At 35.2% G+C, this 57,671-nt stretch carries 43 protein-coding genes, 4 tRNA genes, 2 rRNA genes, 1 other RNA gene and 1 pseudogene (2 of these 51 cut by a window edge); 30 read left to right on the top strand and 21 right to left on the bottom strand.

Going from position 1 to position 57,671, the window contains the following annotated elements:
• From M4I44_RS19960 to M4I44_RS19935, 6 genes are all read left to right on the top strand, one after another.
• Window positions 1-279 (top strand): 23S ribosomal RNA (locus M4I44_RS19960) (it extends 2,600 nt beyond the left edge of the window).
• 154 nt (window positions 280-433) lie between these two features.
• Window positions 434-543: ribosomal RNA gene (gene rrf / locus M4I44_RS19955) — 5S ribosomal RNA — on the top strand.
• Window positions 544-617: 74 nt separating this feature from the next.
• Window positions 618-690, top strand: a tRNA-Phe gene (locus M4I44_RS19950).
• 6 nt (window positions 691-696) lie between these two features.
• A tRNA-Leu gene (locus M4I44_RS19945) sits at window positions 697-782 on the top strand.
• A 169-nt stretch (window positions 783-951) separates the two neighbouring features.
• A tRNA-Arg gene (locus M4I44_RS19940) sits at window positions 952-1,025 on the top strand.
• 49 nt (window positions 1,026-1,074) lie between these two features.
• Window positions 1,075-1,147: transfer RNA gene (locus M4I44_RS19935), tRNA-Gly, on the top strand.
• 451 nt (window positions 1,148-1,598) lie between these two features.
• Here the strand turns inward: M4I44_RS19935 and M4I44_RS19930 are convergent.
• Together M4I44_RS19930 and M4I44_RS19925 are read right to left on the bottom strand one after the other, a co-directional pair.
• Window positions 1,599-2,978 carry a hypothetical protein gene (locus M4I44_RS19930; protein ID WP_249965863.1) on the bottom strand — a complete coding sequence of 460 codons (1,380 nt, stop codon included), beginning with the start codon at window positions 2,976-2,978 and terminating at the stop codon, window positions 1,599-1,601.
• Window positions 2,979-3,568: 590 nt separating this feature from the next.
• The gene (locus tag M4I44_RS19925; RefSeq protein ID WP_249965862.1) at window positions 3,569-4,306 is read right to left on the bottom strand and encodes a hypothetical protein; all 738 of its coding nucleotides are present in this window, start codon (window positions 4,304-4,306) and stop codon (window positions 3,569-3,571) included.
• A gap of 432 nt (window positions 4,307-4,738) precedes the next feature.
• Between M4I44_RS19925 and M4I44_RS19920 the strand changes: the two genes are divergently transcribed.
• On the top strand, window positions 4,739-5,404 hold the full coding sequence (locus M4I44_RS19920) for a M15 family metallopeptidase (protein WP_249965861.1): 666 nt from the start codon (window positions 4,739-4,741) through the stop codon (window positions 5,402-5,404).
• Here the strand turns inward: M4I44_RS19920 and M4I44_RS19915 are convergent, their stop codons facing one another.
• The 8 genes from M4I44_RS19915 to tsaD form a co-directional block, all read right to left on the bottom strand.
• Complete coding sequence (locus M4I44_RS19915) at window positions 5,405-5,971, bottom strand: hypothetical protein (protein ID WP_070908898.1); 567 nt, start codon at window positions 5,969-5,971, stop codon at window positions 5,405-5,407. It lies immediately after the preceding gene.
• Between the two features lie 2 nt (window positions 5,972-5,973).
• Complete coding sequence (locus tag M4I44_RS19910) at window positions 5,974-7,155, bottom strand: class I SAM-dependent methyltransferase (protein ID WP_249965860.1); 1,182 nt, start codon at window positions 7,153-7,155, stop codon at window positions 5,974-5,976.
• A 2-nt stretch (window positions 7,156-7,157) separates the two neighbouring features.
• The gene (locus M4I44_RS19905; protein WP_017497668.1) at window positions 7,158-8,249 is read right to left on the bottom strand and encodes an AI-2E family transporter; all 1,092 of its coding nucleotides are present in this window, start codon (window positions 8,247-8,249) and stop codon (window positions 7,158-7,160) included.
• A 116-nt stretch (window positions 8,250-8,365) separates the two neighbouring features.
• Window positions 8,366-9,316, bottom strand: a complete 951-nt coding sequence (locus M4I44_RS19900; RefSeq protein WP_017497667.1) for a zinc metalloprotease — start codon at window positions 9,314-9,316, stop codon at window positions 8,366-8,368.
• Between the two features lie 457 nt (window positions 9,317-9,773).
• Complete coding sequence (locus tag M4I44_RS19895) at window positions 9,774-10,271, bottom strand: TrmH family RNA methyltransferase (protein ID WP_017497666.1); 498 nt, start codon at window positions 10,269-10,271, stop codon at window positions 9,774-9,776.
• A gap of 10 nt (window positions 10,272-10,281) precedes the next feature.
• Window positions 10,282-10,920, bottom strand: a complete 639-nt coding sequence (locus tag M4I44_RS19890; protein ID WP_249965859.1) for a DUF4159 domain-containing protein — start codon at window positions 10,918-10,920, stop codon at window positions 10,282-10,284.
• Between the two features lie 75 nt (window positions 10,921-10,995).
• Window positions 10,996-11,703: a 16S rRNA (uracil(1498)-N(3))-methyltransferase gene (locus M4I44_RS19885; RefSeq protein ID WP_249965858.1), complete on the bottom strand. Its 708-nt coding sequence runs from the start codon at window positions 11,701-11,703 to the stop codon at window positions 10,996-10,998.
• Between the two features lie 2 nt (window positions 11,704-11,705).
• Window positions 11,706-12,728, bottom strand: a complete 1,023-nt coding sequence (tsaD, locus tag M4I44_RS19880; RefSeq protein ID WP_017497663.1) for a tRNA (adenosine(37)-N6)-threonylcarbamoyltransferase complex transferase subunit TsaD — start codon at window positions 12,726-12,728, stop codon at window positions 11,706-11,708.
• Between the two features lie 206 nt (window positions 12,729-12,934).
• Between tsaD and M4I44_RS19875 the strand changes: the two genes are divergently transcribed.
• From M4I44_RS19875 to M4I44_RS19855, 5 genes are all read left to right on the top strand, one after another.
• Complete coding sequence (locus M4I44_RS19875; protein ID WP_249965857.1) at window positions 12,935-17,431, top strand: translocation/assembly module TamB domain-containing protein; 4,497 nt, start codon at window positions 12,935-12,937, stop codon at window positions 17,429-17,431.
• Window positions 17,432-17,740: 309 nt separating this feature from the next.
• A complete protein-coding gene (gene pfkA / locus M4I44_RS19870) occupies window positions 17,741-18,727 on the top strand; it encodes a 6-phosphofructokinase (protein ID WP_017497661.1) in 987 nt (328 codons plus the stop codon).
• An 84-nt stretch (window positions 18,728-18,811) separates the two neighbouring features.
• Window positions 18,812-19,816, top strand: a complete 1,005-nt coding sequence (gene gap, locus M4I44_RS19865) for a type I glyceraldehyde-3-phosphate dehydrogenase (RefSeq protein ID WP_017497660.1) — start codon at window positions 18,812-18,814, stop codon at window positions 19,814-19,816.
• Between the two features lie 129 nt (window positions 19,817-19,945).
• On the top strand, window positions 19,946-20,797 hold the full coding sequence (locus tag M4I44_RS19860; protein ID WP_070908889.1) for an N-acetylglucosamine kinase: 852 nt from the start codon (window positions 19,946-19,948) through the stop codon (window positions 20,795-20,797).
• 13 nt (window positions 20,798-20,810) lie between these two features.
• Window positions 20,811-21,185, top strand: coding sequence for a methylglyoxal synthase (locus M4I44_RS19855; protein WP_070908888.1), 375 nt, complete (start codon window positions 20,811-20,813; stop codon window positions 21,183-21,185).
• A gap of 123 nt (window positions 21,186-21,308) precedes the next feature.
• On the opposite strand, the gene M4I44_RS19850 is transcribed toward M4I44_RS19855, so the two are convergent.
• Window positions 21,309-21,689, bottom strand: coding sequence for a RidA family protein (locus M4I44_RS19850; protein WP_229998295.1), 381 nt, complete (start codon window positions 21,687-21,689; stop codon window positions 21,309-21,311).
• Window positions 21,690-21,713: 24 nt separating this feature from the next.
• Window positions 21,714-24,437 (bottom strand): putative LPS assembly protein LptD, encoded by a 2,724-nt coding sequence (locus M4I44_RS19845; protein ID WP_026110113.1) that lies wholly within the window; start codon window positions 24,435-24,437, stop codon window positions 21,714-21,716.
• Window positions 24,438-24,519: 82 nt separating this feature from the next.
• Between M4I44_RS19845 and M4I44_RS19840 the strand changes: the two genes are divergently transcribed.
• The 7 genes from M4I44_RS19840 (at window position 24,520) to M4I44_RS19810 (ending at window position 31,351) form a co-directional block, all read left to right on the top strand.
• Complete coding sequence (locus M4I44_RS19840; RefSeq protein WP_017497656.1) at window positions 24,520-25,647, top strand: N-acetylmuramoyl-L-alanine amidase; 1,128 nt, start codon at window positions 24,520-24,522, stop codon at window positions 25,645-25,647.
• A 50-nt stretch (window positions 25,648-25,697) separates the two neighbouring features.
• Window positions 25,698-26,663, top strand: coding sequence for an MlaD family protein (locus tag M4I44_RS19835; protein WP_017497655.1), 966 nt, complete (start codon window positions 25,698-25,700; stop codon window positions 26,661-26,663).
• 5 nt (window positions 26,664-26,668) lie between these two features.
• Window positions 26,669-28,000, top strand: a complete 1,332-nt coding sequence (locus tag M4I44_RS19830) for a (Fe-S)-binding protein (RefSeq protein ID WP_026110112.1) — start codon at window positions 26,669-26,671, stop codon at window positions 27,998-28,000.
• A 133-nt stretch (window positions 28,001-28,133) separates the two neighbouring features.
• Window positions 28,134-28,925, top strand: a complete 792-nt coding sequence (locus M4I44_RS19825; RefSeq protein ID WP_249965856.1) for a (Fe-S)-binding protein — start codon at window positions 28,134-28,136, stop codon at window positions 28,923-28,925.
• Window positions 28,926-29,014: 89 nt separating this feature from the next.
• On the top strand, window positions 29,015-29,497 hold the full coding sequence (locus tag M4I44_RS19820; protein ID WP_017497652.1) for a hypothetical protein: 483 nt from the start codon (window positions 29,015-29,017) through the stop codon (window positions 29,495-29,497).
• Between the two features lie 252 nt (window positions 29,498-29,749).
• Complete coding sequence (gene bshA, locus M4I44_RS19815; protein ID WP_017497651.1) at window positions 29,750-30,904, top strand: N-acetyl-alpha-D-glucosaminyl L-malate synthase BshA; 1,155 nt, start codon at window positions 29,750-29,752, stop codon at window positions 30,902-30,904.
• Window positions 30,905-30,922: 18 nt separating this feature from the next.
• Entirely contained in the window at window positions 30,923-31,351 is a 429-nt protein-coding gene (locus M4I44_RS19810) for a protease complex subunit PrcB family protein (protein ID WP_070908884.1), read from the top strand.
• A gap of 155 nt (window positions 31,352-31,506) precedes the next feature.
• Here M4I44_RS19810 and M4I44_RS19805 read toward each other — a convergent pair whose 3' ends face one another.
• Window positions 31,507-32,004 (bottom strand): hypothetical protein, encoded by a 498-nt coding sequence (locus M4I44_RS19805; protein WP_070908883.1) that lies wholly within the window; start codon window positions 32,002-32,004, stop codon window positions 31,507-31,509.
• Window positions 32,005-32,157: 153 nt separating this feature from the next.
• Window positions 32,158-32,982, bottom strand: a complete 825-nt coding sequence (locus tag M4I44_RS19800) for a UDP-2,3-diacylglucosamine diphosphatase (protein WP_017497648.1) — start codon at window positions 32,980-32,982, stop codon at window positions 32,158-32,160.
• Window positions 32,983-33,170: 188 nt separating this feature from the next.
• Here M4I44_RS19800 and aroC point away from each other — a divergent pair, with 188 nt between their 5' ends.
• The 3 genes from aroC to M4I44_RS19785 all read left to right on the top strand — a co-directional run bounded on the left by aroC (window position 33,171) and on the right by M4I44_RS19785 (window position 37,886).
• Window positions 33,171-34,232: a chorismate synthase gene (gene aroC, locus M4I44_RS19795; RefSeq protein ID WP_017497647.1), complete on the top strand. Its 1,062-nt coding sequence runs from the start codon at window positions 33,171-33,173 to the stop codon at window positions 34,230-34,232.
• Window positions 34,233-34,282: 50 nt separating this feature from the next.
• Window positions 34,283-35,569 carry a dicarboxylate/amino acid:cation symporter gene (locus M4I44_RS19790; RefSeq protein WP_017497646.1) on the top strand — a complete coding sequence of 429 codons (1,287 nt, stop codon included), beginning with the start codon at window positions 34,283-34,285 and terminating at the stop codon, window positions 35,567-35,569.
• 127 nt (window positions 35,570-35,696) lie between these two features.
• Complete coding sequence (locus M4I44_RS19785) at window positions 35,697-37,886, top strand: response regulator (RefSeq protein ID WP_026110111.1); 2,190 nt, start codon at window positions 35,697-35,699, stop codon at window positions 37,884-37,886.
• Here the strand turns inward: M4I44_RS19785 and M4I44_RS19780 are convergent.
• Window positions 37,883-39,132: pseudogene (locus M4I44_RS19780) on the bottom strand (DEAD/DEAH box helicase). The gene M4I44_RS19785 and the pseudogene M4I44_RS19780 sit on opposite strands and share 4 nt — an antisense overlap.
• Window positions 39,133-39,269: 137 nt before the next feature.
• Window positions 39,270-40,307 (bottom strand): formimidoylglutamase, encoded by a 1,038-nt coding sequence (locus M4I44_RS19775; RefSeq protein ID WP_017497643.1) that lies wholly within the window; start codon window positions 40,305-40,307, stop codon window positions 39,270-39,272.
• Between the two features lie 97 nt (window positions 40,308-40,404).
• Here M4I44_RS19775 and M4I44_RS19770 point away from each other — a divergent pair, with 97 nt between their 5' ends.
• Window positions 40,405-41,283 (top strand): hypothetical protein, encoded by an 879-nt coding sequence (locus tag M4I44_RS19770; protein ID WP_017497642.1) that lies wholly within the window; start codon window positions 40,405-40,407, stop codon window positions 41,281-41,283.
• Window positions 41,284-41,360: 77 nt separating this feature from the next.
• Here the strand turns inward: M4I44_RS19770 and hutI are convergent, their stop codons facing one another.
• Both hutI and M4I44_RS19760 read right to left on the bottom strand, forming a co-directional pair.
• Window positions 41,361-42,599: an imidazolonepropionase gene (gene hutI, locus M4I44_RS19765; RefSeq protein WP_249965855.1), complete on the bottom strand. Its 1,239-nt coding sequence runs from the start codon at window positions 42,597-42,599 to the stop codon at window positions 41,361-41,363.
• A 101-nt stretch (window positions 42,600-42,700) separates the two neighbouring features.
• Entirely contained in the window at window positions 42,701-43,753 is a 1,053-nt protein-coding gene (locus M4I44_RS19760; RefSeq protein ID WP_249965854.1) for a glutaminyl-peptide cyclotransferase, read from the bottom strand.
• Between the two features lie 88 nt (window positions 43,754-43,841).
• Here M4I44_RS19760 and ffs point away from each other — a divergent pair.
• From ffs to fsa, 3 genes are all read left to right on the top strand, one after another.
• Window positions 43,842-43,939: signal recognition particle sRNA small type (gene ffs, locus M4I44_RS19755), an RNA gene on the top strand.
• Window positions 43,940-44,134: 195 nt separating this feature from the next.
• Window positions 44,135-44,938 carry an SDR family oxidoreductase gene (locus M4I44_RS19750; protein ID WP_249965853.1) on the top strand — a complete coding sequence of 268 codons (804 nt, stop codon included), beginning with the start codon at window positions 44,135-44,137 and terminating at the stop codon, window positions 44,936-44,938.
• Between the two features lie 44 nt (window positions 44,939-44,982).
• Window positions 44,983-45,639, top strand: a complete 657-nt coding sequence (fsa, locus tag M4I44_RS19745; protein WP_017497638.1) for a fructose-6-phosphate aldolase — start codon at window positions 44,983-44,985, stop codon at window positions 45,637-45,639.
• A 209-nt stretch (window positions 45,640-45,848) separates the two neighbouring features.
• On the opposite strand, the gene M4I44_RS19740 is transcribed toward fsa, so the two are convergent.
• The 3 genes from M4I44_RS19740 to M4I44_RS19730 all read right to left on the bottom strand — a co-directional run bounded on the left by M4I44_RS19740 (window position 45,849) and on the right by M4I44_RS19730 (window position 49,238).
• A complete protein-coding gene (locus tag M4I44_RS19740) occupies window positions 45,849-47,318 on the bottom strand; it encodes an MFS transporter (RefSeq protein ID WP_017497636.1) in 1,470 nt (489 codons plus the stop codon).
• 176 nt (window positions 47,319-47,494) lie between these two features.
• Complete coding sequence (locus M4I44_RS19735; RefSeq protein WP_017497635.1) at window positions 47,495-48,196, bottom strand: LytTR family DNA-binding domain-containing protein; 702 nt, start codon at window positions 48,194-48,196, stop codon at window positions 47,495-47,497.
• Window positions 48,186-49,238 (bottom strand): sensor histidine kinase, encoded by a 1,053-nt coding sequence (locus tag M4I44_RS19730; protein ID WP_089076976.1) that lies wholly within the window; start codon window positions 49,236-49,238, stop codon window positions 48,186-48,188. The genes M4I44_RS19735 and M4I44_RS19730 overlap by 11 nt, the downstream gene beginning before the upstream one ends.
• Window positions 49,239-49,658: 420 nt before the next feature.
• Between M4I44_RS19730 and M4I44_RS19725 the strand changes: the two genes are divergently transcribed.
• The 4 genes from M4I44_RS19725 to M4I44_RS19710 form a co-directional block, all read left to right on the top strand.
• The gene (locus M4I44_RS19725) at window positions 49,659-52,691 is read left to right on the top strand and encodes a SusC/RagA family TonB-linked outer membrane protein (RefSeq protein WP_249965852.1); all 3,033 of its coding nucleotides are present in this window, start codon (window positions 49,659-49,661) and stop codon (window positions 52,689-52,691) included.
• A gap of 10 nt (window positions 52,692-52,701) precedes the next feature.
• Window positions 52,702-54,285, top strand: a complete 1,584-nt coding sequence (locus M4I44_RS19720; RefSeq protein ID WP_017497632.1) for a RagB/SusD family nutrient uptake outer membrane protein — start codon at window positions 52,702-52,704, stop codon at window positions 54,283-54,285.
• 116 nt (window positions 54,286-54,401) lie between these two features.
• The gene (gene nagB, locus M4I44_RS19715; protein ID WP_249965851.1) at window positions 54,402-56,339 is read left to right on the top strand and encodes a glucosamine-6-phosphate deaminase; all 1,938 of its coding nucleotides are present in this window, start codon (window positions 54,402-54,404) and stop codon (window positions 56,337-56,339) included.
• 159 nt (window positions 56,340-56,498) lie between these two features.
• On the top strand, window positions 56,499-57,671 hold the 5' portion of the coding sequence (locus M4I44_RS19710) for a beta-N-acetylhexosaminidase (protein ID WP_026110110.1). Its footprint extends 894 nt past the window's final position; the window shows 1,173 of its 2,067 coding nt (coding positions 1-1,173); it begins with the start codon at window positions 56,499-56,501; the stop codon falls past the right edge of the window.

The raw sequence follows: 57,671 nt of genomic DNA, 5'->3' as shown, positions 1-57,671 counted from the left end.
GGTCTCTATCTACTGTGGGCGTTAGAAATTTGAGTGGATCTGATTCTAGTACGAGAGGACCGAATTGGACAAACCTCTAGTGTATCTGTTGTCCCGCCAGGGGCACCGCAGAGTAGCTACGTTTGGAAGGGATAAGCGCTGAAAGCATATAAGCGCGAAACCCACCACAAGATGAGATTTCTTTTAAGGATCGTGGAAGATGACCACGTTGATAGGCTATAGATGTAAAGGCAGTAATGTCATAGTCGAGTAGTACTAATAATCCGTAAGCTTATGTACACCCTTTTCCCGATAGCGCAAGCTATCGGGAGGAAACTTTCTTAAGTAAAAAACTTATTTGTTTCTTTATCTCAGTATGTTAAAATATTGTTTTAATTATCAATTGTTAATTATCAATTGTCAATTAAAAAGTTGCCCAAGCAACTAACAGCCTTAAGGTGGTTATTGCGGCGGGGCTCACCTCTTCCCATCCCGAACAGAGAAGTTAAGCCCGCCTGCGCAGATGGTACTGCAGTTATGTGGGAGAGTATGTCGTCGCCTTTCTTTGAAAACCCTGTTCGTAATAAAACGGGGTTTTTTATTCTAATTTTGGTTAAATGAAGATTTAAACAAAAAAAGGTACCTTAGCTCAGATGGTAGAGCAATGGACTGAAAATCCATGTGTCCCTGGTTCGATCCCTGGAGGTACCACATAATGCTCGGATGGTGAAATTGGTAGACACGCTGGACTTAAAATCCAGTGAACAGCAATGTTCGTGCGGGTTCAAGTCCCGCTCTGAGTACTAAAAACTTCAACTGGTTTTACTAGTTGAAGTTTTTTTTCGAATAAAAATAAAGAATGCTGGTCATTTGTAATGAACTTTATAATAAGAGCGCATTATTTTAATCGAAAAAAAAGTAAGGATATAATTAATCCAAAGTTGTGAAAGACCTGGATAATTAAAAAATATTGGACGCATAGCTCAGCTGGATAGAGCACCTGCCTTCTAAGCAGGCGGTCGAAGGTTCGAATCCTTCTGCGTTCACAAGAAGCCGCTCTAACCGAGTGGCTTTTTTGTTTTAAGTGGTTTTATTAACGCAGCTCAGCAGGATAGAGCATCCCGATTTCCAATCGGGACGGTCGAAGGTTCGAATCCTTCTGCGTTCACAAGAAGCCACTCTAACCGAGTGGCTTTTTTGTTTTATATCAGTTTCAACTGCATAGTTTAGGATTGATACAAAAAATGGATCAGGTTTAAAAGTTGGTAATTTTGAAAATAAGCTATGTGGAGATAAACATTAGTAATGGTTTTAGCCTTTGTAATAAAGTATATGACTCTTGTAGAGAACGGCAAGAGATCGTGAGAGCACTAATCTGGCAGATTAAGCCACTGGCTAATAATCGAATCGAGAATAGACCAGGAGAAGTAAAAAAAGGTTTAGCTAGGGTGAATGATCTTACTTTGTTTGGAAATAGAAAAGCTAAAGGTTTTAAAGAATATTCTTTTATGAAATCAATAATTGTAGGCTGACATATCGAATCTTGTAGCTAAAAAAAACAAACTTTATACAACTTTAGCTTTTGTATAAAGTTTGATGGTATTTTAAGAATGCTTCTTTTAATTCTCAATAAACACTCCTATTTGTTGTAGATGTTTTTCGGTTTGATATTTATTAAAGTTATTCCATTTTGGAGGTGAACTTGTTTTTTTTCCGTACATAAGATCCAAGCAGACGTTATTGTCTTTGTATTTATCGTGTAAAACGGCCAAAATCTTAAAGAAAAACTGATCCAGTATAACAATGCCTTCAAATTCGGATTTTAGTTCATTATAATTATTATCTGATGGATTTAGTAATTGCAATAAGGTTAGGATTGTGTCCTTTTCAGTCTCATTGATTTCAGTCAGATAGCCAGTTTTTAAGGTTTTGAATACTAAATTGTTCCAAATCTCACTATCGTGTCCCCATTGAACGTCAGGCAGATTTAAGGAATGTTCGCAAATTAGAATAATCGAAAAAAGAACATCATTTAAGTATTCTGCCGGAAATTCATCAAAACTTCTGAATTCAAAACCGCTTTGGTACATTTTCTCCTGATTAAAATCCAGACCCACTTCAGAAAGTAATTCGTACTCCATTTCTGTCTCAATCTGATCGCGCCACCAAATATTATCTTCTTTTTTGAATTTTAGCAATTTTCTAAAGTCATCCACTTTATAGGTTAAAATTTTGCCCTTAGGCATTGCTTTATTAAAAGTTCCTACACCGATGTAGCGTGACATGGCATTTCTCATAGAACCTAGAGTAAATTTCTTGTCCAAACTATAGGTGTTGCTTATCACCCCCATAATATCAGGACTTCCAAGGGTGGCGATAAAAAAAGGCTCGAACCATTGCAATAAATAAATAGCATTGGCATGTGTTTTATTAAAATCACTATAATCGAGAATCCGGCTGTCTTTTGTTAGCGAGGGTAAGGTAATGTGAAAATGATATGTTCCGTTATTAAACAAAACGAGATTTTCCTGGTTGGTCATAAACATGTTAAGGCCATTGTTGTAATCCGGAAAATTTAATTTACCATTAAGTATTGCTGAGTCATTAATTTTATCAAGAAATAACTTTTTGGTTGCCTTTAATTCTTTGCATGAATCAGCTATTGTTCGATTTTCAAAATATTTAGTTACAAATTCTATAGAATCACCATCGAAATGAACAGATCCCATAGTTTTGTTTCTTTGGGTAATCATGCTTTGAATATTGTAAGGTTGATCTTCAAGGAAAAGTTCCATAATAGATTTCCCAAGATATTCAGGATTTTCAAGTGGTTGTGGATTTGCTTCAGTGGATTCGGCAGTAGGAACCAATGATTTTACTGGGGATAATGTTTTATGCTGATAGTTTATATCCAGTTTTTCCAGCGAATGACTGTTCATCATTCTGCTCACTTTATAGTTCTCGTTTGTGTCAAAAGCTTTTTTAAGTACAGGTGCCAAACTTTCTGGTTTGTAGCATTTTCGATAGTCAATGCTGTATTTTTCAAACCCAATTTTTTTTGTATAAATTCACCAGAAACTATTAGGGATTCTTCAAATTGCATGTAGGTTTCGTTTTCTAATCCAATTCCCCAAAAATATTTTTTTGTCTGATTGTCTTTCATTTATACTAATTTTCTTTTTTAAGGTTGTTTTAAAGTGTTTATTTTTATGCTAAAATAAGAAGTTCATCTACTGAAATTCTGAGTCGTAAGATCTTTTAACAGATAAGACCTAAAGGTTTGCATCTCTTAAAAAAGCTTTGTTTTGTTTGTAAAATGGTATGAATTAATAGTAGTCTGGGAAGTTGTACACTTGTATCGATTGAAAAATTGATTAAATAATTTTATAATGAGGGTATAAAATTATTATTCTTGTTAATTGTCTTTTTATCAATGATTTAAGTAAGCGTATAGGCGAATTACAACTCTTGCGATTTCTGTTTTTTTCAGGTTGCGAAAGTAGTTCTTTATTATGTTATTTCCAAATAGTTAAAAGGTTGTAAATCAGTAATGTTTGGTCATTCGGAGAATTGAAGGCATTCTTTTTATTTATTCATGGTAATAAAATACGTAGGAGGAGTATAATTCGTCATTCCACCAGTCTTTTCTAACTTCTGAAAAATAATTATAATTAAGTTTTCCTGCCTGTGATTGCAGGGGATATAGGACTACGCCATTCTCTCGATAGGCCAGATTTAAATTTGTTTCAGGAACAACGGGAACGATATGACCAGATAATCCTTTTTCTCTTCTTTTGGCACAAATTATTCCTATTCCACCATTGGTATTTACTTTGTTTTGAATTTCATCGGGAGTAAACATTCTTTTCCAGCCAAACTGAGGTCCCCATTTTAGAAACCAATCGTGTATGGCACTGGAGTAAATGCGTTCAACAGTTTGCTCAAAAACAGCTTCCACTTCCTTTCCTTGCGCTATTTTTTCAAGTGCTTCTTCAGTCCACCAAACAGTTGGGAGATAAACGCCGCTGAAATAGCAATAATCATAAGAGTAAACATTGCAGTAGGTATCTTCTACTGTCCTTTGATATCTAATATTGGTTTCGACATCTAGTTTATCGATAAGTTGGCAAATGCTTTTTTTCTTACTGGAAATATCTGTTTGATCTCTAAATGGAATGCTGGAATCAGAAAGGGGTCTTTCTTTCATGTAAACAGAATCTAAACGGGATTGGGGATCTGGTAATAAATCGGCTTTTTTTATTTTACTATCCCATGTTAGATGTCCGTCTAGTGTTAAGGGTGTGGTTTCTGCTGTATATTTCTCCATCTTGACTGCTTAATTTTGAACTAGCATAACAGGTGGAATCGATTGTGTTCATAGTGTTATTCGGCTAGGTAAAAAGTAAATATAAGAATTTTAAGCTTTCCAATATGTTTTTTTACTGCCACAAAGGTTAATTGTTGAGTTAATCGAATAAAATAGGATATTGACATTTTTTATTTTGAAGAAAAAAAACATTGTAAATGATTAATTACTAATGTTTTATGGTTTTGTTAAATTTTGTTATTATAATTTCAGGCAATACCTGTTCTGAAAAAATTGCAACACCCGTCTTATCATGCTGTCAGGTTAGTTTTTAGAGTGTTAAAAGGCAAGGGAGCAAAGGAAAATATTATGCAGACAGGTGAGATTTAGAAGTTTGATTGGATTACGTTACGTGGTTTTGTTTATATTTACTTCTTACAATATATATATGTCATGAAATTAAGTTCATCTTCCGCTCATACTTTACTATTTCTGTTTTGTCTTTTCTTTTATGGACTTTCTTCAAATGCTCAAAATGAATCCTATTCATCTGAGGATAATGAAGAAATTGCCGATACGACTTTTGTGAATTTGAAAGATTACAGTAGCGATTTCGTTTATGATATGAAATATGCTACTGAAGATAATTTTTTGAAGGCTAAAGTTTACGATTGTGCCGAATGTTTGTTGCGCTATAAAACGGTAAAAGCTCTGATAGCAGCAAATAATGATTTTATCAAGGATGGTTGTAGAATCAAACTTTTCGACTGTTATAGGCCTCTGTCTATTCAGAAAAAGATGTGGGAGATCGTATCGAATCCGGAGTATGTGGCAGATCCAAAAAAAGGCTCCATCCATAATAAAGGAGGAGCCGTTGATATTACTTTAGTAAATGCTAAGGGAGAGGAGCTGGAGATGGGTACTAATTTTGACTTTTTTGGCATCGAGGCCGGTCATAATTATAAAAAATTTCCAGTGTCAGTCAAAGCAAATCGAAAATATTTAAAAAGAGTGATGATCAAAAACGGATTCAATTCTTTTGATTCGGAGTGGTGGCATTATAATTTAAAGACAGGTTTAAAGGATAAAGTCTCGAACCAAAAGTGGAAATGCGATTAATTATTCAACACATCTTATGTTTTCCATGAAGTAAGTATTCGGATGGTAAACTTTACCGTTGAGTTCAGAGGTTAATTCTCTTTTTACAATGTAATCTTCTATATTGGTCAGATATTTTATACGCATAATTGAAACAGGGGATTTTTTGAGCTCTTCAAAACCTTCTTTCATGAACATAAAAATTCCCGTATTGATGCGATTATCGAACCCTTTTTCGTCATGAATAAGTGTACCACAGCTTTCTTTATCAATATGAATTAATGTTACGATTTTCCCGTTTTCTAATTGTAAAAAAACTTTTGAATTTTTATCAAAGCAATTGGCTTTTATAAAATCTTTACTTTTTTGGATAAGCTGCAAATTTAAGGTCGGCAGACCGTCAGTTTGTGCCAGCGCGAAGAAAACATAATCAAAAGTACCTCCAAAGTATTTTTCGCTGATCATGTAGTCGTTTGTTACTTTATAAGTCCCTAAGGAGTCGGTAACATTCGCACTGTATTCACATGGTTTTTGTGCAAAGGCGGTTAAGGTTAGTAATAAAAAGGTTAGTGTAATTAGTTGTTTCATTTTTAAGTTATTTTTCTGCAAATTAAAACTATTTTGTTATCATTTTTATCAGTTGTAAAAAAACAATACAAATTTCCGCCGTTTTTTATTTTCCATTTTTTTCGAATGTTTTCTACCGTGTCCGGAAAGTTTCGCGTTGTGATATTGGCCTGCTGATTGGCAAGTTCAATTTTCATCTCATTCTTACTGTATGAGATTGTTTTTTCGATTTCAAAACGTCGTCCGGGAAACTCGATTAAAATTTCTGAGGTATAGAGATGAGAATGTTTATGAAGTTTGTTGATCTTAAAAATAGTACTTACTTCATCGAATCCTCCTGATTTCATAATAGCTGAATTGGGCTCGTAAACGTATTTTTGAGGAAGCTCGTAAGAAGGAAAACCAATTTCGTTTCCTAAAATAAAATCAAAAGTCTCGATTTTATCTTTCAGAATATTGGCCGTTTTTATGGTGATTTCGCCAGAATAATTTTTATGAATCTCAAAAAGCAATTCTTTTACTTCGTTTTCAAGAGCAATAATATGGATGTTTTTAACAAATTGAAGTTCTGATAATCCTGCAGAAAGATCTAATAGCGGAGCCGTTTTTATTAAAATGGATTCTGTTTTCTCAAAGTAAAAATTTAGCAAATCAGGAACATTGGGTAAGCAGTCTTTCAGCATAAAAACTTTACCTTTAGCGTCGTTTCTACGGGACGGATCAATATAAATCCAATCCCACTTTTTATGGGATTGATTTAAAACTGAAGTAGAATCATCAGCATAAAAAGTACAGTTTTCGACTTTAAGCTGTTTGAAATTATGTTTTACAATTGCCGATAAATCGTTATTTATTTCGCAATGCGCTATGTTTTTGAATTTTTGAGAGAAATAGTAATCATCCACACCAAAACCTCCTGTAAGATCAATTAAGCTTTCTCCGGAAATTAAAGATGCTTTGTAAGCGGCAGTTCTTTCGGATGAAGTTTGTTCAACCGATATTTTAGAGGGATAAATAATATTTTCGGCAGCAAACCAGGTAGGTAACTTGTCTTTTGCTTTCGATTTTGCTTCAATCTGATTTAAAAGTACAATCCAGTCTATTTCAGGAAATGGATTTTTCTGAAGCGCTAATTTTGTAATTGGGACACCACTATTTTGAGTTATGAATTCCTGAATGTTTGGGTCTAAAATAGCAGTATTCAATGTTATATTCTTTCGGTTAATACAGAGACAATTTTGTTGTCAGGAAAAAATTCTTTTAAAATTACTTTCACCATGGTAAAGGCCGGAATGGCAATAATCATCCCAACAATTCCAAAAGTAATTCCACTGATTAAAGTAATCAGGAATATTTCTAACGGGTGCGAATTTACGCTTTTTGATGAGATTATGGGTTGACTGATGTTGTTATCAATAGCCTGAACCAACAGAAACCCTATAAGTACATAGATTGTTTTAGGAAGTATTTCCGATTGAAAATCACTTCCGATCATACTAATCATTGTTAAAAGTCCCGCGAGTATGGTTCCTATAATTGGTCCTATGTATGGAATAATATTCAAGATGGCACATAAAAAGGCAATAACAAAGGCATTTTTATTTCCAAAAATCATCAAAACAATTAGATACAGGATGAATACAACCGTTAGCTGCAGTAATAGCCCAATAAAATAACGGGTCAGAAAATGGTTTATTTTGGTTATTGAATTTAAGATTTTGTCTTCATTAGTGTCAGGAAGAATTTTTCGGGCACTAACTTTAAAGGCATCCTGATCTTTGATAAAGAAAAAGGTTATAAAAAATACAGATACCAATCCCATTCCCATATTGGCCATGAAGCCGATAATTGAATTCAGGAAACCAGTAAAGTAGCTGAAATCGATTATAGATGTGATTTTGGATTCTTTTAAAACCTTATCAAGATCCAGATGCTGGATATTAAAATAATTTTCAATACTGCGTTCTGTTTCGAGAAATTGCTGTTGCAGATTTTGAGTATCAAGTAAGGATAAATTATTGGCTTGCGAAATGATTAACGGCACAAACAGTAGAATGAAACCAACAATTGCAAGAATGAATAAGATTAGCGCTGTAGTTGCAGCCAGTGAATTACTGAACTTTAATTTATTCTTTAAAAATTGAATTAACGGATTGGCAATTAAACACAATAACAGCGAAATACACAGATAGACAATTACAGTCTGGATTTGGTATAGAAAATATAGGACAGCTGCGACAATCAGGATTGTTGTTAAAGCTCGCAAAATTCCGTTAGATATTGTTTTCGATGTTATCATGATTCGATTTTAGATGATAAATATAGGAAAAAAGCTTTTGAAATTTTTGAAGTAAACAAAAAAAAGCGGGATGTTGCCATCCCGCTTTTCAGTTTGTTTTTTATACTTGTTTGGTATTAGATTCCAAAAGAAGCTCTTGGACCTCCTGTAACAAATATCGCAGCCATTCTGCTTTTTTGTCCTTGAGAGAACATATACATAGCGTTGTCATCAACGTAATCCATATAGTTCATTGTCATTTCAACTGGAGTTCCTGAACAAGTACTATAGTGAGGATAAGCCGGTACACCATAGTTTGCAGTGTTGTGTGTAGGAGTATCTGAAACTAAATCGCTTCCACAAGTAGCATCTCCCCAGATGTGACGTAAGTTCATCCAGTGTCCTACTTCGTGAGTAGCTGTTCTTCCTAAGTTAAACGGTGCATTTGCTGCTCCGGAAAGACCAAAATATTTCGGATCAACAACAACTCCGTCTGTAGCAGCAGCTCCTCCAGGAAATTGTGCATAACCTAAAATACCTCCTCCAATAGTGCAAGACCACATGTTTAGTTTTGTTGTTGGAGAAGTTGGTGCAAGACCACCTTGAGCTGTTTTCTTCATAGCATCGCTTGTTCCCCATGAAGTTTTGGTAGTAGATTTTCTAATTACCTGATCTAAAACGAATGTAATTCCAACATTTGCTTTTACGCCAGAAAAAAGAGCTGGTACACTATTGTAATCTGAATTTAAGGCATTGAAATCTTTATTTAAGACATCAATTTGTGTTTGAATTTGCGCATTAGAAATGTTTTCTGCTGCAGTTCTGTAAAGAACATTAACTACGACCGGAATTTCAATTTTACCATTTACAAGACGTTTGGTAAGGATTGCATTTTCAGTGAAAGCATTGATTTCGTTCATTCTGATTGCTAAAGTTGGATCAGCTTTCAGTTGAGCTTCTAAAACTTCCTGACTTGCGCATCCGCGATGTGCAATAGCTTCAACTTTTGAATCCGCAGATTCTGATTGGTCGTTTTGGCAAGAAAACAGCACTAATGCTGTAAATGCAGTAACAATGATTTTTTTCATAATAACTTGGGTTTTTGTTATAAAAAATTTGTTTTGGTTAATTATAATGCAATTTTATAACAAAAAAATTATTGTAACAAAATATTTACATAATATTATTTGTGAGAATTTTACAAACCCTTGTACAATCTAGTTCTTACAAAAAAATAGCAAAAATAATTAAGAAGTAATTTCGTACAATGCTGTTTTTAAGAATGTTATTGCGTCGATTTTTATCGTTTATAGAAGATTTTTTTGACAAATATTACAGAGTGAAATTTTCGTAAGTATTTATACGTAAGAATAACTGTTAAATTAATGGTAATTTTGAATCAAATTAGCCATGAAATTCTATCCGACTGTCTTACATGTCAAACAATAATTCCTGGTATTCCTTCATTTGGAGTAAATCCGGAAGAAACAACAAAAGGTAGTATCAAAATAAGTTGTATACTTGAGATTTAAAATGTGAAAAAATTTAAAAAGAAGTAATTTCATAAAGGGCAATACTTGCCGCTTGTACAACATTCATACTGCTGTTCTTTCCAAACATATTGATGTGGACAATTTGGTTTGAAATTTTTAAAAGCTCTTCAGAGATTCCGTTAATCTCACTTCCAATTAAAAGTGCAATTTTTTGATTTTCAGGAATTAGAACTTCTCTTAGCGGTTTGCTGTTACTTGCGATCTCTAAAGCAATAATTTCAAAATTATTTTGAAGCAGATAGTCCGCCAGATCGGCTGTTTCTTCAATTATCGTATGGGCAACGTGAAGATGAGTGCTTCGTGAAGTTTTGTTGATTTTTCGGGGAGTTAACGGAATATCTTTCCCTAAAAAAATGATATTCTCTACTCCAAATGCCTCACTGATTCTAAAAAGAGAACCAATATTCTGCTGAAAATAAATGTGATCACAAACCAATGTTATCGGAAATGTTTTTCGTTCAAATTGATTTTCTTCGTGAGTAAGCTGCACCTTCTAAAATTTAATTGGTAAAAATATAATTGATAATGTTGGCTCCCATTTTTAAGGCTTTGTCTCTAACCGGAGCAGGGTCATTGTGTACTTCGGGATCTTCCCAGCCATCTCCTAAGTCACATTCATAAGTATAGAGTAATACCAATTTGTTTTCGACAAAGATACCAAAGGCCTGAGCACGTGTTCCGTCATGTTCGTGGATTTTTGGCAGACCATTTGGAAATGGGAAAGGCTTTTGGAATATGGGATGATTGGCCGGAATTTCGATTAAGTTATTGTTTGGGAATATTTTTTTAATCTCTTTTCGGATGTATTGATCCATTCCGTAATTGTCGTCAATATGGAGAAAACCACCACCATTTAAATAATTTCTAAGATTACTTACATCAGCATCGCTAAAAACAACATTTCCATGTCCCGTCATATGAACAAACGGATAAGAGAGCAGATCCGGATTACTCGGTTCTACTGTTGATGGTTTTGCTTTTATTCTCGTATTGATGTTAGCATTGCAAAACTTAATTAAATTAGGTAATGATGTTGGATTGGCATACCAATCACCGCCACCGCTATATTTTAACAACGCAATCTCCTGTGAAAAGGAAGAAACAGAAACCAATAGTAATAATAGAAATATTTTTTTCATAGGATTGTATTTAGCTAGTCGTTTTACTTTAGTTATTATGGTCTCTCTTGTCATTTTATGACAAAACTCTCATTATTAAACTTCATTAAAAAACACAACACTATGACAAGCTACAATTGCAGCAGTCTCTGTTCGCAATCGGGTATTTCCTAAAGTAACGGGCTGGAATTTGTGTTCTAAAGCCAGTGCAATTTCTTTTTCAGAAAAGTCTCCTTCCGGGCCAATAAGCAGGGTAACACTTTCATTGGGTTTCAAAACCTCCTTTAAAGATTTTTTATCGGTTTCTTCACAATGCGCAATCAATTGCTGGCCATCGTTTTTTTGTTTGATGAATTCTTTAAACGAAATGGCTTCATTTAATTTAGGCAGATAGGTTTCGTTGGATTGTTTCATTGCCGATAAAATAATCTTTTCAAAACGCTCCGGATTAATTACTTTTCTTTCTGAACGATCACAAAAAATAGGGGTGATTTCCTGAATTCCTATTTCTGTAGCTTTTTCCAAAAACCATTCAAAACGATCATTCATTTTGGTTGGTGCAACTGCTAAATGCAGTCTGAATTTTGGAGCAGGTGATTTTTTGATCGAAATGACTTCGACTATACATTTATTGTCTGATGCTAAAGTAATTTGGGTTTCAAACAACAAGCCCGAACCATTGGTTACGTGTAGAATATCGGAATCTTTTTTGCGTAAAACTTTTATAATATGACGGCTTTCTTCTTTGTCAAAAGAAAAGCGTTCTGTAGATTCGTCGATATCAGGATTGTAAAATAATTGCATAATTAAAATTGAATTCGCGCTTTCGAAACTACTGCTGAAGTTTCGAAACGTTTTGATAAATATTTTTGATACCCCACAATTCCTATCATGGCGGCATTGTCGGTAGTATATTCAAATTTTGGTATGAAGGTTTTCCATCCGTATTGGCCTTCGCTTTCTTTCAATCGGGTTCTGATGCCTGAATTAGCCGAAACTCCTCCGCCAATGGCAATTTGTTTGATTCCGGTTTCTTTTACCGCTAATTTCAATTTGTCCATCAAAATTTCGATAATGGTATGTTGAATGGAAGCGCAAATATCATTCAGGTTCTCTTCGATAAAATTAGGATTTTCAAGTTTATTTTTTTGAATAAAATACAAGATGGCCGTTTTTAGTCCGGAGAAACTAAAGTCAAGTCCCGGTACTTTTGGTTTGGTAAAAGTAAAGGCTTTTGGATTTCCTAATTTTGCATATTTGTCGATCAGCGGCCCGCCCGGATAAGGAAGTCCAAGGATTTTGGCACTCTTGTCAAAGGCTTCGCCAACGGCATCATCAGTAGTTTCGCCAATAATTTCCATATCAAAAAAACCGTTTACTTTAACGATTTGAGTATGACCTCCGCTAATGGTGAGCGCCAGGAAAGGAAACTCCGGTTTATCAAACCCTTCTTCATCGATAAAATGTGCTAAAATATGGGCATGCATATGATTTACAGCAATTAGCGGAATTTTGAGCGCTAACGACAATGATTTACTAAAAGAACTGCCTACTAATAAAGATCCCATTAAGCCCGGACCTTGCGTAAAAGCGATAGCAGTTAGTTGATCTTTTTGTACATTTGCCTTACGAAGTGCGGCATCAATTACCGGAACAATATTTTGCTGGTGTGCTCTTGAAGCTAATTCAGGAACAACACCTCCATATTGATTGTGAATTAACTGATTGGCCACAACATTTGAGAGTACTTTGTCGTTATGTAGAACCGCGGCAGCAGTATCATCGCATGAACTTTCGATGGCTAGAATAAAAACCTCTGAATTTTGCATATAAAAGCACGATTTTTGAATTATATTTGACGAATCAAATATTTGATTTTCTTTTATTATAAGGAGAAGCCAAAATTAAAGAATTTTTATCAAAAACAGCCGTTCTTTGTCTGTTCAAAGTAAATTTAAAAGAAAACTAAAATATAGCAGCTATCAGAAAAGTAAAGAAAATAATATCCCGAACCCTAATTGGTTTAATTTTACTTTTGTTAGCACTTGCTATCATCTTGGCTTTGCCTGTGGTTCAGACCAAAATAGCGAGATACGTTACAGAATCTTTAAACACTGATTTTAAGACTGATATTAGTGTTGAAAAAGTTGCCATAAATATTTTTGGAGGTGTAAAACTCAAGAAGGTTCTGATTCGCGACCATCATAAGAAGACTTTAATCTATTCTGATATAATTACCACTGATATTCTTAGTATTAAAAGATTATTAGATGGTGATTTGCTTTTTGGAGATATTCGGCTGACCGGTATGATTTTTAATCTCAAAACGTATAAAAACGAAGACGAGAATAATATCAACAAGTTTATTAAGCTGTTTGAAACAGGAAAAAAAACACCAAAATCCAACAAGCACTTTTTGCTGACAGCCAAGAATGCTTACATATCTCAGGGGGCTTTTTCTGTTGTGGATGAGAATAAAAACACGCCAAGATTTCTTGATTTTAAAAAATTGAATGCGTACATCAGCGAGTTTAAGTTATACGGACCGGATATAAATACAAATATTCACCGATTTTCTTTCTTAGATCACCGAGGATTGTATGTGTCAAACTTTGCTGGGAAGTTCAGTTACACTAAAAAGCAGATCAAGGTTGAAAATCTGGCGATAAAGACTAAAAGATCATCTATTTACGGAAAAGCGATTTTAAACTATAAAATAGAGGATTTTCTACATTTTACCGATAAAGTAAAGTTTGATGTAGCTTTAGATTCTGCTTCCATTGCGTCAAATGATATTCGTTATTTTTATGATGGCTTGGGAAAAAACCAGCATTTTAAAATTAAAACAAAAATAAAAGGAACCTTGAATGATCTTAATTTAAGACGTCTTAGATTGAGTGATACTAATGGTTCAAGAATCTTTGGAACCATTAACTTCAAGAATCTTTTAGGAAGCAAAACACAGAAGTTTTCTATGGATGGGAAGTTCGAAAGACTGGTTTCGAGTTACGATAATCTGGTCGTTTTATTGCCGGGTATTTTGGGTAAAACACTTCCAAAGGAATTACGACGAATTGGTAAATTCAATATCGTTGGAAAAGCAAAAGTTTCGACTACAGCCTTAGAAACCGATTTTAAAATGATTACCGATTTAGGTAACGGTCAGGTCGATTTGCACATGAATAATATTGATTTTATTGACAAAGCCTCGTATTCCGGAAATGTAATCCTGGAGAATTTTAATATTGGTGCGGTACTGAATCGTAAAGATATTGGAAGAACGACTTTGAATGTGGATGTAGACGGAGTAGGGTTTACCGAAAAATACCTCAATACCATTGTTAAAGGAGATATCGCGAAATTAGATTACAATAAATATACCTATAATAATATTGTTGTAAACGGTAATTTTAAATTGCCTTATTATAAAGGACAGGTTTCTATAAATGATCCAAATTTAAGTTTACTGTTTGATGGAATGGTCGATTTAAGTAAGCGTGAAAATCGCTATGACTTTCATATTAACGTAGACAATGCCGATTTGCGTAAACTTAAATTTATAAACGATTCTATTTCACATTTTAGAGGAGATGCCGTTGTAGCAGTGACCGGAAATTCCATAGAGAATTTACAGGGAACGATTTCGATCAAAGAGGCTGTGTATCAAAACCCTCAGGACACCTATGTTTTTGATGATCTTACAATCAACTCACATTTTGATGCCGATAAACTGCGAACAATTACTATTGGTTCTAATGACGTAGTAAAGGGTGAAATAGTAGGTAAGTTTCAATTTGCACAGCTGGACAAGCTGGTCATGAATTCAGTGGGAAGTTTGTATACCAATTATAAGCCTTACAAGCTTAAGAAAGGGCAATTTTTGCGTTTCAACTTTCATGTGTACGATAAGATAGTGGAGATGTTATATCCGGACATCAAAATTGATTCAAGTACCACAGTGAGAGGAAAAATTGATTCGGATCTTCAGGAGTTTAAATTCAAGTTTAATTCCGAAAAAATTGTCGCTGCCAAAAATACCTTTGACAATATTCGAATTACGATCGACAATAAAAATACGCTTTATAATGCTTATGTAGAGCTGGACAGTATTAAAACACCTTATTATAAAGTACGCGATTTTAATTTGATTAACGTTACGGCTAAAGATACTCTGTTTGTACGATCTGAATTTAAAGGAGGGGATAAAGGGGAAGATTATTATAATCTGGATCTCTATCATACTATCGATAAAAATAAAAACAATATCATAGGGATTAAGAAGTCTGAGATGAAATTTAAAGACTATTTATGGTATTTAAATGAAGATGCTGAAAAAGACAATCAGATTGTTTTTGATCAGTACTTTAAAAATTTCACTATTGATAATATTGTATTGTCTCATGAGAATCAGAAAATAGATTTGAATGGTGTCATAAAAGGGAAAGATTATAAAGATTTGGTGTTGAATTTTGAAGATGTGGATATTAATAAAATCACACCTTTTAATTCTAAGTTCGTATTTAATGGTAATTTAAATGGAAATGTAAATTACAAACAGAATAAAGACGTTTATCAGCCCACGGCCTCTATTGTGATTGATCATCTGAATCTGAATAAAACGGATTTAGGTACGCTTAATTTTGATATTGCGGGAGATGAAAGTTTTAAAAAATTCACAATCAATTCTTCTATTCAAAACGGATTTACAGAATCGTTTAAAGCAGAAGGAACTTTTGCGGTTGAAAACAAGGAGACCTTTTTAGATTTGAGTTTGAAACTCGAAGGATTTAATCTGGCGACCTTAGGAACAGTTGGAGGTGATGTGCTTTCTAATGTTAGAGGATCGGTTTCAGGGAATGCCGCCGTGGTGGGGAATCTGAAAAAACCTGAAATTAACGGACGTTTGTATGTGGAGAAAGCCGGGATGACCATTCCATACCTGAATACAGATTACGAATTAAGCGATCGTACCGTGATTGATTTAACAGATGAAAAATTTCTGTTTAGAAACAATCAGCTAACGGATACCAAATACGGAACAAAAGGATTGCTGAACGGTAGTATTGAACACCATAATTTTGGCGACTGGAAGCTGGATTTAAATATTACGTCTAAGCGATTGCTGGCACTCGATACTAAAGACAGTGAAGATGCAGCTTATTTTGGTACGGCATTTATAAATGGTACAGCCAGTATTAAAGGTCCTACAGAAGGATTGTTTATAAAAGTAGAAGCGAAATCAGAAAAAGGAACTCAGGTTAAGATTCCTATAAACAATGCCCAGAGTGTTGGAGAAAGCAACTGGATTCATTTTGTAACACCGCAGGAAAAGTACAATCTGGCAAATGGTATACTTGAAAAGACCAAGAATTACAACGGATTGGAACTGGAGTTTGATTTTGATATTACTCCCGATGCCGAGGTAGAGGTAATTTTAGATCGAAGTTCCGGACATGGTATGAAAGGAAAAGGATACGGATCGTTATTATTTAAAATTAATACACTGGGTAAATTTAATATGTGGGGGGATTTCCAGGCATACGAAGGAACTTATAATTTTAAATACGGTGGTTTAATTGATAAAAAATTCTCCGTTAAAAAAGGAGGATCAATTATTTGGGAAGGAAACCCGATGAAAGCACAATTGAATCTGGAAGCTGTTTATAAAACAACTGCAAATCCGGCAGTACTGTTAGACAATACTTCTTCATTCAATAAAAAAGTACCAGTCGAAGTGGTAATTGGATTACGTGGAGATTTGGCCAGTCCGGAACCTAATTTTGACATACAGTTTCCTTCTGTCAGTACCGTGCTTAAATCAGAGATACAATATAAGTTAGACGATAAAGACATTCGTCAGACTCAGGCCTTATATTTACTGTCAACAGGTTCGTTTATGAGTACAGATGGATTTAGTCAGGGTGATTTTTCAGGAACCTTAACTGAAACCGCTTCCAGTTTGTTAGGAGGTATTATAAAATCAGATAATGATAAGGTCAATATCGATTTGAATTATATCTCAGCTGATAAAAGACTTGGGCAAGAAGCCGATGGACAGTTTGTGGCGAATATATCCGGTCAGATCAATGAAAGAATTACAATCAACGGAAAACTTGGAGTTCCGGTAGGTGGAGTAAATGAATCTGCTATTGTTGGAGATATCGAAATCTTGTACAGAGTTAATGAGGACGGATCAATGAATCTTCGTTTGTTTAATAAAGAAAACGATATCAATTATATAGGACAAGGGATTGGGTATACACAAGGTGTTGGTATTTCGTATGAAGTGGATTTTGATACTTTTAGCGAGCTGGTAAATAAAATTTTCAAAAATCATAAGCTGGAAAGAGCGATCAAAAATTCCACAAACGATTTGCAGGATAACAACCTAAATCCTGATTTTGTTAATTTCTCGAATAAAAAGAACGCAGATAAGAACAAAAAGAAGGAGGAGAAGAAAGAGAAAAAAGAAGAACCAAAAGTTCCTCCACCCATAAATAATGAAGGATTAATTCCTGACAATGACTTTTAGAAGATTTGTTAAAAAGATACAGATAAAAAACCATTCGTTACTGCGAATGGTTTTTTTGTTTTAATTTTAGAGACTTGCTTATTTTTTGCTAGTAAGGATTGCTGTCAAATTTTATAACACTTCAGTAATGTATTGTTAATTTTAAATATTCAATTTAAATAGGGGACATTTATTATGGAGAATGAAATTTTTGCTTTAGAAAAACTTATTAACGAAAACGTTTGAATTTAACATATTTTGCTAATTTATTATAAAGATAACCCGATAAGTGGTGAATGTTTGCTAATTTTACACTTTAATACTTAAATAATGCCAAAAACGATAAAAAAAGTTGGTGTTCTAACATCAGGAGGTGACTCACCAGGAATGAATGCCGCAATACGATCAGTTGTTCGAACATGTGCTTATCATAATATAGAATGCATAGGGATTTATAGGGGATATCAAGGAATGATTGAAGGTGACTTCAAAGAAATGGGGCCCCGTAGCGTAAATAATATTGTGAACAAAGGCGGAACGATTTTGAAATCAGCTCGTTCAGTTGAGTTTAGAAGCCCGGAAGGTAGAAAAAAAGCGCACGAAAATCTTTTAAAAGCCGGAGTAGATGCTTTGGTTGTTATTGGAGGAGACGGAAGTTTTACCGGAGGATTAATTTTTAATTCAGAATACGGTTTTCCGGTAATGGGAATTCCAGGAACAATTGACAATGATATTTTTGGAACCAGCCATACTTTAGGTTATGACACAGCCTTAAATACTGTTGTAGATTGTATCGATAAAATTAGAGATACTGCAAGTTCGCATAACCGTCTGTTTTTTGTAGAGGTAATGGGTAGAGATGCAGGTCATATTGCTCTTAATGCCGGAATTGGAGCCGGTGCAGAAGAAATTCTTATTCCTGAAGAAGATTTAGGTTTAGACCGATTATTAGATTCACTTCAAAAAAGTAAAGCTTCAGGAAAATCATCAAGTATAGTAGTTATTGCCGAAGGAGATAAAATAGGTAAAAATGTTTTCGAATTAAAAGATTATGTTGAAGCCAATCTGCCGGAATACGACGTTAGAGTATCTGTATTAGGACATATGCAGCGTGGTGGTTCTCCATCTTGCTTTGACCGTGTTTTAGCAAGCCGTTTGGGAGTAAAAGCGGTAGAATCTTTAATAGAAGGTAAATCAAATTATATGGTCGGTTTGCAGGCTGATAAAGTTGTTTTGACACCTCTTGAACAAGCAATTAAAGGTAAATCTGAGATTGACAGAGAATTGTTAAGAGTGTCCGATATCATGTCGACATAAAAAAAAGTTTAAAAAAGGAAAGAAGTTTATTGTGAGGAAATTAGACTTTGAATTAGTGTAATAAAAAACAAAAAATTAAGTAAAATGTCAAAAGTAAAATTAGGAATAAACGGATTTGGACGTATCGGAAGAATCGTTTTTAGAGAAACTTTCAATAGAGATAATGTAGAAGTAGTAGCAATCAATGATTTGTTAGATGTAGATCACTTGGCTTACTTATTAAAATATGATTCAGTTCACGGACGTTTCAACGGAACTGTAGAAGTAATAGACGGAAAACTTTTTGTAAACGGAAGAAACATCCGTATCACTGCTGAAAGAAATCCTGCTGATTTAAAATGGAACGAAGTAGATGTAGATGTAGTTGCTGAATGTACTGGTATTTTCACAACAATCGAAACTGCAAACGAGCACATCAAAGGTGGTGCTAAAAAAGTAATTATCTCTGCTCCGTCTGCTGATGCACCAATGTTTGTAATGGGAGTGAACCATGAAACAGCAAAAGCTACAGATTTAGTGGTTTCTAACGCTTCTTGTACAACAAACTGTTTAGCCCCTTTAGCTAAAGTAATTCACGATAATTTCGAAATTGTTGAAGGTTTAATGACAACAGTTCACGCAACAACTTCAACTCAAATGACAGCTGATGGTCCTTCAAGAAAAGACTGGAGAGGCGGACGTGCTGCAAGCATTAACATCATTCCTTCTTCAACCGGAGCTGCAAAAGCAGTTGGAAAAGTAATTCCTGCTTTGAATGGAAAATTAACAGGAATGTCTTTCCGTGTTCCTACTGCTGACGTTTCTGTAGTAGATTTAACCGTAAAAGTAGCTAAAGAAACTTCTTATGAAGAAATTATGGCTGTTTTGAAAAACGCTTCCGAAACTACAATGAAAGGTATCTTAGGATATACAGAAGATGCAGTTGTTTCTCAGGATTTTATTTCTGATAAAAGAACTTCAGTAGTGGATGCAGGAGCTGGAATCGGTTTAAATTCAACTTTCTTTAAATTAGTATCCTGGTACGATAATGAGTACGGATATTCAAGTAAATTGATTGATTTGTCTGTGCATATCGCAGGTTTAAAATAATAATATATATTTTTGCAAAATCCCGTTATTGAATAGTAATGGGATTTTCTTATTTTGTTGCTTCTTTAATTAAGGTAAAAACACATTTTTTATTTAGCTAAAGAAAGACTAATCCAAAAACTAAATAAAATGAAATTAATAGTTGATAGTGGATCTACTAAAGCCGATTGGATTGCAATTGATGATAATGGAAAAGTATTATTCACCACACAAACTTTAGGATTAAATCCTGAAATTCTTGACGGTCCGGAGATAGTAGAAAGATTAAACGATCGTTTTGATATTCTGCAAAATAAAAAGAACGCGACGCATTTGTTTTTTTACGGAGCAGGTTGCGGAACCGAGAGAATGAAAATAGAACTTTCCCGAATATTTCAGGAATATTTTGAGAATGCAATTGTAGAAGTTCAGGAGGATACTTATGCCGCAGTATATGCAACTACTCCAAAAGGAGAAGCTGCGATCGTGAGTATTTTAGGTACCGGTTCCAATTGCAGCTTTTTTGATGGTAAAGTATTGCACCAAAAAGTTCAGTCACTTGGGTTTATCGCAATGGACGACTGCAGTGGAAATGTTTTTGGAAAAGAATTAATCAGAAAGTACTATTTTAATAAAATGCCAAAAGAACTGGCTGTTGAATTTGAGAAAGAGTATAATTTAGATCCTGATTTTATCAAGAATAAATTGTACAAAGAACCAAATCCAAACGCCTATTTAGCGACCTTTGCAAAGTTCCTGATCAAGCATAAAGACACTGAGTTTTGTAGAAAAATTATCTTCAAAGGAATGAAATCTTTCGTGAAAAACTACATCAAGCAATTTGACAATTGTAAAGAAGTTCCTGTTCATTTTGTGGGGTCAATTGCTTTTTATTTAAAAGACGAATTACAAGAAACTTTTGATAAATACGGACTTCAATTGGGTAACGTTTTAAGAAGACCAATTGATGGATTAATTGCTTACCACGTTGCAAATCAATAAATAAAAATAGAATATGGAAATTGCTATCATAGCTCATGATGGGAAAAAAGCAGACATGGTTCAGTTTTTGAATAAAAACAAGACCTTACTGCTTCAGGAAAACATTAAATTAATCGCAACGGGAACTACGGGGAGTAAGGCTGAAAATGCCGGTTTTAAGGTGAAAAGAATGCTCTCAGGACCAATGGGAGGTGATGCGCAGATTGCTGCGAGAGTGGCAGAAGGAAAGACGAAAATGGTTTTCTTCTTTAAAGATCCGCTGGCAAGCCATGCTCACGAAGTAGACATCAATATGCTGATTCGTGTTTGTGATGTTCATAATGTACCTCTGGCAACTAATGAAGCTTCAGCACAGTTATTGCTTAATGCCATTGCGCTGCAATTATAGAATTTCTAATTTTAGATATAAAAAAAAACCGTTACAACTTGTAACGGTTTTTTTTGTTTCAGGTTTCAAGTTTCAGGTTATGCTCAAAGTGTCAAACTTGAAACTTGAAACTTGAAACAATTTTTATTGCACAGCAATTATCGAAATTTCAACATTTACATTTTTAGGTAAACAAGCAACCTGAACAGTTTCACGAGCAGGAGCCGTTTTTTCGTCGAAGTAAGAACCGTAAACGGTGTTTATAGCGGCGAAATTATTCATGTCCATGATAAAAATGGTAGCTTTTACTACATTTTCAAAAGACATATCGGCAGCTTCTAAAATGGCTGCAATATTTTCCATTACCTGTTTGGTTTCATCATTGATATTGTCTGTTACAAGTTCGCCGGAAGTCGGATTGATCGCAATCTGACCTGATGCATAAAGTGTGTTTCCTGATAATACTGCCTGATTGTAAGGACCAATTGGAGCCGGTGCCTTTTCGGTAAAGATGATTTTTTTCATAATAAATTATTTTTATTCGATAGTTTATCGATTTGAAGTACTACGCTTGTTCCATTTAATATCACTCAACATTCCGGATTTAATTCCAATAAAGAAGTTCCAGTTGGAGTTTGGACCAATTGGAGTCCAGTTAAAGGCCATTCTCCAGCTTAATAAATCTCTTTCAAAACGAAATTGTGTAAAAGTAACCCCTTTTTGTACAAAATCGTAACCTGTAGAAACTCCGCCTTTCCATTTAGGAGTAATGTCCATATTGGCAGATATCATGATCGAGTTTCCGCTAATTTTATTTTCCCTGGCGGCATTCGAGTAAGTTAGGGAATATGCCAAAGTCATATCCCACGGAAGTTTAGAGCGGAAAAATTCAGTTATCACATCTTTATCATCGTCTTTTTCGTTGGCAAACTGACTATTTCTGCTATCGTTTAGATCCGTATTTGTTCCGAACAAGTCGTCATTACGACCACCATTTCGCTGGCTTTGTGTGTTCTTTTCCTGCGCATTACCTCCCTTGTTTGAGAAGGAATAGTTTACGGTAAGGTTGGCACTCGTTAATCGGAATAAACTTCCTCCATTATCAATATTAAAGACATTCATTACGTGCCCTGCATTGTCAATCGCATACGGGTTTAAAACAGCTCCGAAGTTCAGGTTCATTTTGTTGTCCAAAAGCTGAGTTCCACCACTTACAATCACCGGCTGCCAGGCTAAAGTTTGCTTTCCGTCAGCATTGAAATTATAACTGGTGCTGAAGTTTAAGTTGTTTAATAACATGATCTTTTTCGGCTCTGTTTTTGTGCTGTCACGATCTCTTACCTTGGCTTCAAAAGTATTACTTAAAGCAAATGACACAATATTAGAGTTGCTGTTTCCGGGAGCGCCAAAAATACCATTGTCAAATCTGGAGTACGTATTGATTTTTCCTGTTGCGTCTACTGTATAATTATCGTAATACTGATCAAAACTTGGCGTGTAAGAATACGTCATAGTGGGTCTCATGACGTGACGTATGGATTGAATTTTTTTGTTGTCACCAAAATTAAAAGTACCGTAAATGGTAGTTCCTAAATTGGTACTGAAATTATAAGTTCTGTAAGCATCAAAACCATTAACAGTTGTGGTTACGGCCTGTCCTTTAGTAGCATCGTATTCTCTCTTTTCGGTTTTAGTTACCCAGGTTTCCTGATAATTGGTAGAGGCTCCTGCACTAAAGTATTTAAACAATTTAAAGTTAGTACTGATAGGAATACTGTGTTGCATTCCAATTTTAGCATCTCTAAACATCTGTGGTTTGAAAAACAGGGAATCTGTTGTTGAAATACTGTTTTTTCCGCTTAAATTATATTGTAAATTGATGTTTTTTATGAATCCTTTTTTAACGCCGTCTTTTCCAACAAAAGGATATACACGATCCACACTTGCCTGTAAGGTTGGTAAGGTCATGTCGATTTTTTCCGTTTGAGTATTTTGCGAGTGCGTGGCGGTTAACGAAATACGTGCCTGAGGAATCGTATTGAACGTTTTGCTGTAAGAGATGGAGGAGTTTAAAGTGTTATTTAAATTAGATCCTGCGTTCGCCTGATTAATAGATCGTTTGAAGTACTTACTACTACCCATGTTTACAGAGGCAGAAAAAGTAGAGTTAGGGTTAGATTTTGTATCTTTCGAATGCGACCACTGAATGTTGTAAATTTTTTCTTTAGAATAATCAGGATAACCACGCTCACTGTTGATTAGATTTTCATAACGAATGTTAAGATTTCCTCTGTACTTGTACTTTGCAGCGTATGTCGATTCGAAACGCATGGCATAACTACCATTGGTATAATAGTCACCCAGAACCGTCAGATCATAATTATCACTCAATGCAAAATAGTATCCTCCGTTTTGTAAAGAGAAACCTCTTGTGTTTGAGTCGTTGTAACTAGGTAAAATAATACCCGAAACACTTTTTTCCTGACTCATCGGGAAATAGGCGAAAGGCAATGCCAGAGGGGTAGGAACATCTGCAATGACCATATTGGTTAAACCGGTAATTACTTTTTTACCAGGTATAAATTTTACTTTATTGGTTTGAAAGTAGTATTCCGGATTGTCAATGTCTTTTGCGGTTGTAAAACGGGCACCGCGTAAAAAGTAAACCGAGTCGTTTTCTTTTTTGGTAATGGCTGCTTTAATCTTAAATTCACCTTGTTCTGTTCTCGAATTATAGATCAGAGCCTTTTTTGTTTTAAAATTAAATCGGATAGAGTCTGGCTGAACTTCGCTGGCTCCTTGTTTGAAGTTTGGATATTGTATCAAAACACCTGCCGAATCCCGAATACGTCCGGCATAAACCTCTTCCTTTTCCATGTTTAAAACAATGATACCCGATTTTAATTCGACATCTTTGTAATAAAGTTCGGCTTCATTATATAAGGTAAGAGTTTTTGCTTTTTTGTCGTATTTAGCGTAATCTTTAGCTTTGTATTTGGTAACAGCGTCCAGAAAATTCTTTTTTGCCTTAACCGTATCCAGCTTTATAGTGTCTGAAACGGTAACCTCAGGTTTCTCTGTTGTAGTGCTTTTGGGTTTATCTGTTTGTTTTACAGTAGGTAACGGCTTTTTTTTGTTTTTTATCTCTTGCGAATATAAATTACCACATCCTAAAGTTAGGAAAAATGATAATAAAACGATATTAAATAAGTTTGTATGCAAAGGTTTAAATGCTATTTTTGTAAAATTATGGCTTGTTTTTTGACATGTCAAACTTACATATAATTTTTTGTCAAAAATAATCAATTGTAAAAATTATAGCTGTAGCGTTTTATTAAAATTAACTTTTAGATTTATGAATGGATTTAACAAAATTAAAGTAATATTTACTTTTTTTCTAACGATATTGTCTTTTTGTGCTTATAGCCAGGCAAATGTTTTTAAAGTAACACTTGATGCTGGACATGGTGATCACGACTTTGGAGCTGTTTACAGCGGACGGATTGAAAAAAATATTGCTTTGGCTATTGTTTTAAAAGTGGGTAAAATCTTAGAGGGAAGTCCGAATGTTAATGTAATATACACTCGTAAAACGGATGTTTTTATCGATTTGGTCGAAAGAGCAAACATTGCAAACAGAGCAAATTCGAATATTTTCGTATCAATTCACTGTAATGCAAATAAAAATACAGCTGCCGACGGAACAGAAACCTATGTAATGGGTTTGAGTAAAGTAGCGTCGAATCTTGAAGCTGCGAAAAAAGAGAACTCTGTAATTACTTTAGAAAAAGATTATAAACGTAAATACGAAGGTTTCGATCCGAATTCACCTGAATCAATGATCGGAATGACTTTAATGCAGGAAGAATATTTAGATAACAGTATTTCTTTGGCCAGTAAAATTGAAGACAATTTTGATAAACTTGGAAAAAAATTGAGACATGGAGGGGTAAAGCAAGCACCTTTCATGGTACTTCATAAAGCTTATATGCCAAGGGTTTTAGTAGAAACCGGGTTTGTATCTAATCCGACAGAAGGGAATATACTAAATTCAGAAGAAGGACAAAATGATATTGCAAAAGCGATTGCCGAAGCAATTTTAAGTTATAAAAGCGAATATTTTGGTTCAGGTATTCCTGAAATAGTAGATTCAAAACCGGCAAAAGATACTTCAACTCCGGTTAAAACAAAAGAAGTCGAAACTCCTGCGACAGTTAAAAACGCTCCAAAAGGTACATTCTTTAGAGTACAGCTTATTGCCAGTATTAAAAAGACACCATTGGAGCCTAAAAATTTTAAAGGACTTAAAAACGTAACCATGCTGTACGAAAATAATATTTATAAATATTTCTATCAGGAAACTTCAAGTTACGATGCTGCCAAAAAATATTTGGAAGAAGCTAAAGATAAAGGATATGGCGCTGCCTTTTTGGTTGCAACCAAAGATGGAGAAAAGATCAGTATTCAAGACGCCATTAAATAATAGCTTCTAGTTCGAATATTTATATTAATTTTGTACAAACACTAAGAATTTTGAAACTAACAAGAGAAATTAAAACGGCTATTTTAGTCATCGCGTCAATTTTATTATTTATTTGGGGCTATAGTTTTTTAAAAGGCAAAGACCTTTTTACAGATTACCAAACATTATATGCAGAATATGATAATGTGGAAGATTTGTCAGCATCAGCTCCCGTTACCATAAACGGACTTACAATTGGTAAAGTAACTAAAATTACAATCAATGAAGTAACAGGGAAATTATTAGTTGAACTTCAATTAAAAACTGATTTTCCAATTTCTAAAACAAGTCAGGCATCTTTATATTCTCCAAGTTTAATTGGAGGAAAACAGATTAAGATTGTTCCTAATTTTGCAGACAAAGAACTGGCGGTTGATGGTCAGACTTTAGCTTCGGTTGTTGAACCGGGACTAAAAGAATCTTTAGGCGGAAAAATTGAGCCAATTCAGGTAAAATTAGAAAAAATGTTGGTTAACATTGATAATCTGGTTTCCGGATTAAACAACGTTTTAGATAAAAAAGGACAAGAAGACCTGAAGAAAACTTTAGCTGAATTGAGTCAGACTATGGAGCAGTTTCATAAAGCTTCAGGAAGCATCAATACTATTTTAGATACCAACAAAGGACAGATTAACGGAGTGGTAAGCAACTTTAATAAAATGTCCAGTAACTTCAATAAAATCTCTGATTCTTTAAACAAGGCAGATTTAGGAAAAACAGTTCGAAACTTAAATCAGACTTTGGCTAAAGTGGATGGTATTATGAGTAATTTGAACTCAGGAAAAGGTACTGCGGGTAAATTATTGAATGATGATGCGTTGTATAATAATCTGGCAAAAACTTCAAAAGAGCTTGAATTATTGTTACAGGATGTTCGTCTTTACCCAACACGTTATGTAAATGTTTCGCTTTTCGGAAAGAAAAACAAACCTTATGTAGCACCAACAGAAGACGCTAACACAACCACTAAAAAATAATCAGAATGAGTTATTTAGATAATATTTTATTCGCTATACTTCTTATAATAGGTTTTGGCTTTTTTGCATCGAGCGTAAAAAAGATCATCCGAAACATTAATTTGGGAGTAGATGTAAATCGAAAAGATAATTCTAAAGCACGTTGGAAAAACATGGCATTGATTGCTCTAGGGCAGTCAAAAATGGTGAGACGCCCTGTAGCTGGAATACTTCATATTTTTGTATATGTAGGTTTTATAATTATCAACATCGAATTACTCGAGATCATTATTGACGGACTTTTTGGAACGCATAGAATTTTTGCGCCTTATTTAGGTGTGGTTTATGATGTTTTAATTGCTTCATTTGAGATATTGGCAATACTGGTAATTTTTGCTGTTACTGTTTTTTGGATTAGAAGAAATGTAATCCGATTAAAGCGTTTTGTGAACAAAGACCTGGACGGATTTCCAAAAAGCGATGCGAATTACATCTTGTATTTCGAAACCGTTTTGATGTTATTGTTTTTATTGATGAATGCTTCCGATCTTCATTTGCAAAATGTTCCGGGAGGAGTTTTTCATAAAGCAGGAAGTTTCCCGATCAGTCAGTTTATAGCGCCAATTTTTAACGGAATGTCGAATGATTTGGTAGTGCTGTTATTTGAAGTATTCTGGTGGCTGCACATAGCAGGTATTTTGGTTTTCATGAACTATTTATACTTTTCTAAACACCTGCACATTCTTTTGGCTTTCCCAAATACTTATTTTGCGAACTTGAACCCTGAAGGTCAGTTTGATAATTTAGAGTCAGTAACCAAAGAGGTAAAGTTGATGATGGATCCAAATGCAGATCCGTTTGCAGCAGCCCCTGTTGACGAAAATGCTGCCCCTGCAAAATTTGGAGCAAGCGATGTTCAGGATTTGAACTGGGTACAGCTTTTAAATGCTTATACCTGTACGGAATGTGGTCGTTGTACATCATCATGTCCGGCAAATCAAACAGGTAAAAAATTATCTCCTCGTAAAATTATGATGGACACAAGAGACCGTTTGCAGGAAGTTGGTAAAAACATCGATGCAAATAAAGGAGTTTTTGTTCCGGATAATAAAACATTATTGAACGATTATATTACACCTGAAGAATTGTGGGCTTGTACCTCATGTAACGCTTGTGTAGAAGAATGTCCGGTAAACATCAGTCCGTTGTCTATTATTATGGATATGCGTCGTTATTTAGTAATGGAACAAAGTGCTGCTCCAATGTCATTAAATGCGATGATGACCAATATCGAAAACAATGGAGCGCCTTGGCAATATAGCCAGCAGGATCGTTTGAATTGGAAAAACGAAAATTAGAAATAAAAGTTTAAAAGGTTATTGGTTTAACCGTTTAATCGATTTGAATAAAATAGTAAGGTTTTTTAGTAGGTTTGCAGCAAAGAGTGCGATTAACCAAATAAACAATTAACCGATTTAACAACAAAAGAAGATGTCAGAAAGTTTAGTAGTGCCAACAATGGCTGAGATGCTAGCCCAGGGAACACAGCCTGAAGTTTTATTTTGGGTAGGTTGCGCAGGGAGTTTTGATGATAGAGCAAAAAAAATTACAAAAGCATTTGTGCGAATTTTAAATCGTACTAATGTATCGTTTGCGGTTTTAGGTACTGAAGAGAGTTGTACCGGAGATCCTGCAAAACGTGCTGGAAATGAGTTTTTGTTTCAAATGCAGGCCATGATGAATATCGAGGTGCTGAATGCTTATGAAGCAAAGAAAATAGTTACCGCGTGTCCGCATTGTTTCAATACTTTAAAGAATGAATATCCTGAATTAGGAGGTCAGTACGATGTTATTCATCATACAGAATTCTTAAAATCATTAATTGATGAAGGAAGGCTAACCGTAGAAGGAGGTCAGTTTAAAGGAAAGAAAATTACTTTTCACGATCCTTGTTATTTGGGTAGGGCTAACAAAGTATATGAAGCTCCAAGAGACCTGATTCAGAAACTTGATGTTGAGCTAGTGGAAATGAAGCGCTCAAAAGCAAACGGACTTTGTTGTGGAGCCGGTGGAGCACAAATGTTTAAAGATGCCGAGCCCGGAAATAAAGAAGTGAACGTTTTGCGTACCGAAGATGCTTTGGAAGTGCAGCCGGATATTATTGCAGCCGGGTGTCCGTTCTGTAATACCATGTTGACTGATGGTATCAAACATCAGGAAAAAGAAGGACAAGTGAAAGTAATGGATGTTGCGGAGCTAATTGCGAATGCACAAGATCTTTAATTTGAGGTTCTAAGATGCTAAGGTACTAAGGTTCTAAGTTTTTCAACCTGAAACCTGAAACTTGAAACAAAATAAAACAAAAAGAAAAAATGTATATACCTTTTGAAAATTTACCTGGTGAATCCAGAGTTTGGATTTATCAATCAAACAGAAAGTTTTCTGAGGAAGAATTTTCTGAAATAGAAACCGACCTGAAAGCTTTTGTAGAAGAATGGGCGGCACACGGAACAAGTCTGGAGGCTTCGTATCAACTAAAATACAACCGATTCATTATTTTGGCTGTAAATCAGGAAGTACAGGCGGCAACAGGTTGTTCAATCGATAGTTCGGTGGAGTTTATCCAAAGTTTAGAGAAAAAGTACAACGTTGATTTGTTAGACAAAATGAACGTGACTTTTAAACTGGGGGAACATATTGCACACAAACCTTTAATCGATTTTAAGAAAATGGTTAAAGACAAGTCAGTTTCCGAGAACACTATTGTTTTTAATAATCTGGTAAACAATATTGAAGAATTCAACGAATCATGGGAAGTTCCTGCTGCCGATAGCTGGCACAGCAGATTTTTCTAGGAGAAATTTATAATATTCGAAAGGCGCAAAATCTAAATTTTGCGCCTTTTTTGTTTTTATAAACCGGACAGGTTTTTGAAACCTGTCCGGTTTGAATAAATAGACTTTTTGTTGTTGTACCCTCTGAGGTTTCAAAAACCTGTCGGGTTTAAAATCGAAAAATCTGAATCTATATATTCACAAAAATCTAACAGTTTAAAAGAGCAACTAAAAGCTATTTTTAAGTACTTTCGTAGTTACTAAACTTAATACATGAAAATAGCAATAGTTTGTTATCCGACATTTGGTGGTAGTGGTGTAGTTGCTACGGAATTAGGCCTTGAATTAGCCAGACGCGGACACGAAATCCACTTTATTACCTATAGTCAGCCAGTTCGGTTGGCACTTTTAAACCCTAATGTTCATTATCACGAAGTAAACGTTCCTGAATATCCTCTTTTTCATTATCAGCCTTATGAGTTGGCTTTGTCCAGTAAATTGGTTGATATGGTGAAATTGTATAAAATAGAAGTACTTCACGTGCATTATGCCATTCCTCACGCATATGCGGGTTATATGGCGAAGCAAATGCTGAAAAATGAAGGGATTAATCTTCCAATGATTACCACACTTCACGGAACAGATATTACACTAGTGGGGAATCACCCCTTTTATAAACCTGCGGTGACCTTTAGCATCAATAAATCAGATTATGTGACTTCCGTTTCTCAGAGTTTGAAAGATGATACTTTAAAGCTGTTTAAAATCAAGAATAAAATTAAGGTTATCCCTAATTTTATCGAATTGGATAAAGTTAGAAAAGATCCTCAGGCACCTTGCCATCGTTATGTTATGGCGAAGGAGGACGAGCGCATTATCACGCACATTAGTAACTTTAGAAAGGTGAAGAGAATTCCGGATATCATTAAGATTTTCTATAATATTCAGAAAGAAATTCCGTCTAAACTGATGATGGTAGGTGATGGTCCGGAAAAAGAAAAAGCAGAAGTTTTATGTATGGAACTTGGTATCTATGACAAAGTTATTTTCTTTGGAAATAGTAACGAGATTGATAAAATTTTATGTTTTACCGATTTATTCCTGCTTCCATCAGAAACAGAGAGTTTTGGTTTGGCAGCTTTAGAAGCAATGTCAAGCGGAGTCCCTGTGATTTCAAGTAATTCAGGTGGTTTGCCAGAGGTTAATTTTGATGGTTTTTCGGGATATTTGAGCAATGTTGGTAACGTTGAAGAAATGGCTGCTAATGCAATCAAAATACTAAAAGACGACGACGTTTTGAATCAGTTTAAAGCAAATGCATTAGAAGTTGCCCGTAAGTTTGATATCAAAACAATATTGCCTAAGTATGAGGCGTTGTATCAAAAAGCGATTGATGATTATAAGCATGAGAAACACGAGAAACAATAATCTTAAAAGTTAACGTAAATGAAAAAAGTAATTTCGGTGCTGGTGATTCTGGTTTTAGTTTCTTGCGGGGTTAAGAAAAGCTCTGATGGGACCTCTAAAATTCTGTATGAAGTTCTCACAGAACAATCTGACGGAGGAGGAAATATCAAATTTTTTGAAATTCTGACGGAACCGAACGAAATCAAAATGCTGGAAAATGACCCCCATTTGAAAGCAAAAATGAAACAGGACGATATCAGTAATTCAAATTATGTAATCCTGAATATGGGAGAAAAAAATACCGGTGGCTATTCTATTGGTGTTGAAAAAGTAGAAGAAACGGATAAAAATATTATCATCACCGTTAAAGAAAATAATCCCGCTGCAGATGCTATGGTAACGCAGGCTATTACTTATCCGTACACTGTAATCAAAGTACACTCTAAAAAAGAGATTATTGTGAAGTAAGTGATGGGTTGTGGGATGTCAGGCTGAGCGAAGTCGAAGCCTTATACGCAAAGCTTCGACTTTGCTCAGCCTGAGACTCATTTTCAATGTAAACATAAAAAAACCTGTCGCATTAAAAACGACAGGTTTCTTTTTATAATTATTTTTGTCTTTAATTAGAATCTGAATTTTACTCCTAAACCAACATCAAATCCAAAATTATCATCGTCATAATATCCGGAACCAACTTCAGGTCTCGCGTCTAATGATAAAGTAATTGGTGCTTCTTTAAATCTGTATTCTATACCAATATCTCCCGCCGCAAAAACATACGTTCCGTTATCTTTGTATCTGTTGTTGTTGGTATAATAGTCGTGATTCCAGGTTGCAAGACCACCTCCAACACCGGCATACCAGTTGAAACCTCCATCAATATTCCAAACCCATTGATAAAGTGCTACACCTTTAATAGCGTCAACGTTACTGCTGTTTCTCCATCCTAAATCAAATTCCAGTCTGTTTTTTTGGTTTAATCCTAACTGATAAGATACTTCTCCGCCAAAACCGTTATTATCTCCTAAACGGATACCCAGGGCATGTTTCGAAATTTCTTGTGATTGTGCCGTAAACGCTAAACCTAATAGCATTAGGGCAGATAAAATGATTTTTTTCATAAAAAATGGTTATTAATTTTTGCCAAATTTAATCCTCACTATAATTTTGAAACGTATAGGATTATTAAAAATTGTTATATAATTCACATTTTTAGAAAGTAAGAAAGCAGGTCTAAAGTAGTTTTATTTGCGATAGGCAGTGAGTTTATAGGTTTATTTGTTTAGAATGATAGTAGAAATTAACTGAGAGCTCAGCGTGTCCTCCATTTCAAAGAGATTTTCTTCTTCGGTAAAATTACTTTCGGCATAAGAGTATAATTTCCATCGCTTTTTATGGTATTCCAATGCGGTAAGATTTTCCACCCAATCTCCCGAATTAAGGTATAAAGTCGACCCATGTTTGTTTTCTTTGGTAACGATTTTCGGTTCGTGTATGTGTCCGCAGATGACGTAATCGTATTTTTTTTCAATAGCCAGATCAGTAGCAGTAGTTTCAAAATCAGAGATAAATTTCACTGCTTTTTTCACGCTGGCTTTTATCTTTTTAGAGAAGGAGTAAGGTTCTCGTCCTAGTTTTGCAAGGCACCAGTTGGCAAATCGATTGCTTAGAATTAAGTAATCGTATCCTAATCCGCCCAGTTTTGCAATCCATTTAGAGTGTTGAACAGAAGCATCAAATACATCTCCGTGAAAAATCCATGCTTTTTTATCGTCCAGTTCCAAAACTAATTTATCGACCAGTGCAAAATTCCCCATGTTCATATCGCTGAATTTCCGAAGAATTTCGTCATGGTTTCCGGTGATGTAATATACTTTTGTGCCTTTAGATGCCATGCCGATAATGCGCTGAATGACTCTTAAATGTGCTTTTGGAAAGTATGATTTTCTAAATTGCCAGGCATCAATAATGTCACCGTTCAGGACTAATGTTTTAGGCTTTATGCTTGATAAGTAGTTGTTTAGTTCTTTGGCGTGACTTCCGTAAGTTCCTAAATGGACATCTGATATAATGACCAATTCAACATTTCGTTTTTTCAATTTTTCTTTTTTTGAAGTTTAACAAATGAAAGAAACTCTTGTGAGAGAAATTTTATGAAATGGTTATCAATTTGGCTGCAATTTTAATAAATTGTGATTTTTAATCACCTTAACCTTTGCTTAATAATACCAATTTTAAATTTTTTAATTTAATTCATAAAACTTACATTTGCTCAAAACTAATTACAATGGCAGGAAATAGCTACGGCAATTTATATAAAGTTACAACATTTGGAGAATCTCATGGTGAAGCTTTAGGCGGAATTATAGATGGTTGTCCATCAGGAATTGAACTTGATTTAGATGCAATTGAAGTTGAAATGTCCAGAAGAAAGCCCGGACAGTCGGCAATTGTAACACAACGTAAAGAACCGGATGCAGTTCAGTTTTTATCAGGTATTTTTGAAGGTAAAACGACTGGAACGCCTATTGGTTTTATTATTCCGAATACCAATCAAAAATCAGACGATTACTCCCATATAAAAGACAATTACAGACCTAGTCATGCTGATTACGTATACGATCAGAAGTATGGTTTTCGAGACTATCGCGGTGGTGGAAGAAGCTCTGCCAGAGAAACGGCAAGCAGAGTAGTTGCGGGGGCGATAGCAAAACAAATGCTTCCTGAAATAAAAATTAATGCCTACGTTTCATCGGTTGGTCCAATTCATTTAGATACACCTTATCAGGATTTGGATTTTTCTAAAATAGAGAGCAATCCTGTTCGTTGTCCGGATGAAAAATCGGCAGCGATTATGGAAGAATATATTCGTGATATCCGCAAACAAGGAGATACCGTTGGAGGAGTAGTTTCCTGTGTCATTCAAAATGTTCCGGTGGGTTTAGGAGAACCGGTTTTTGATAAACTGCATGCTGAATTAGGAAAAGCAATGCTTTCGATCAATGCGGTAAAAGGTTTTGAATACGGAAGCGGATTTTCAGGTTCTGAAATGAAAGGAAGTGAACATAACGATTTATACAATCCTGACGGAACTACAAAAACAAATCTTTCGGGAGGAATACAGGGTGGAATAAGCAACGGAATGGATATTTATTTCAGAGTAGCCTTCAAACCTGTTGCGACTATCATGCAGACTCAGGATTCATTAGACAATAAAGGAAATATTACACCAATGACCGGTAAAGGCCGCCATGATCCGTGTGTAGTGCCTCGCGCAGTGCCAATTGTTGAAGCAATGGCTGCGATTGTTTTGGCTGATTTTTATTTGATCAACAAAACGTATTTATAAAAGTTAAGACAGTGAGGGTTTTAACATTTTAATTTAAAACAAACAAATTAATGCAAGAAGTTACAGAAACTAAAAAGAAATCTTTTCTTAAAGGATTAACAGGGCAGATTATTATTGCAATGGTTCTTGGAGCCACTTTGGGAATAATTTTGCACAATTCGATTTCGCCTGAGGCAGCACAATCTTTCAGTAATAAAATAAAAATGCTTGCAACGATCTTTATCAGATTGGTGCAGATGATTATTTCTCCGTTAGTATTTACCACTTTAGTTGTAGGTATTGCAAAACTTGGAGATATTAAAACTGTGGGAAGAATTGGAGGAAAAGCCCTTGGATGGTTTTTTACTGCTTCTTTTATCTCTTTATTGATTGGATTGTTTTATGTGAACATTCTGGAGCCGGGTGTAGGTTTAAAACTGGATCACGTTGATATGGCTGCAGCTTCGGAAGTAACTGCTAAAACAAAAACATTATCTGTTGAAAATTTTGTAGAACACATTGTGCCTAAAAGTATTTTTGAAGCAATGGCAACCAATGAAATTTTACAGATTGTTGTATTTTCAATATTCTTCGGGTTAGCTGGTGCTTCTTTGGGAAGTACAGTAAAACCGGTAATCAATGCTTTAGATAAGACTTCGCATATCGTTTTAAAAATGGTGAACTATGTTATGAACTTCGCTCCAATTGGAGTTTTCGGAGCCATTGCAGGAGTATTTGCTATTAGAGATGCCGAAGAGTTGGTAATTACCTATTTTAAATTCTTCGGATCGTTTTTAGTTGGAATTGGTACTTTATGGGTGGTTTTAGTTGCGGTAGGTTATCTTTTTCTGAAAGGAAGAATGACAGAGCTTTTAAGACGTATTACAGGGCCTCTGGCGATTGCTTTCGGTACAACGAGTAGTGAAGCTGTTTTCCCAAAATTAACGGAGGAATTGGAAGATTTTGGTGTAAAAGACAAAATTGTGGCCTTTATGCTGCCGCTTGGATACTCGTTTAACCTCGATGGTAGTATGATGTACATGACTTTTGCCAGTATTTTTATTGCTCAGTTTTATGGAGTACATCTGGATTTAGGGACTCAAATGGTGATGCTTTTGGTTTTAATGTTGACAAGTAAAGGTATTGCGGGGGTGCCAAGAGCCAGTTTGGTTGTAGTTGCTGCAACTTGCGGTATGTTTGATATACCGGTTGAAGGAATTGCATTAATTTTACCAATCGATCACTTTTGTGATATGTTCAGAAGTGCTACAAACGTTTTAGGAAATGCTTTGGCAACATCAGTTGTGGGGCAATGGGAGGATGATAAAGATTCTGAAATTGCTTCCGAAAACTTATAATTATTTTTATTCAGGTAGGAAAAGACTTTGAAAACTTTTAAAGTCCAAATAAAAAAGAAGCTGTATTTTTAATAGAAATACAGCTTTTTTTTATTTTTGATGTATATTTGGTCAAATTAGCCTATTTATGCCCCGAATACGGATTCTTTTGCTGCTACTGCTGGTGTGTCTGAATTGTTTTGCCAATTCAGCCATTATGCAATCTGAAACGGTGCCGGAGGCAAAGATTAATAAACTTGTAGAGGAAGCCTGGGGCGACTACAGGAAATCAAATTTTGAAAAGTCACTCATCACCTCGCGAATAGCATTAAACTATGCTACAGCTGCTAAGAATAATAATTTAATAGCAAAATCGTATAAAATAATTGCCGGAAATTACAATGAATTGTCGGAATTTGATAAAGCTATTTTTTTCTATAAAAAAGGATTGTTTTATGCTGGTAAAACCAATAACGATTCCTTAAAATACAGTCTTCATAATAATCTTGGTAATATTTATTGTTTTGAGAAAAAACAGTTCAACCTGGGAATTAATTATTACAAAAAATCCATAGCCTACAGTTTAAAATTAAACGAGATGGGGCAAGTATATTTTACAAACGTAAATATTGCCTGGGCTTATTTTGATATAGGAAAATTTAAAGAAGGATATCCGTTTCTAAAATTTGTAAACAGCAATAAGAGTAAATATGGTGACGAGTCCACAGAGATCGTTGTAAACATGCTAAACGGGATGTATTATAGTTACCATAATGATTATGAGTTGGCCAATGTTTTCTTTCTCAAAGCAATTCAGGCGGGTAAAAACAGTGACGAGCGATCGGATTTGTCATATTCACATCAGGAATATTCTAAGTTCTTAAACAAAATAGGGAAGTATGAAGAGGCTTATGTGAATCTGGCTTCATACAATAAAATAACAGAAGAATTGTACAATGAGGAAAAACTCAAAAAAGCCTCTATTGCCGGTTTTAATTTAGAATTAGACGAATACAAAAGGCAGATTGATAAGATAGAAAGTGAGAAAGATTCACAGTATCAAAGTCTTAAAAAGTCAAGGATTATTGTGATTTTATTTGTTCTGATTTCGCTGATTCTTTTGGTTCTCATTATCACTCTGATTAAAAACATCAGGTTTAAGAAAAAACACAATGCAGAGCTTTTAGAAGCCAAAGAAATTGCAGAGGAAGCCTCACTTCTTAAAAGTCAATTTATTTCGACTATAAGCCATGAATTGCGTACACCATTGTACGGTGTGGTTGGAATCACCAATATGCTGCTGGAAGAACACAAAGAACTGTCCAGAAGTCAGCATTTGAGTTCGTTGAAATTTTCGGCCCGTTATTTATTATCCTTGGTCAATGACATTCTTCAGATCAATAAAATTGAGGAGAATAAAGTGGTATTGGAGAATTTGACATTCAATATTTCCGATGAGATTATGATGATTAAGAATTCGCTGTCTTTTTTATCGCAAAAAAACAATGATAAAATCACGGTTTCTATTGATCCCTGCATTCCCGAGTACCTTATTGGAGATAAGTTAAGACTTGCTCAGATTTTAATGAATCTGGTGAGTAATGCGCTTAAGTTTACAAAAGATGGCGAAGTTGAAATTATCGTAAAACTGAATCGCTTTGAAGGAAAGATGTATTTTCTGGATTTTTGGGTAAAAGATAACGGGGTGGGAATCGCAGCTGTAGACCAGGATAAAATTTTTGAGAAATTCGTACAGGTTGGAAGAAAAGATGAGGATTATCAGGGAACAGGCTTGGGATTGAGCATTGTAAAACGATTGTTGGGGCTTTTTGGTAGTACGATTGATTTGAAAAGTGAAGTAGGCTTTGGGACTTCATTTTCATTTACTATTCCGTTTGAATTCGATCCTCAAAAAACAAAACTGATTATTGAAGAGATAGAGGTTGATCTGAGTTCAAATGAGGTGTATAAGATTCTAATTGTAGAAGATAATCTCATCAATCAGCTGGTCACGAAAAAAATCATCGAAAAACACAATTATGTCTGCAAAGTTGTTGATGATGGCTTTGCAGCTCTAAAAATGCTGGAGAGCGAAAATTTCGACCTGATTTTAATGGATATCAACATGCCTTTGATGAATGGTTTTGAAACTACGAGAAGGATTCGTTCAAAAGGGCTTAAAACTCCCATTATAGCGCTTACTGCTTTTGATAAAGACGAGATTACAGATGAAGCGATTTCTTCAGGAATAAATGATATTATTATCAAGCCGTTTGAACCGGTACGCCTTTTTAAGATAATGAATTACTTAATATTGGAAACGAAAAACGCCGGTTAATACCAGCGTTTTTTATTTTGTTTAGAAGCATTTGATTTTCTCGATTTATGAGCACCACCGCTTCGGTTTGAGTTTTTAGGTTTTTCATCCGTCGCTCCCGGGCTTCCTGAGTGCCATGGGTAAGGATGATCGGTAATGGTTTTTACCTCTACTTTAATAAGTTTCTGAATGTCTTTCCAGTAAGGCTGTTCGTCTTTACCGCAAAACGAAATAGCAATTCCGCCATTTCCGGCACGCCCCGTACGTCCAATCCTATGCACATAAGTCTCCGGAATGTTGGGTAAATCAAAATTGATAACAAAAGGCAATTGGTCAATATCGATTCCTCTTGCAGCAATATCGGTCGCAACAAGAACGCCAACTTCTTTGTTTTTAAACGCATCTAAAACACGCTGTCTGGCATTTTGAGATTTATCTCCGTGGATAGCTTCGGCAGGAATGTCTTTTTACGAAGCGCTTTTACCACATTGTCAGCACCATGTTTGGTTCTTGAAAAAACCAGAACATTAGACAGGTTTTCATTTTTGATCAAATGATACAATAAATTTCTTTTTTCTGTTTTTTCTACAAAGTAAATGCGCTGCTCAACCGTTTCTGCCGTTGATGAAACAGGTGAAACTTCTACCTTTTCGGGATCTTTTAAAAACATTTCAGCCAGCTCGCGAATGGCAATCGGCATAGTAGCAGAGAATAATAAAGTCTGCCTGTTTTTAGGAGTCAGTTTTACAATTTTTTTGACATCATTGATAAAACCCATGTCCAGCATTTGGTCAGCTTCATCCAGAACCAAAGTGTGTAAATGATCGAGATCCAGGAACCCTTGTTTGTGTAAATCAAGTAAACGACCCGGGGTTGCAACTAAAATGTCAACTCCATTTTTTAGAGCGTCTACCTGAGGATTTTGTGAAACCCCTCCAAAAATGGTCAATTGTGTTAAGTTGGTATATTTGGCATAAGTGTCAAAACTTTGGCCAATCTGAACCGCTAATTCACGTGTAGGAGTAACTATAAGAGCACGGACTTGTTTGGCCTTTTTAGAGGAGCCTACAATTCGGTGTAATTGGTGTATGATTGGAATAGCAAATGCTGCTGTTTTTCCGGTACCGGTTTGTGCACAGCCAATTAAATCTCTTCCTGACAAAACGATCGGGATCGATTGTTCCTGAATAGGAGTAGGATTTAAGTAACCTTCTTCAAATACGGCTTTTTGTATACTTTTTGAGAGTGACAGATCTTCGAATAACATATCTTGACTTATTAAGAATTTAGTTTTAAGTACTAAAATTCAGTGCAAAGATAGGTTTATTCGTTTAATCCTTTATTTGAATATTGCTTTATTTGGCAAACGCCTATTTTTTTTGATTAGTAAAGTTTCTGTTGCGATTAGATTTTTTCGTTATTCGCTTTAATAAAATCTGTTACTAAATAGCCTATTAGCTTGCCAATTAAATTGTTGTTCGGAGAATCGGCCAGATCCGGCGCGCCCTCACAAATATGCAGATACGTCGCATTTTTATGTTGTCCGAAAAAGGAAATAAACTGACGTACTTGTTCTACCGAAAAACCGCTGATGGTCATAGCGCTGCTGGCAATGTTTGGAAGAGCATCCAAATCGATTTCGATTCCGAAAGAATCTGTTCTGATGAATTCTAAAGCCAGAGCCATTTCTCTGTCAAAATCTTTTTCCCTGCGAATGCTGACGCTGTCGTACGTATTATAGCGAACGCGGTCTTCCAGTTTTTTGATGATGTCTAAAACACTTTTAGAAGTATAGTTTTCATGCAGACCAAAAATGAAGTATTTTTTTAAGAAACCTTCTTCATAGGCATAAGAAAAACCGTTGCCGCTATGACGTCCTTCAAGGATTCTAAAATCAGAATGCGCATCGAAATTGATAGCGTTAATAGGTTTTCCCTTGGCCAAAGCTGATCCTTTTATATTTCCGTAAGCATTGTTGTGTCCGCCTCCAATAATAATAGGTGTTTTTCCTGCTTTTATAAGAGTAAAGATAATGTGTGAGACTTCTTTGTCTATTTTTTCGACTAATTGACTAAGTTTTGACCGGTCGTCGATATCGTTGAAATCAAGATTTTCAACATCGCGCATTTCCGCAGCAACGTCCAATTGTCCTAAAACAATAATCTGACTGCCTTTAGAAAAACGATTGTGCTGAATGTTAGCAATACTTTTCATAGCACTTTCCCATGCCGATGCTGCTCCCGGTCTGCCGTAGTTGGCACGCACGCCAATATCTTCCGGAATTCCGAAAAGGACATATTTAGCTTCGCTCTCTTTTAGAAACTGAATCTTGTCAACTCCTTTAGGGATGACGATCATTTTCTCTCCGAATTTTATTTCACCACTTCTGTGATTGGTAATTTTTGCTAAATCGTTAACAGTAAAAGGAATGAGTTTCTCCATGAAAAAAAAAATTTTTCAAAAATACTATAATTGTAGAAACTTACGTTAATACCTTTATATTAATTCTTAAATTTGTTTTAAAGAAAATTTTTTAAATATGGAAAACCCAAAGAACAACAACTCAAGTCTAAAGGCGGTAATCGCAGTTTTAGCAGTCCTACTGATTGGTAGCTTAGTGTATATTTTTAAATTATCATCTGATACAGATGTAGTTAAGACTGAACTTACAACGACAATGACAGAAAAAGAATCTGTTATGAAAGATTTACAGGAGTTAAAAGCAACTTACGATGCTGCAATTGCTGAGAATACTTCAATGTCTGATGAGTTAATTCAGGAAAGAGATAAAGTAGTCGCTCTAATGGATGATTTAAATAAATCTAAAGGAGATGTCTCTAAGTACAGATCACAAGTTCAGGCAATGCAAGGTAAAATGAAAACTTTAGTTGCTGAAAACGATGAGTTGAAAAAACAAAATGGTGTTTTAACAGTTCAAAGAGACAGTACAATTGTAGTTTTAGGAGAGTCTAAGAAATACAATGAAGTTTTGGTTGGTCAAAACGAAGAATTGGCTAAAACAGTTGAAAAAGGAGCTAAATTATCAGTTTTAAATACTAAAACAATTGCTTACAAAGTAAGAAGCTCTGGTAAACAAATCGAAACGGATAAAGCAAGCCGTGCTGATGTATTGAAAGTAAGCTTTACAATTGCTGAAAATCAAATCGCAAAATCAGGAGATAAAACGTACTATGTTCAGGTTATTGACTCTAAAAACAATGTTTTAGGAGAAAAGAGAACAGAAAGTTTTGGAGACAATACTTTAACGTACAGTTTTAAAACTACTGTTAAATATGAAAATAAAACAGTAAACGTTTCAGAGGATTTAATTGGTAAGGATTTCGAAAAAGGAACGTACTTTATTAACGTTTTTGACAATGACGAATTAGTTTCTAAAACTAGTTTCACTTTAAGATAATACGCTGTCTAGGACAAATACCACTAAAAGTAAAAAAGGTCTGTGATTTTTCACAGACCTTTTTTTTTTAGGTTTTACTATTTTAGAATTTTTCCTTCAAGAAAAACGCTTTCGATAAGATTGCTTCCAAAAGCGTAAGGGATTTGATAGTAAGAGGAAATGGGTTTTGTAAGGATCAGATTGGCTTTTTTACCTTTGGTGATACTTCCGTGTGTTTCAGAAATTCCCATCGCGTAGGCGCCATTTATAGTAGCGGCATTTATAGCTTCTTCAGGAGTCATTTTCATTTTAATACAAGCCGTTGCAACTACAAAATTCATGTTTCCGGATGGAGTAGAACCGGGGTTAAAGTCTGTAGCCAGGGCAATTGGCAGGCCTGCTTTTATCATTTCACGAGCCGGAGTGTAAGGAATACTTAAAAAATAAGAACAGGACGGTAACGCAACAGGCATCGTTTCTGTGTTTTTTAAAGCCTCAATGTCTTCCGGGTTCATAATTTCAAGATGATCCACTGAAAGGGCGTTGTATTTGATTCCGGCCTGTATTCCGCCAATAGAATTGAATTGATTGACATGAATTTTAGGTTTCAGTCCATATTGTATTCCGGTTTCCATGATTTTTTCTGTTTCTTCAACAGAGAAATAACCAGTTTCACAAAAGGCATCCACATAATCGGCCAGTTTGTTTTGGGCAATCTCAGGCAGCATTTTAGTGATGATTTCATCAATATAACCTGCTTTGTTTTCTTTGTAATGCAAAGGGAAGGCATGTGCTCCTAAAAACGTTGCTTTTATGGCAATCGGATAATTCTGAGCTAATTTTTGAATTACGCGAAGCATTTTGAGCTCACCCTCGATAGTTAGTCCGTACCCTGATTTAATTTCTACAGCTCCGGTTCCCAAATGCATGACTTCTTCTAAACGAAGTTTCGACTGCTCGTAGATTTCTTCTTCAGTAGTTTCATTGAGTTTTTTAGCCGAGTTTAGAATACCACCGCCACGATTGGCAATTTCTTCATATGAAAACCCATTGATTCGGTCTACAAATTCCTGCTCGCGATTTCCTGCATATACAATGTGGGTGTGACTGTCGCACCACGTAGGCAATATAACTCGTCCTGTTGCGTCGATTGTCAGATCGGCATTGGTTTCTGGAAGATTTTCCATCAGGCCGTAATCCTGAATAAGATCGTCTTTTAGAATTAAATAGGCATTTTTAAGCGTTGGAAGTATGGCCATTTCTGTTCCTGATACTTTGGCTATTGAAGTTTCGCGAACCTGAAGTAGTTCTTTTATGTTAGTTATAAGAGTTGTCATTATTTTGAGGTATAAAGTAAAAAGCACAAATTTCACAATTATCACACAATAGATTAGTGAAATTAGTAAAATCTGTGTTTAAAAATTTGTTCTTAATTGTTTTATTCTGAAACGGTTATTTCGAACATTTTGATCCAGTTTTTACCGGTAACAAAAATAGTTTTAGTTTTTGGGTTGTAAGCAATTCCGTTTAAAACATCATCTTTCGTTACATCAGTCATAAGTTTGCGTAATCCTGACATGTCCAGAATTCCTTCAACGGCTCCGGAAGTAGGGTTTACGACAGCAATAGCATCCTTAAACCAAACGTTGGTATAGATTTTTCCGTTAATCCACTCCAATTCATTAATGGCTTTAATTTTTGAAGTTCCCGAATATACGTTGATGTAATCTATCATTTTTTGCGTTGCAGGATCCATTTTCCAGATTTTCTCTGTTTTGTCCGTTTGATAAATGTATTTCCCGTCATTCGTCATTCCCCAGCCTTCGATATCTTTCTCGTACGCAAAGGTTTTTTCCAGTTTTAAAGTGTTAGCATTGTAGATAAAACCTGTTTTGTTTTGCCAGGTCAGCTGAAATAATTTGCCGTTGATGAACGTAATTCCTTCACCAAAGTATTTTTTGTCTAAATCAATTTGCTTGAAAATTTTCCCGGTTTTATAATCGTATTTTCTCAAGTAAGAAGCTCCTTCCTGACCGGTGCTTTCGTATAAAGTGTCTTTATAGAATTCTAATCCTTCAGTAAAAGATTGTTTGTCGTGCGGATAGGTGTTGATTATTTTATATTTTAATAATTTAGGTTCTATATTAGAAACTAGCTCTACACGTTTAGTGGCATCTGAGGAATCTGATCCAAAATAAACGGTAGCTTTTAGGTACTGATACCCTAATCTTTGTTCTTTTAGTTCAAATTTGAATTTTTCTGCACCTTTAGTACTACCTACTTTTTTATCGTTTACAAAGTAGGTAATGCTGTCGATTTCTTTCGAATTTGGGTTTAAAATACCGATCGAAATGGCTTCCTGAGGTAAAAAATGGGCTGGAAAAGCCGAATCATCGATAGTAAACAAAGAATTTTCACCTTTTTTTGTATCTCCACATCCAATTAATGTGATTCCTAATAAAATGACAGTTAGGAAGTTATAATTTTTCATAGTTTAAAATTTGAATAAGCCAATATACGATGATATTTTTATAGCAACAAAGGTCTTGCAAAAATATAAAAAGATTGTATATTTGCACCGGCAAGTCCTACACGACCAGCTCCTGCAGACTCCCCCAGGATGGGAACATAGCAAGGGTACGTGGTTGAGCGGTGCGATGTAGGTCGCTTGCCATTTTTTTTTTTTTTTTTTTTTTTTTAGTTCCCGATGTTTCGGGATTTTTTTTTAGAATTAATTTAAAAGTAGTCTTCCTTATGGAGGATTTTTTTATTTTTGACCCTTTTGAAAGTTAAAGTTAAGTGATGGAAATTAAAAATTTCTCCACATAACCCATAACCCATAATCCATAACTCATAACTCAAAACTTAAATAATGAGTAAAGTTGTTTTAATTACCGGCGGATCTTCAGGAATTGGAAAGTCAATTGGAGAGTATTTACACCAAAAAGGTTTCGTGGTATACGGAACGAGCCGAAATCCTGAAAAGGTACAGAGCTCTGTTTTTCCATTGGTTGCTTTGGATGTTCGTAATACAAATTCTATACAGTCGGCAGTAGCTCAGATTATTGCAGCTTCCGGAAGGCTGGATGTTGTCATTAATAATGCCGGGGTTGGAATTACCGGACCTTTAGAGGAGATTCCGACGGAGGAAATCAAGAATAATTTTGAAACCAATTTTTTTGGACCAATTGAAGTGATGAAATCGGTTTTGCCTCAAATGCGAGAGCAAAAATCAGGTTTGATTATCAATATTACTTCGATTGCAGGTTATATGGGATTGCCATATCGCAGTGTGTATTCGGCTTCAAAAGGGGCTTTAGAATTAATTACAGAGGCTTTGCGTATGGAAGTGAAGTCGTTTGGAATTGAAATTACGAATGTGGCGCCGGGTGATTTTGCTACAAATATTGCAGCAGGTCGTTATCATGCGCCGGTGGTAAAAGGTTCGGCTTACGAAAAAGTGTATGGCGATATTCTGGCAACGATGAACGAACATGTTGACGCAGGGGGGAATCCAAATGAAATGGCTGAAGCTGTTTATAAAATCATCCAAAAGGAAAAACCAAAAGTACATTATAAAGTAGGGGCTTTTATGCAGAAGTTCTCCATTGTTTTAAAACGTGTATTACCGGATAAAGTTTATGAAAAAATGCTGATGAATCATTATAAGTTGTAATTTTGCACGAAATTTTTAAACACACAATTAAATATAAATAGATTATGAAATTTTTTATTGACACGGCTAATTTAGCTCAGATTAAAGAAGCACAGGCTTTAGGAGTTTTGGATGGTGTAACAACTAACCCATCATTGATGGCTAAAGAAGGAATTACCGGAAAAAACAACATTTTGAAGCACTATGTTGACATCTGTAATTTGGTTGAAGGAGATGTAAGTGCTGAAGTGAATGCGCTGGATTTTGACGGTATGGTTAAGGAAGGTGAGGAGCTGGCTGAATTACATGACCAAATCGTGGTAAAATTGCCTATGACGAAAGAAGGTGTTATGGCGGCAAAATATTTTTCTGATAAAGGAATTAAAACGAATGTAACTCTTGTGTTTTCAGTAGGACAAGCTATTTTGGCTGCAAAAGCTGGAGCAACTTATGTGTCTCCGTTTGTAGGTCGTTTAGATGATGTTTCAACTGACGGATTGAATTTAATCGAAGAGATTAGATTGGTATATGATAACTACGGTTACGAAACTCAAATTTTAGCAGCTTCTGTGCGTCACACGATGCACATTGTAAATTGTGCTAAGATTGGTGCTGATGTTATGACTGGGCCTCTTTCTGCAATTTACGGATTGTTGAAACACCCATTAACAGATATTGGATTGGCTCAGTTTGTGGCTGATTTCGAAAAAGGAAACAAGTAGTCCTTAGCTATTAAAAAACTTAAAACGCCATTTTTCAATAGAAAGATGGCGTTTTTTTTATGTTGTATATATAAACCCAACAGGTTTCAAAAATCTACCGGGTTTGTGTATTTATTATAAAAAAAAACAAATCTCAAATTCAAATTCCAAACCTTTAGTGAGCGTTTGGAATTTGAATTTGAGATTTGGAATTTAAAATTTTATTCGGTTTAGTGACCTCCGCCTCCGCCTTCAACGTGGTTGATCCCTTGTCTTTTTAAAATTTTAGGGCAATAGAAGCCATAAAATCCTAAATAAGCAAAACCTAAAAGAGGAACGATGTAGGAGAAGTGTGTCCACGTGATTCCGAAAATTCCGTTTGGACTTGTAAGGTCGATATCACAGATGCTTCCCTGAATTAAAGGAATAACTCCACCTCCAAGAATCATCATGATTAAGAATGAAGATGCTTTTCCGGTGTTTTTACCTAAGCCGGCAATCGCTAAATCAAAGATAGACGGCCACATAATAGATAAGAATAAACCTCCGGAAATGAAGAAGAATTTAGCAATTTGCGGGTCAGGATAAACCAATCCGGCAAACATCATTAATACTCCTGAAATTCCGAAAAGCATTAATGTTTTACCTGCATTTTTACCTCCAACAAAACTTACTGCTATAAATAATAAGATCCAGATTGGGTAAATGTAAAAAGAAGAAACATCGTGTGCAGCAAAAAGGTTAGCGCCAATGATTACTCCAAATGCCAAAGCAGGAACGATAAATTTAAGTGCTGTATTTACTAAGTTTGAAGTGTTGAAAACGTTAACACCACCATTCCATCGGCCAATCATTAAACTTCCCCAGTAAAGGGCAATAAATGGGGCGATAGCATCTTCCAGGATGTTTCCAAATTCATGTGTATGCAATAAGGCAGGAAGGTTACTGATAATGGTTACCTCTGTACCTACGTAGATAAAGATTCCTAACATTCCTAAATAAAGCTGCGGGTAGTCTAGTATGTTGAATTTTTCGTGAGCTACTTTAATTTCTTCTTCGTCCTCTTTTGCAGGATCTTCAATTTTGGAGAAGTTCATGAAAACGGCTACGATGATAAAAGCAAGTCCAAGAATAATAAAAGGCAGTTTAATGTCCTCTAAAGAAAGAGCTGTCTTTTTGTTATCTCCCATTCCGAATAAAGCTATTCCCAGTAAGATAGCTCCAATTGTAGTTCCGAAAGAGTTAATTCCACCCGCTAAAGTCAAACGGTGTGCACCTGTTGCAGGGCTTCCCATTTTAATGGCAAGAGGATTGGCAACAATTTGCTGGATAGAAAACCCTAATCCTACCGTAAATAAAGCGGTTAAGAAGAAAGGGAAGCTTTCCATTGTTGCAGCGGGAATGAATAAAAATGATCCAACGGCAGATAGGAGTAAACCGGCAGAAAGTGTTTTTTTGTATCCAAATTTTTGTAAAACATCTAATTTTAAGGACACCAAAAAGAAAATCAAGGAACCTACGAAGTATGCCGCATAAAAGGCCCAGGCTACTAATTGTGATTGTACTTGCGATAAGGTGAATACTTTCTTGAAAACAGGAATCAGGATGTCATTGGCAGAACCAACAAAACCCCAAAAGAAGAAAACAATTATCAACGAGATAAACTGTCCCCATTTGGTTTGAACATTTTCTGAACTCATAATTTAAGAGGTTAATTTTTTATTTTATTGTTTTTTGAAGACCGTAAATATATTTGTTAAGTGTATCAAAAAAAAATAAAAAGCTACAAATAATGTTAAATTTAAACCAACGACATTATTTTTTCAACAATGTGTTAGTTTTTACTGAGTTACAAAAACGATTTAGGAAGCTGAATTTATTCCAGAATTTTGTTTTTTACTTCTTTGCTGTAATTTCTTCCAATTGGAATGGTGTAGGATTGTATTTGAATACGATTACCCTCTATAGATTTTACTTTGTTGAGTGCGATTACGTATGATTTGTGAATGCGCAGGAATCGGTCAGCCGGTAATTCTTCAGATAAAGAAGTCAGAGATTTGTGTGTAATGTAGGTTTTGTCGGAAGTCACCACTTTTATATATTCTTTCATGCCTTCAACAAACAGAATTTCTTCAATATTAATTTTCATCATTTTTTTATCGACTTTAATAAAAATATGAGAGTCTCCTTTTACGGTTTCGACTTTAATATTGTTTTTCAGGTTGTATTCTGTGGTGATTTTATTAATGCATTTTATGAATCTTGGAAGCGGGATAGGTTTTACTAAATAATCCAGAACATCCAGATCGTAACTTTCGGCGGCAAATTCTCTAAAAGCGGTTGTGATGATAACTTTGGTTTTGTTTTCGATTAAGCTAATAAGTTCGAACCCTGTCATCATAGGCATGTTAATGTCTAAGAATACAGCATCGACAGTGGTACTGTTTATAAAATCAAGCGCTTCCAAAGAATTATTAAATGTGCCGATTACTTCAAAATCTGTAAAATTGGTAAAATAATTTTGCAGGACTTTGATTGCTAAAGGCTCATCATCAACCAACACACATTTAATTTTCATTATTAAGAGGTATTTGCAAACGGATTATATAGTAATTTAATTTGATTGTGTTTTTTAGACTAAAATCGTTCTTGTAAATCAGTTTTAATCTTTTTTTGGTATTCGCCAGGCCAATACCACCTTTCGAGTTAAGATTTTGTGAAATTACAAAATTATTTAAGATTTCAAAGTCTAACATTTTATTGTCGATAACTTTACAATTGATTTTGATTTTGATATTGTTGTTATTGACTCCGCCATGTTTAAAGGCATTTTCTACCAATGAAATAAAGATCAGCGGAGGTACTACAATATCCTCGATATTCGATTCCAGATTGATCGTAACTTCTACATTCTCAAAACGTAACTTCTCGATTTCGATATAATTTTGTATGTAATCAATTTCTTTGATTAAGGGAACAGATTTGGTTCCTTTGACATCATATAAAACATACTCCATCAAATTAGACAGTTTTAAGATTACGTCCGGAACTTTATCGGAAGATTCTAGTGATAAAGCGTACAAGTTATTCAGCGTATTAAAAAAGAAATGAGGCTGAATTTGATTCTCCAGATATTTTAGTTTGATCTTAAACTGATTTTCTCTTAATGATCGGTTTCTTTCGCGTTCTCGCAACCAGGTTAGTGTAAGGTAAACAGAAGACGCCATGGCAACAACGTACAATTCTCCAATGCAGACTGCCAGTACGTGGTTAATGTCGAAGGTGTGATATTCACGGTTTGCCTCGGGCCAAATATTTTCGGATATAATATAATAGGTAAGACCGGTTTTTATTAAGTAGACACCCAATAGGCTTGCAACCATCATAAAGGTGTACTGAATGTACTTTTGTTTTAGCACCAAACGAGGAACTAATACAAATAAATTAAAATAGACTAATGGAATGTGTAAAGAGAATTCTATCAGGTTTGATTTGAATGAATAGGAGTAGTCATTAAAGTAGGCTCCCCATCTTAAAAAGTTAAGAGTAAAATAGCAGCTCCAAAACCAAACATGATTTTTAAGTTTAATGTCAAATTTCAATTTTCGTATTTCGTTCAACTTTTGATTACTAGTTTATAGGGATTTTCTTTAGCTTAAATATGATGCAACTTTAAACAATTACTTTTTAAAACGCAATTCTTTTAAATAAAATTTTATGATAAAAGAAATGTGTTGAGCTTTTTTGATGAGGTAACGTTTTCGTAATGCATATTTTGAAGCATTGGTTAAAGTTTGATCATAAATACCCTTAAGATGTTAATGATTATTAAATGATTGTTTAATAAAAGTGATTTTTTTGTAGTAAATATTTATTTTGTTGTAAAATTTTACAAGAAAATGGCTAGAAAACGTTTTCGAATAGCATATTATTGATTGTTTTATGTCGTTGGTTTAAAATTTAATGTTGTTTGTATAAATTATTTTTTTTAACAATCCCTTAAGAATAATTTTACCCTATAACTAACAAAATAAATTAACATGAAAAAAATTTTCTTAATCTTTATGATTGTTTTTACGGCGCAAGTTTCGCTTGCTCAGGTAAAAAGCATTAAAGGTGTGATTACAGATTCTGATGGAATGCCATTGCCAGGGGCTTCCGTTGCAGTACAAGGAGGTCAAAAGGGAACTACTTCCGATTTTGACGGAGTGTACTCAATTGAAGTTCAAAAAGGACAAACTTTAGTTTTTACTTATGTTGGACTTGAAACACAATCAATAGTTGTAGGTGATGCTGCTACAATTAATGTTAAAATGCTACAAGCAGCGTCAAATGCACTTACAGAAGTTGTTGTAACTTCATTAGGTATCAAGAAAACGAGAAAATCTTTAACTTATGCGGCTCAGGAACTTAAAGGGGAAGAGCTAACACGTGTAAGAGACGCGAACGTTATCAATACAATTGCAGGTAAAATTGCGGGTGTTGCTGTAACAAAAAGTTCTGCCGGTACTGGTGGTTCTACAAAAGTAGATATTCGTGGAAGCTCTTCAGCAACAAACAATCAGCCTTTGTATGTTATTGATGGTATTCCAATGTTAAACTCTGGTTCAGGTCAGCCAAATGATACTTTTGGTAGTTTGAATGGTGGTAACCGTGATGGTGGAGATGTTGTATCTTTAATTAACCCGGACGATTACGATGGTATGACGGTTCTAAAAGGAGCAGCGGCTTCTGTATTATATGGATCGCAAGGAGCAAATGGAGTAATTTTACTTTCGTCTAAAAAAGGAAAAGTTGGACAGTCAAGTTTTTCAGGTTCGTCTGTAACTACTTTTGAATCGGCTGCTTATTTGCCAAAGTTTCAAAAAGATTATGCTGCAAGAGCAGGGGAAGATGAGTCTTGGGGTGCGAAACAAAACATAAAAGATCATGTTAAAGATTTCTTTCAAACCGGAGTTACTCAAATTACATCTGTAGGATATTCTGCAGCAACTGAAAATTCTTCTACAGCATTAACTTATGCTAATACATCAGGATCAGGGATTATTCCAGGTAACGGAATTAAGAGAAATAACTTTGGAATTCGTCAAACTGCAAAGTTTTTTGATAACAAACTTACAGTGGGTGTAACTGGAAATTATACTACACAATCAATTGCAAATAAACCGGTAAATGGTCTTTACTTTAATCCACTTACAGGAGTTTATTTAATGCCAAGAGGAAATGATTTCAATTATTATAAAAATAATTATGAAGTTTTTAATCCGACTAGAAATTTAATGGCTCAAAATTGGATGACAAACAGAGATATTATGCAAAACCCATATTGGGCTATTAACAGAAATAAATCTGAAGACACAAACACTTTTTTCAACGGAGCAATTTCGGCTTCATACAAAGCAAATGAATGGTTAACAATTGCTTCAAGATATAGCTATAACAGAGTTGACAGTGGATTTGAAAAGAGAATTTTTGCTACTACTCAAGGAACACTTTCTCACGCTAATGGTAGATACATTAGTAATGATGCGGTAAGTACGCAACGTTATGGAGATTTAATTGCTACGATCAATACAAAATTTAGTGATGATTTTTCATTTAATGCTAATATTGGTACAAGTATTACCAATACGATGACGAATGACAGAACAATTTTAGATTCTGGAATTGGTGCCGGATTAAAAATAACGAACTGGTTTACACTTAACAACTTTGTAAACAATACAGGAAATTATCAAACAATCGACTCAAAAAGAGAAATACAGTCTGTATTTGCAGCTACTACATTGGGTTACAAAGACATGTTGTTCTTAGATGTTGCAGCTAGAAATGACTGGTCTTCTACATTAGTGAATACGAATAAAGGATCTTATTTTTACCCGTCTGTAGGTTTGACAGGTATACTTAGCGAGATGTTCAAAATGCCGGAGTCAGTTAGTTTTGCAAAAGTTCGTGCAACTTACGCTCAGGTTGGTAATGATGTTGCTGCTTTTGTTACTACTCCTGTAGATTTATATGTTCCGGGGAATAACAGTACACAACCTCAAGTTGGATTACAAAGAGGAACTACTTTAAAACCAGAGTTGAAATCAGAATATGAATTTGGTACGGAATGGAGATTCCTTAACAACAGATTTGGTATTGAGCTTTCTTACTATAATTCAACAACAAAAAATCAATATTTCCAATCTGCTGCGCCGGACGGAAGCCCTGAGGGAGTTAGATTTTATGGATTCAATGCCGGAAGTATCGAAAATAAAGGTTTTGAAATTGTTGTAAATGCTGGTATTGTTAAAGGAGATAAATTCTCATGGGATTCATCTGTGAACTTTTCTCAAAATAAAAATAAAGTAAAAGAACTTCCAGCTTCATCTAAAGGAATAGTGAATTTGACTGTTCCTGGAGTTAATAACTACCAATACTCTTTAATTGAAGGAAGACCGTTTGGTGTTATCATGGGGAAAAACATTCTAAAAGATGATCAGGGTAGAATTTTATTAGATAAAGATGGTAAAATTCAAGGTACTGAAGGTTTTACTGAAGTAGGTAATTCAAATCCTGATTTCATGTTAGGTTTCTCTAACACTTTCAAAGTTGGTTCTTTCTTTGCAAATGTTTTAATTGACGGACGTTTTGGTGGTAATGTTATGAGTATGACTGAAGCTCAGAATGATTTCTTTGGAGTTTCTAAAGCAACAGGTGATGCCAGAAACGCAGGAGGAGTTCCAGTAAATGCAATCAAACCAGACGGGACTGTAGTAACAAATATACCTGCTGAGGATTATTATAAAAAAGTTGGAGGTAGAGATGGAATTACAGGTGAATATGTTTATAAAGCGACAAATGTAAGTGTAAGAGAGATTTCTGTAGGATATACTTTCAATCCTAAAAAACTTCCAGTTTTCCAAACAGCTTCTATTTCATTAATTGCAAGAAACTTATTCTTTATATACAAAGACGCTCCTTTTGATCCAAACATTGCATTAAGTACAGGAGAGGGACTACAAGGTATTGATATCTATGGTTTACCTTCTACCAGAAGTATTGGTCTTAATTTAAATGTAACTTTCTAAATTAAAAAAAATGAAACTAAATAACATAAAAAAAACAGCTATCTGTATGTCATTTCTTGCTGCAGTAGGTTGTACAGGTAATTTTGATGAAATTAATACTAACCCTAATGGTTTCAGCAATGATCAATTAAAGGATGATTTTAATGATATCAAAAAAGGATTCGCTCCGATGTTTAACAACATTCAGGTTTTAGGGGATCAGCTTGAGTCTCAGTATCAATTACAACAGAATCTAAATGCAGATATTTGGTCAGGTTATATGGCTACTCCAACCCCTTTTAGAGGAGGAAGTAACAATACAACTTATGACTTAATTGACGGATGGAACAATGCTATTTGGACAAATGCTTATCCTACTGTTATGTTTAATGCATACGATATTGCGAACAAAACAAAAGGGAAATTTGACCATTTTTATGCACTTTCTCTAATCTTGAAAGTAGAAGGAATGCACCGTGTTACGGACATCTTTGGTCCTATCATCTATTCTCAATACGGTAAAAATGCGCCAATTGCTTATGATTCTCAGGAAGAAGTATACAACCAAATGTTTAGCGAGTTGGATTTTGCTGTAGATGAATTAACAAAAAGAGCAGATGCCGGAGAGCCTTTTGTATTTAAAGATGCGGATTTGTCTGGTTATGAAGGTAACTATGCTTCTTGGGTAAAATTTGCCAACACTTTACGTTTGAGATTAGCTATGCGTATCGTAAAAGTAAAACCTGCTTTAGCAAAAGCTCAGGCTGAAAAAGCGGTAGCACAAAAATTCGGAGTATTTACAGCTAAAAAAGATGCGTTTAGAATTGTATCTCCAACTTTTACAAACCCTATTGCTACCATTAGTGGTTCATGGTTAGACATTAGAATGTCTGCTGATATGGAGTCTATATTAAAAGGATACAACGACCCTAGAATGCCAATTTATTTTGATAAATCAGCTCAATTTACAGGTCAGTTTAAAGGAATTCGTACTGGTATAGCCATTGGAGGAAAAGGAGACCGTGAGCGTTTTTCAGGTATTGGAGAAGTGGTTAGATCTAAAACCATTTATTTAGTTACTACTGCCGAAGCTTATTTCTTAAGAGCAGAAGGAGCTCTAAGAGGCTGGAATATGGGAGGTGATGCTAAATCATTATATGAGGCAGGTATTGGAGCGTCATTTGACCAAAGAGAAGCTTCAGGTATTGCTAAATACTTAACGGATAATACTAGTCTGCCTGTAGCATATGTTGATCCTGTTGCTGCTGTAAACAATTCAGCTCCGGTAAATAATATTACTATTGCCTGGGATGATGCAGCTACAAATGAGGTGAAACTGCAAAGAATTATTACTCAAAAATGGATCGCAGGTTTCCCGGAAGGACAAGAAGCTTGGTCTGATTACAGAAGAACAGGATATCCAAAATTATTCCCTGTAGTGGTAAACAATAGTGGAGGAAAAATTACTACGGAACTTGGTCCTAGAAGAATCAACTTTACTTCAAATGAAGTACTAAATAATAAAGAAGGTGTAGCAACTGGTGTAGCTAAGTTAGGTGGTCCGGATAATGGAGGAACCAGACTTTGGTGGGATGTTAATGCTCCAAATTTCTAAAAAAAATAATCAAAGAATTAAAAGAATTTAAGTTTGGTTAGTAAATGGCGTAGACAACGAGAGTTGTTTATGCCATTTCATAAACCAAAATTGTAAATGTTATAAAAAGAAAAGAAATGAAAAGTGCTTTAGAAATAAAACCTGATATCAGCTATAAAAGCGCGGGGAAATTTGAAGAGACACGATTTGAGAAAATCCACAATGAAATCTTCAGGAATTCCGCAGAAGCTTCGGTAATTGTAGCACAGGAAATTGCGCAATTAATCCGATCTAAACAAGAAAAGAATAAATCTTGCGTATTAGGTTTAGCCACAGGTTCTTCTCCTATAAAAGTTTATGAAGAGTTGGTGAGAATGTACAGAGAAGAAGGCTTAAGTTTTAGCAATGTAATCACTTTTAATCTGGATGAATATTATCCGATGAGCAAAGAGAACAATCAGAGCTATCATTATTTCATGCATCAGCATCTTTTTAATCATATTGACATCAAACCTGAAAATGTAAATATTCCAGACGGAACCGTTGCCATTGAAGAACTTAATCAATACTGCATCGATTACGAAATGAATATTAAAAATGCAGGAGGACTGGATTTTCAATTATTGGGAATTGGCCGCACGGGTCACGTAGGTTTCAACGAACCCGGATCCCACATCAACTCGGGAACCAGAATCATTACACTGGATCACATTACAAGAGTGGATGCCTCTTCCGATTTTAACGGAATCGATAACGTTCCAAAAAGAGCGATCACCATGGGGGTTTCTACCATCATGAGATCCAAACGAATTGTACTAATGGCTTGGGGACAAAACAAAGCCGATATCATCAAGAGAACCATTCAGGGCGATATCAGTTCTGAAGTTCCGGCTACATTTTTACAAAACCACCCTAATGCGACTTTCGTATTAGACCAGTCAGCAGCTTCAGAATTAACCCGTTTCAAAACGCCTTGGTTAGTAGGAGAATGTATCTGGACACAAGAATTAAAAAGCAAAGCGATTGTTTGGTTGTGCCAAAAAACAAAACAATCTATTTTAAAATTAACAGACCGTGATTACAACAACAACGGAATGTCAGATCTTTTGGCGCAGGAAGGTTCTGCTTACGATTTGAACATCAATATGTTTAATGTTTTGCAGCATACCATCACCGGATGGCCGGGTGGAAAACCCAATACCGACGATTCGCATCGTCCTGAAAGAGCCAATCCGGCAAAAAAACGAGTGATTCTTTTTAGTCCGCATCCAGATGACGATGTGATTTCTATGGGAGGAACTTTCTCAAAACTGATCAAACAAGGTCATGATGTACATGTGGTATATCAAACCTCCGGAAATATAGCCGTTACAGACGACGAGGCACTTAAATTTGCCGAAGTGGCTAAGGATTTTCTTGGCGATGCTGCCTCGGGAATCAACTTTAAAGCTGTAATTGAATTTTTGAATAACAAATCAGAGAACCAAATTGATTCCCTGGAAGTTCGCAAATTAAAAGGACTTATCCGAAGAAGAGAGTCCTATGCAGCGACCCGATACATTGGATTAAAAGATGAAAACACGCACTTTTTAGATCTTCCGTTTTATGAAACCGGACAGGTAAAAAAGAATCCGTTGGGTCCTGAAGACATTGCTATTGTAAAGGACATCATTGCACAAATCAAACCCCATCAGGTTTTTGCAGCGGGTGACTTAGCAGATCCGCACGGTACTCATGAAGTTTGTCTGAATGCCATCTTTGCAGCAATGAAACAACTGAAACCGGAAAAATACATGGACGAATGCTGGTTGTGGTTGTATCGTGGTGCCTGGCACGAATGGGACATTCATGAAATTGATATGGCCGTTCCGCTTTCTCCATCAGAAGTATTGCTTAAACGCCATGCGATTTTGTACCACCAGTCACAAAAAGACCGCGTAATGTTCCAAGGAAATGACTCAAGAGAATTTTGGGTAAGAGCCGAAGACCGTAACAAAAATACTGCCGTCTTATATGACGAACTAGGATTGGCAGAATACGAAGCCATTGAAGCTTTTAAACGTTTTGATTATTAAAAATACCATATAAGATCCGGGTGAGAGTGGATCGCAATGCAAAATTCAGATTGGTTTCATTAGGAGTAGTGAGGATTCAATCGAAATCATTCTGAGTTTTGCTTTTATTATTTATTATTAATGTTGTGTAAAAGCAACATCTTTCCAAAAACAAAAAAAATGAAATATTTATTAGTCCTACTATTAGCGGGTGTAACTGCTAGTGCTCAGATTAAAAAAGAGCAGTTAAATCTTATGCCTTGGCCTCAAAGCATTGTGTTAAGTGATGGTAATTTTGCGTTAAATAAAAATTTTAAAGTAAATATTACCGGAAATCCAAATCCCCGAATTTTTGGCGGAGTAACTCGCTTTTTGCGTCGACTAGATGGTAGAACCGGTATTTTTTTCGAACAGGGATTTATTACCAAACTAAATGAAGTTCCAACAGCTGAGCTTCAAATCAATTGTACCAAGAGTGGGAAAATTGGTTTGTATGAAGATGAAAGCTATCACCTGGATATCAAACCAAACAAAATTACAATCAATGCAACAAGTGATTTAGGGGCCCTGCACGGTCTTGAAACCTTATTGCAAATGTTGCAGAATACGAACAACTCGTTTTATTTTCCGGTATCAAAAGTCTCCGATTTTCCAAGATTTACCTGGAGAGGTCTGATGGTCGACGCAGCAAGGCATTTTCAGCCGGTAGATGTGATCAAAAGAAATATTGACGGATTGGCGGCTATGAAGATGAATGTTCTTCACTGGCATTTGGTGGACGATCAGGGGTGGAGAATTGAAATGAAAAAACATCCAAAACTAATTGAAAAAGCTTCGGATGGAATGTATTACACACAAGAGGAAATTAAAAATATCGTAAAATATGCTGATGAGCGCGGTATTTTAATCGTTCCGGAAATAGATGTTCCTGGTCACGCATCTGCAATACTTACAGCTTATCCTGAGATTGGAAGTAAAGTAATCACACTGACAGGAGGAACTTCTGAAAAAAATATTCAGGGAACCGCAATTGCGACCTATGGAATTGAAAGAAATGCGGGTATTTTTTCACCAACATTAGATCCTTCAAATCCTAAAACATACCAATTATTAAGCGAATTATTTGATGAGGTTTGCCCGTTATTTCCAGGCGCTTATTTTCATATCGGAGGAGATGAAAACGAAGGAAAGGACTGGGATGCAAATCCAAAAATTCAGGAGTTTAAAAAGAAAAATAAGTTAACAACCAATCATGAACTGCAGACTTATTTTACCATGCAGTTAATTCCGATGCTTAAAAAACATGGGAAACAGTTAATGGGCTGGGAGGAAATTTTGACTAAGAATATGTCA

The organism is Flavobacterium sp. B183 (assembly GCF_023539155.1).
In the GTDB taxonomy this organism is placed as follows: Bacteria; Bacteroidota; Bacteroidia; order Flavobacteriales; family Flavobacteriaceae; genus Flavobacterium; species Flavobacterium tructae.
This window is presented reverse-complemented; position numbering and strand designations above follow the sequence as displayed.

Bases quoted from the DNA above. Each gene is read 5' to 3' on its own strand.
- M4I44_RS19925 (WP_249965862.1), bottom strand. From the start codon at position 4,306: ATGGAGAAATATACAGCAGAAACCACACCCTTAACACTAGACGGACAT.
- M4I44_RS19920 (WP_249965861.1), top strand. From the start codon at position 4,739: ATGAAATTAAGTTCATCTTCCGCTCATACTTTACTATTTCTGTTTTGT.
- M4I44_RS19915 (WP_070908898.1), bottom strand. From the start codon at position 5,971: ATGAAACAACTAATTACACTAACCTTTTTATTACTAACCTTAACCGCC.
- M4I44_RS19905 (WP_017497668.1), bottom strand. From the start codon at position 8,249: ATGATAACATCGAAAACAATATCTAACGGAATTTTGCGAGCTTTAACA.
- M4I44_RS19900 (WP_017497667.1), bottom strand. From the start codon at position 9,316: ATGAAAAAAATCATTGTTACTGCATTTACAGCATTAGTGCTGTTTTCT.
- M4I44_RS19890 (WP_249965859.1), bottom strand. From the start codon at position 10,920: ATGAAAAAAATATTTCTATTATTACTATTGGTTTCTGTTTCTTCCTTT.
- M4I44_RS19885 (WP_249965858.1), bottom strand. From the start codon at position 11,703: ATGCAATTATTTTACAATCCTGATATCGACGAATCTACAGAACGCTTT.
- tsaD (WP_017497663.1), bottom strand. From the start codon at position 12,728: ATGCAAAATTCAGAGGTTTTTATTCTAGCCATCGAAAGTTCATGCGAT.
- pfkA (WP_017497661.1), top strand. From the start codon at position 17,741: ATGCCAAAAACGATAAAAAAAGTTGGTGTTCTAACATCAGGAGGTGAC.
- gap (WP_017497660.1), top strand. From the start codon at position 18,812: ATGTCAAAAGTAAAATTAGGAATAAACGGATTTGGACGTATCGGAAGA.
- M4I44_RS19860 (WP_070908889.1), top strand. From the start codon at position 19,946: ATGAAATTAATAGTTGATAGTGGATCTACTAAAGCCGATTGGATTGCA.
- M4I44_RS19855 (WP_070908888.1), top strand. From the start codon at position 20,811: ATGGAAATTGCTATCATAGCTCATGATGGGAAAAAAGCAGACATGGTT.
- M4I44_RS19850 (WP_229998295.1), bottom strand. From the start codon at position 21,689: ATGAAAAAAATCATCTTTACCGAAAAGGCACCGGCTCCAATTGGTCCT.
- M4I44_RS19840 (WP_017497656.1), top strand. From the start codon at position 24,520: ATGAATGGATTTAACAAAATTAAAGTAATATTTACTTTTTTTCTAACG.
- M4I44_RS19830 (WP_026110112.1), top strand. From the start codon at position 26,669: ATGAGTTATTTAGATAATATTTTATTCGCTATACTTCTTATAATAGGT.
- M4I44_RS19825 (WP_249965856.1), top strand. From the start codon at position 28,134: ATGTCAGAAAGTTTAGTAGTGCCAACAATGGCTGAGATGCTAGCCCAG.
- M4I44_RS19820 (WP_017497652.1), top strand. From the start codon at position 29,015: ATGTATATACCTTTTGAAAATTTACCTGGTGAATCCAGAGTTTGGATT.
- bshA (WP_017497651.1), top strand. From the start codon at position 29,750: ATGAAAATAGCAATAGTTTGTTATCCGACATTTGGTGGTAGTGGTGTA.
- M4I44_RS19810 (WP_070908884.1), top strand. From the start codon at position 30,923: ATGAAAAAAGTAATTTCGGTGCTGGTGATTCTGGTTTTAGTTTCTTGC.
- M4I44_RS19805 (WP_070908883.1), bottom strand. From the start codon at position 32,004: ATGAAAAAAATCATTTTATCTGCCCTAATGCTATTAGGTTTAGCGTTT.
- aroC (WP_017497647.1), top strand. From the start codon at position 33,171: ATGGCAGGAAATAGCTACGGCAATTTATATAAAGTTACAACATTTGGA.
- M4I44_RS19790 (WP_017497646.1), top strand. From the start codon at position 34,283: ATGCAAGAAGTTACAGAAACTAAAAAGAAATCTTTTCTTAAAGGATTA.
- M4I44_RS19785 (WP_026110111.1), top strand. From the start codon at position 35,697: ATGCCCCGAATACGGATTCTTTTGCTGCTACTGCTGGTGTGTCTGAAT.
- M4I44_RS19775 (WP_017497643.1), bottom strand. From the start codon at position 40,307: ATGGAGAAACTCATTCCTTTTACTGTTAACGATTTAGCAAAAATTACC.
- M4I44_RS19770 (WP_017497642.1), top strand. From the start codon at position 40,405: ATGGAAAACCCAAAGAACAACAACTCAAGTCTAAAGGCGGTAATCGCA.
- hutI (WP_249965855.1), bottom strand. From the start codon at position 42,599: ATGACAACTCTTATAACTAACATAAAAGAACTACTTCAGGTTCGCGAA.
- M4I44_RS19760 (WP_249965854.1), bottom strand. From the start codon at position 43,753: ATGAAAAATTATAACTTCCTAACTGTCATTTTATTAGGAATCACATTA.
- M4I44_RS19750 (WP_249965853.1), top strand. From the start codon at position 44,135: ATGAGTAAAGTTGTTTTAATTACCGGCGGATCTTCAGGAATTGGAAAG.
- fsa (WP_017497638.1), top strand. From the start codon at position 44,983: ATGAAATTTTTTATTGACACGGCTAATTTAGCTCAGATTAAAGAAGCA.
- M4I44_RS19740 (WP_017497636.1), bottom strand. From the start codon at position 47,318: ATGAGTTCAGAAAATGTTCAAACCAAATGGGGACAGTTTATCTCGTTG.
- M4I44_RS19735 (WP_017497635.1), bottom strand. From the start codon at position 48,196: ATGAAAATTAAATGTGTGTTGGTTGATGATGAGCCTTTAGCAATCAAA.
- M4I44_RS19725 (WP_249965852.1), top strand. From the start codon at position 49,659: ATGAAAAAAATTTTCTTAATCTTTATGATTGTTTTTACGGCGCAAGTT.
- M4I44_RS19720 (WP_017497632.1), top strand. From the start codon at position 52,702: ATGAAACTAAATAACATAAAAAAAACAGCTATCTGTATGTCATTTCTT.
- nagB (WP_249965851.1), top strand. From the start codon at position 54,402: ATGAAAAGTGCTTTAGAAATAAAACCTGATATCAGCTATAAAAGCGCG.